Source organism: Umboniibacter marinipuniceus (assembly GCF_003688415.1).
GTDB classification, from domain to species: Bacteria; Pseudomonadota; Gammaproteobacteria; order Pseudomonadales; family DSM-25080; genus Umboniibacter; species Umboniibacter marinipuniceus.
The window spans coordinates 402,866-447,233 of sequence record NZ_REFJ01000003.1 but is presented as its reverse complement, the minus strand read 5'-3'; the positions used below and the strand labels follow the sequence as shown (position 1 = coordinate 447,233).

37 protein-coding genes and 2 tRNA genes (1 of these 39 only partly in view) are annotated in these 44,368 nt (G+C 48.2%); 26 read left to right on the top strand and 13 right to left on the bottom strand.

The features are described 5' to 3' along the window. The 3 genes from DFR27_RS08240 to DFR27_RS08230 form a co-directional block, all read left to right on the top strand. Positions 1–1,752, top strand: a 1,752-nt coding sequence (locus tag DFR27_RS08240; RefSeq protein WP_121876971.1) for a cadherin-like domain-containing protein, incomplete at its 5' end; no start/stop codon positions are given. A 157-nt stretch (positions 1,753–1,909) separates the two neighbouring features. Next, positions 1,910–2,248 (top strand): Hpt domain-containing protein, encoded by a 339-nt coding sequence (locus DFR27_RS08235; protein WP_121876970.1) that lies wholly within the window; start codon positions 1,910–1,912, stop codon positions 2,246–2,248. Between the two features lie 76 nt (positions 2,249–2,324). Next, positions 2,325–4,637: a hybrid sensor histidine kinase/response regulator gene (locus tag DFR27_RS08230; RefSeq protein WP_121876969.1), complete on the top strand. Its 2,313-nt coding sequence runs from the start codon at positions 2,325–2,327 to the stop codon at positions 4,635–4,637. Between the two features lie 149 nt (positions 4,638–4,786). On the opposite strand, the gene DFR27_RS08225 is transcribed toward DFR27_RS08230, so the two are convergent. Continuing rightward, positions 4,787–7,441 carry an ATP-binding protein gene (locus DFR27_RS08225; RefSeq protein ID WP_121876968.1) on the bottom strand — a complete coding sequence of 885 codons (2,655 nt, stop codon included), beginning with the start codon at positions 7,439–7,441 and terminating at the stop codon, positions 4,787–4,789. Between the two features lie 293 nt (positions 7,442–7,734). Here DFR27_RS08225 and DFR27_RS08220 point away from each other — a divergent pair, with 293 nt between their 5' ends. The 4 genes from DFR27_RS08220 (at position 7,735) to DFR27_RS08205 (ending at position 11,147) form a co-directional block, all read left to right on the top strand. Further along, entirely contained in the window at positions 7,735–8,175 is a 441-nt protein-coding gene (locus DFR27_RS08220) for a hypothetical protein (RefSeq protein ID WP_121876967.1), read from the top strand. Beyond that, a complete protein-coding gene (locus tag DFR27_RS08215; protein WP_121876966.1) occupies positions 8,175–9,371 on the top strand; it encodes a hypothetical protein in 1,197 nt (398 codons plus the stop codon). The genes DFR27_RS08220 and DFR27_RS08215 overlap by 1 nt, the downstream gene beginning before the upstream one ends. A 151-nt stretch (positions 9,372–9,522) precedes the next feature. After that, a complete protein-coding gene (locus DFR27_RS08210; RefSeq protein ID WP_121876965.1) occupies positions 9,523–10,011 on the top strand; it encodes an FKBP-type peptidyl-prolyl cis-trans isomerase in 489 nt (162 codons plus the stop codon). 38 nt (positions 10,012–10,049) lie between these two features. Next, positions 10,050–11,147, top strand: a complete 1,098-nt coding sequence (locus DFR27_RS08205; protein WP_121876964.1) for an oxidoreductase — start codon at positions 10,050–10,052, stop codon at positions 11,145–11,147. Positions 11,148–11,159: 12 nt separating this feature from the next. Here DFR27_RS08205 and DFR27_RS08200 read toward each other — a convergent pair whose 3' ends face one another. Continuing rightward, positions 11,160–12,344 (bottom strand): amino acid aminotransferase, encoded by a 1,185-nt coding sequence (locus DFR27_RS08200; protein WP_121876963.1) that lies wholly within the window; start codon positions 12,342–12,344, stop codon positions 11,160–11,162. Positions 12,345–12,848: 504 nt separating this feature from the next. Here DFR27_RS08200 and maiA point away from each other — a divergent pair. The 4 genes from maiA to DFR27_RS08180 all read left to right on the top strand — a co-directional run bounded on the left by maiA (position 12,849) and on the right by DFR27_RS08180 (position 18,472). Further along, a complete protein-coding gene (gene maiA, locus DFR27_RS08195) occupies positions 12,849–13,484 on the top strand; it encodes a maleylacetoacetate isomerase (protein WP_121876962.1) in 636 nt (211 codons plus the stop codon). A gap of 209 nt (positions 13,485–13,693) precedes the next feature. Next, positions 13,694–14,818 carry an efflux RND transporter periplasmic adaptor subunit gene (locus DFR27_RS08190; protein WP_121876961.1) on the top strand — a complete coding sequence of 375 codons (1,125 nt, stop codon included), beginning with the start codon at positions 13,694–13,696 and terminating at the stop codon, positions 14,816–14,818. Continuing rightward, positions 14,808–17,954 (top strand): efflux RND transporter permease subunit, encoded by a 3,147-nt coding sequence (locus tag DFR27_RS08185; protein WP_121876960.1) that lies wholly within the window; start codon positions 14,808–14,810, stop codon positions 17,952–17,954. The genes DFR27_RS08190 and DFR27_RS08185 overlap by 11 nt, the downstream gene beginning before the upstream one ends. 101 nt (positions 17,955–18,055) lie before the next feature. After that, a complete protein-coding gene (locus DFR27_RS08180) occupies positions 18,056–18,472 on the top strand; it encodes a c-type cytochrome (protein ID WP_121876959.1) in 417 nt (138 codons plus the stop codon). 371 nt (positions 18,473–18,843) lie between these two features. Here DFR27_RS08180 and DFR27_RS08175 read toward each other — a convergent pair whose 3' ends face one another. Beyond that, positions 18,844–20,814 (bottom strand): BCCT family transporter, encoded by a 1,971-nt coding sequence (locus DFR27_RS08175; protein WP_121876958.1) that lies wholly within the window; start codon positions 20,812–20,814, stop codon positions 18,844–18,846. Between the two features lie 205 nt (positions 20,815–21,019). On the opposite strand from DFR27_RS08175, the gene DFR27_RS08170 reads away from it, so the two are divergent. Together DFR27_RS08170 and DFR27_RS08165 are read left to right on the top strand one after the other, a co-directional pair. Beyond that, positions 21,020–21,952 carry a beta-keto acid cleavage family enzyme gene (locus DFR27_RS08170; RefSeq protein ID WP_121876957.1) on the top strand — a complete coding sequence of 311 codons (933 nt, stop codon included), beginning with the start codon at positions 21,020–21,022 and terminating at the stop codon, positions 21,950–21,952. Between the two features lie 56 nt (positions 21,953–22,008). After that, positions 22,009–22,428: an acyl-CoA thioesterase gene (locus DFR27_RS08165; protein ID WP_121876956.1), complete on the top strand. Its 420-nt coding sequence runs from the start codon at positions 22,009–22,011 to the stop codon at positions 22,426–22,428. A 68-nt stretch (positions 22,429–22,496) separates the two neighbouring features. On the opposite strand, the gene rep is transcribed toward DFR27_RS08165, so the two are convergent. Further along, positions 22,497–24,518 (bottom strand): DNA helicase Rep, encoded by a 2,022-nt coding sequence (rep, locus tag DFR27_RS08160; RefSeq protein WP_121876955.1) that lies wholly within the window; start codon positions 24,516–24,518, stop codon positions 22,497–22,499. Positions 24,519–24,604: 86 nt separating this feature from the next. Between rep and DFR27_RS08155 the strand changes: the two genes are divergently transcribed. Next, on the top strand, positions 24,605–25,348 hold the full coding sequence (locus DFR27_RS08155; RefSeq protein ID WP_121876954.1) for a phosphorylase family protein: 744 nt from the start codon (positions 24,605–24,607) through the stop codon (positions 25,346–25,348). A 34-nt stretch (positions 25,349–25,382) separates the two neighbouring features. Here DFR27_RS08155 and DFR27_RS08150 read toward each other — a convergent pair whose 3' ends face one another. Both DFR27_RS08150 and DFR27_RS08145 read right to left on the bottom strand, forming a co-directional pair. Continuing rightward, a complete protein-coding gene (locus tag DFR27_RS08150; protein WP_121876953.1) occupies positions 25,383–26,876 on the bottom strand; it encodes a YifB family Mg chelatase-like AAA ATPase in 1,494 nt (497 codons plus the stop codon). Positions 26,877–26,951: 75 nt separating this feature from the next. Continuing rightward, positions 26,952–27,179: an accessory factor UbiK family protein gene (locus tag DFR27_RS08145; RefSeq protein WP_121876952.1), complete on the bottom strand. Its 228-nt coding sequence runs from the start codon at positions 27,177–27,179 to the stop codon at positions 26,952–26,954. Positions 27,180–27,559: 380 nt separating this feature from the next. On the opposite strand from DFR27_RS08145, the gene DFR27_RS08140 reads away from it, so the two are divergent. From DFR27_RS08140 to DFR27_RS08110, 7 genes are all read left to right on the top strand, one after another. Continuing rightward, a complete protein-coding gene (locus tag DFR27_RS08140) occupies positions 27,560–28,228 on the top strand; it encodes a TorF family putative porin (protein ID WP_121876951.1) in 669 nt (222 codons plus the stop codon). A 51-nt stretch (positions 28,229–28,279) separates the two neighbouring features. Beyond that, a complete protein-coding gene (locus DFR27_RS08135; RefSeq protein ID WP_121876950.1) occupies positions 28,280–28,618 on the top strand; it encodes a P-II family nitrogen regulator in 339 nt (112 codons plus the stop codon). Positions 28,619–28,651: 33 nt separating this feature from the next. Further along, positions 28,652–29,911 (top strand): ammonium transporter, encoded by a 1,260-nt coding sequence (locus DFR27_RS08130; RefSeq protein WP_121876949.1) that lies wholly within the window; start codon positions 28,652–28,654, stop codon positions 29,909–29,911. Between the two features lie 163 nt (positions 29,912–30,074). Beyond that, positions 30,075–31,169, top strand: coding sequence for an extracellular solute-binding protein (locus DFR27_RS08125; RefSeq protein ID WP_121876948.1), 1,095 nt, complete (start codon positions 30,075–30,077; stop codon positions 31,167–31,169). Positions 31,170–31,511: 342 nt separating this feature from the next. Next, the gene (locus DFR27_RS08120) at positions 31,512–33,056 is read left to right on the top strand and encodes a zinc metalloprotease (protein ID WP_121876947.1); all 1,545 of its coding nucleotides are present in this window, start codon (positions 31,512–31,514) and stop codon (positions 33,054–33,056) included. Positions 33,057–33,359: 303 nt separating this feature from the next. Continuing rightward, complete coding sequence (locus tag DFR27_RS08115) at positions 33,360–34,463, top strand: phosphoribosylaminoimidazolesuccinocarboxamide synthase (RefSeq protein WP_121876946.1); 1,104 nt, start codon at positions 33,360–33,362, stop codon at positions 34,461–34,463. Between the two features lie 175 nt (positions 34,464–34,638). Beyond that, entirely contained in the window at positions 34,639–36,615 is a 1,977-nt protein-coding gene (locus tag DFR27_RS08110) for an alpha-amylase family glycosyl hydrolase (protein WP_121876945.1), read from the top strand. A gap of 199 nt (positions 36,616–36,814) precedes the next feature. Here the strand turns inward: DFR27_RS08110 and DFR27_RS08105 are convergent. The 4 genes from DFR27_RS08105 to mutY all read right to left on the bottom strand — a co-directional run bounded on the left by DFR27_RS08105 (position 36,815) and on the right by mutY (position 38,590). Next, positions 36,815–36,890, bottom strand: a tRNA-Phe gene (locus tag DFR27_RS08105). Positions 36,891–36,950: 60 nt separating this feature from the next. Further along, positions 36,951–37,026 (bottom strand) — tRNA-Phe (locus tag DFR27_RS08100). A gap of 218 nt (positions 37,027–37,244) precedes the next feature. Next, on the bottom strand, positions 37,245–37,517 hold the full coding sequence (locus DFR27_RS08095) for an oxidative damage protection protein (protein WP_121876944.1): 273 nt from the start codon (positions 37,515–37,517) through the stop codon (positions 37,245–37,247). Then, positions 37,514–38,590: an A/G-specific adenine glycosylase gene (mutY, locus tag DFR27_RS08090; protein ID WP_121876943.1), complete on the bottom strand. Its 1,077-nt coding sequence runs from the start codon at positions 38,588–38,590 to the stop codon at positions 37,514–37,516. Before mutY ends, DFR27_RS08095 begins: the two co-directional genes overlap by 4 nt. 228 nt (positions 38,591–38,818) lie before the next feature. Between mutY and hisB the strand changes: the two genes are divergently transcribed. The 5 genes from hisB to DFR27_RS08065 all read left to right on the top strand — a co-directional run bounded on the left by hisB (position 38,819) and on the right by DFR27_RS08065 (position 42,190). Beyond that, a complete protein-coding gene (hisB, locus tag DFR27_RS08085) occupies positions 38,819–39,409 on the top strand; it encodes an imidazoleglycerol-phosphate dehydratase HisB (protein WP_121876942.1) in 591 nt (196 codons plus the stop codon). Between the two features lie 6 nt (positions 39,410–39,415). After that, positions 39,416–40,048: an imidazole glycerol phosphate synthase subunit HisH gene (gene hisH, locus DFR27_RS08080; RefSeq protein WP_121876941.1), complete on the top strand. Its 633-nt coding sequence runs from the start codon at positions 39,416–39,418 to the stop codon at positions 40,046–40,048. Next, the gene (hisA, locus tag DFR27_RS08075) at positions 40,049–40,780 is read left to right on the top strand and encodes a 1-(5-phosphoribosyl)-5-[(5-phosphoribosylamino)methylideneamino]imidazole-4-carboxamide isomerase (protein WP_121876940.1); all 732 of its coding nucleotides are present in this window, start codon (positions 40,049–40,051) and stop codon (positions 40,778–40,780) included. Continuing rightward, positions 40,780–41,553, top strand: coding sequence for an imidazole glycerol phosphate synthase subunit HisF (gene hisF / locus DFR27_RS08070; RefSeq protein ID WP_121876939.1), 774 nt, complete (start codon positions 40,780–40,782; stop codon positions 41,551–41,553). Before hisA ends, hisF begins: the two co-directional genes overlap by 1 nt. Before the next feature lie 175 nt (positions 41,554–41,728). Then, positions 41,729–42,190 (top strand): hypothetical protein, encoded by a 462-nt coding sequence (locus tag DFR27_RS08065; protein ID WP_121876938.1) that lies wholly within the window; start codon positions 41,729–41,731, stop codon positions 42,188–42,190. Between the two features lie 8 nt (positions 42,191–42,198). Here DFR27_RS08065 and DFR27_RS08060 read toward each other — a convergent pair whose 3' ends face one another. The 3 genes from DFR27_RS08060 to DFR27_RS08050 all read right to left on the bottom strand — a co-directional run. After that, positions 42,199–42,396 (bottom strand): DUF6316 family protein, encoded by a 198-nt coding sequence (locus tag DFR27_RS08060; RefSeq protein WP_211327598.1) that lies wholly within the window; start codon positions 42,394–42,396, stop codon positions 42,199–42,201. 248 nt (positions 42,397–42,644) lie between these two features. Continuing rightward, entirely contained in the window at positions 42,645–43,952 is a 1,308-nt protein-coding gene (locus DFR27_RS08055; RefSeq protein WP_121876936.1) for a S41 family peptidase, read from the bottom strand. Positions 43,953–43,962: 10 nt separating this feature from the next. After that, on the bottom strand, positions 43,963–44,368 hold the 3' portion of the coding sequence (locus DFR27_RS08050) for a murein hydrolase activator EnvC family protein (protein WP_121876935.1). Its footprint extends 722 nt past the window's final position; only the last 406 of its 1,128 coding nucleotides appear in the window; its start codon lies beyond the right edge, outside the window; it ends in the stop codon at positions 43,963–43,965.

The window sequence follows — 44,368 nt, the reverse complement described above, 5'->3', positions numbered from 1 at the left end:
GATCTGAGCTTTGATGTCAGCGATGGTACGGAAACCGTATCGAGCGGCGTAGACCTCACGGTTAATCCTATTAATGATGTAGCCGTTGTTAGCGATGCTGCTTACACAGTAAGCGAAGACGGCACCCTAACGATAACGGATGCCGCGCTACTTGCGAATGCGTCTGACATCGATGGCGATAGCCTCAGTATTGATAATGTTAGTTACACTGGCATCGACGGCGTACTTACCAATAATGGTGACGGTACGCACACCTTCGCACCAAATGAAAACTTTAACGGCGATCTATCGCTAAGCTACGGTGTTAGCGATGGCTCAGCGGTCACTACGGCAGAGATTGCTGTTAGCGTTACCGAGGTCAACGATGCACCGATTGCGGGCGCTACCAGCTATACGGTCGACGAGGACGGTTCTATTACCTTTAGCGACGCGCAGCTACTGGCCAATAGTTCGGACGTAGATGGCTCAGTAGCTGTCCACGCACTCTTCTATATTGGTAATGATGGTGTTCTTGAAATAAATAATGCCGACGGGCTCTATACCTTTACGCCCAATGAGAACTTCAATGGCGAGTTGAGTATCGAGGTTCAAGTAATCGATGACGAAGGCTTAATTAGCTCGACGAGTGCGACCTTGGATGTCGTTGCCATTAACGACGCGCCGACAGTGGAATCAACCACAACCACCAGTTTTGTCGCGGACGAGGATGGCTCATTGATGCTATCAACTGCCGAGCTCTTAGCGGCGGCGAGTGCCAGCGATGTTGAAGGGGACACCTTGAGTGTCAGCTTGGTCTCGGTGGCGAGCGGCGGTGGTACAGTCATTGATAATGGCGACGGCACCTTTAGTTATTTTGCCGAAGCGGACGCAAACGGATTGGTTGAGTTGACATACTCGGTATCCGACGGCAGTGCTACTACGGAAGCTCAGGCAGTGATTCAGTTGAATGCCGTTAACGATGCGCCAGTGGTGACCGCGCCTATCGATCTTCACAGCGAAACTAACGAGGTGATAACACTTACGCTTGATGAGCTAATCGGTAATGCGGGGGATGTAGATGGGGATTCGCTCTCGGTAGCTAATTTCCAAGCAACGAATGCCATTGTTACCGATAATGGCGATGGCAGCTATTCAGTCATCCCTGATACGGATTTCCAAGGTGTGGCGAACATCACCTATGATGTGAGCGACGGAACAACAACGGCTACAGGACAGCTGAATCTCACGGTTGAGGCAACGGTTGACGATAGCGTGGACCTAACGGCAGCACCGGGTGACTTATTAGCAATTAGTATCCCGGATGCATTGTCTTCAAACGCGGACTTGGCGACGGTTACTTTGGATAATCTTCCAGAGGGTGCCACAGTGCTTAATGGTATCGAGAACCTAGATGGTTCAGTTACCATTTCGGGTAACCTAGACCAAGCGATTCAAGTTGATCTGGGTGATAGCTTTGAGGGCCAAGCTAGTATTAGTGTCACTGGTTTCGATAGCAACGATACGGCAATTGACAATGGCCATACTGACATTGTTGTCGAGATTGATAGTAGTTATGCGTTCTCTGATGGTGCAGGTGGCTCGCAAGAGGCTCTGGTTGAGTATGACGGTAACAGTGATGCTGGTGATTGGACTAATTATCAGGGTGATAGTAGCGTTGACCCACTTGCCGATGGGTCTACTGACGAAGGGCTTGGTGGTACTGATCCGTCGTCGGGTGCTGATACTCTTCCCGATGAAGGATATGGCGGCTAATTGCCACTAAACATCAAGGTGGGGCCTCGGACTTTGTCGAGGCTCTGCCTATTATGTCATTATCTTGACTAGGCAATATTTTTGATCGATTACAAAGCAAAGCCAATAATGGGGGCTATAATTCCATTATTACTCACTTAAATAGGGCACAGTTTTAATGTCGGTTATTGATCAAGAACACGCAATATCGCTATTAGGCGGGCATGAGGTTATCTACAAAAAGATCCTCCAGAAATTCATCGATTCGGTTGATGCTGGTAGTTATAGCTTTACGGCCAATGATGTGAATGGCGACTTTGATGCAGTGGCTAGAATTATTCATTCCGTTAAGGGTGTATCCGAAAATGTGGGTGCTATGAAGGTAAAGGAGTTAGCCGTCGTGTTAGATCAGCAAGCTAAAGATCATCTGACGAATGACATCATAAGTGGCATTGACGGCTATAACGCGGCAATGGCTGAGGCCTGTAATGAGATTCGCCAAATTCTTTCGTTATAGGGCTGCATATCAATAATAAATCTGTCTGTATGATATCAACAGAACTGCGAATTGCTTGAGTGATAACGGAGTAAGCGTGTCTTATATCCACCCTAGTATTGAAATTAAGTTACCGCTACCGGAAATATTCAAGACACTTTGCTTTTGCGTAGTGCTCCTTTTTGTCGTTCCTAACTTCGCTGTCGCTAACCAAATCACAGCGGTCGAAGTCTATTCACAGACTGGCGATGATGTTGATATTAATACTTTAGACGAGGAAGCCTGGCAGCCGCTTTCAACGACTGGCCCTAACTCACTTCGGTGGCCAGTATGGATTCGAATTACGCTACCGAATACTGAACCACTTCGCGAGCTTAATGCAGAAGAGTTCGAGTCTCCTACATGGGTTTTAAATTTACATCAGTCCTTCCCAGGTAGAGTTCAAGCCTATCATTTCGCCGATGGAATTTTAATCAACCGTTGGGCTATCGATAGTTATCAAGGTTTTTCGAGTAGACCTGTTAACTACCGCAACACGGTAATTCGCTATCGTCCGCAGGACTCGGCCTCAAATATTATGATCCTTCATTATCAGAAGCAGGCAAGGGTAATGCGTTCATTCACGCCCGAAGCAATGCCACTGGGTGAATTCGTCACGGAGAGTCAATCAAGGTCAAGCTTTCTGCTCATCTCATTTGGCGTTCTAGTAGGTCTCATGATTTTTCATGTCGTCCTGTTCTTTGGAACACGGGATGTTAGTTATATTTGGTACAGCGCGCTTATCGCTTCGGTAATATTATTCTTTCTCGCTTCGTCAGGTTTTGGATTTCAGTATGTCTGGCCCCAGTGGCCCATATTTAGCGCGGGATATCAGTCGCTCTATGCGGTTTTGACGGTGATTATTTCAGCAAATTTCTCAATTCGGTTTCTCCGGCTAGGCGAGATTTCACCCAACTGGCGAAAGACTCTAATCGGCCATTCTTATCTAGTCATTGTCATCGGTGTATGGAGTATCTTTAGTGACTTCGCGTTTGCTCGAGTGATTCCAATTGTAAGTTTAGTGTTTTATATCCTTAGTATTGGCGCTGCCATTAGCGCAGTAAGAAACGGCTTGGCGTTTGCTAGGTTCTTTGCCGTAGCTTGGATCATCTTCGGTTGTTTTGTCGCGGTTCAGGTTGTTCTGATTACATTTTTTCCTAGCTTGACCGAGGCTTCCTATACCGTTTCGTTAAGTGGTTTCCTAGTCCAAATGCTGCTATTTGCTGCGGCGCTCTCTGATCGCATTCGCCTGATACGCGAGGGTCAAATTAATGCTGAAAATAGTAACCTTGCGAAACAGCAATTTTTGGCAAATATTTCCCATGAGTTGCGTACTCCAATGAACGGCGTTATGGGGCGACTGGATCTGCTCGGAAGCACCACCTTATCCAAAGAGCAAAATACATTACTTGATCAAGCTAAGTATAGTGGGCAAGAGTTACTCTTGGTGATCAACGATTTACTCGACTTTTCCTCGATCGACACTGGCGAACTAGAGCTGGAGCAGAAAGCAATATTACTGCAATCCCTTGCGTCTAAGACGGTTGAGCGATTCAATGCGTCTGCGGAAGCAAAGAACTTGACGCTGACGGTGGAGGTAGATAAGTCAGTTGAGTCCGGCATCGTTACTGATCCAGTCCGAATCCAGCAGGTGATAGACAACCTCGTAGCGAACGCAATTAAGTTTACCCATAGTGGTGAGGTCCGCCTTGTTTTGACGCTGGAGGAGTGTGATGAAAACCTGGTCCTCTTGGCGACGGTAACGGATACAGGTATCGGTATTAGTGATTTGGATCAGGCCGACTTATTCGAAGCGTTCCATCAGCTTGATGCCAACACCACTCGAGAATACGGGGGAACTGGGCTCGGGCTAGCTATTTCAAGAAAACTCGCGCGATTATTAGGCGGCGATCTTAGGGTAAAAAGTCAGCTCGGCGAAGGGAGTCAATTCATAGCTACTTTCTCAGTCAAGGCAATCGATCGGCTGGACGGAGTAAAACTGCTCGTGGTTGAGGATAACCTGATTAACCAAGAGATAGCAAAAGCACTGTTAGAAGAGCGAGGAGCCCTCGTGAAGCTGGCTGAGAATGGCTGCGAGGCATTGGCGCTAATGCAGCATTTAAATAGGGCTGACTTAGACTTGATTCTTATGGATTGTATGATGCCCGAGATGGACGGCTATGAGGCTACGCGTCAGATTCGTGCTGGCGCAGCTGGGGAATACTTTACTGAAATTCCAATTGTTGCGCTCACTGCAAATGCTATGAAAGGTGATAGAGATAAGTGCTTAGAGGCTGGTATGAATGATCATGTAGCTAAGCCAATTGAAATTTTAACACTCAGCGCAACGGTACAAAAGTGGTTAAGCTAATCTATCACTAAAGTTCAATTTAAGCGCTAAGGTCGAAGAATAACCGTGCTGTTATCGTCAAGGTAGTCGGCCTGACGCGAAACAAAGGTCCCATTAAGGCGCTTAGCTATTAAGTGTTCAACACATAGCTAAGCTAAGGCTTGAATGCCTTAGAATATCATGGCTAAGATCTTCTTAACTAATACCTCAATTTCGTAGGGTTTATGCACAATCGCATCCATACCAGCGTCGAAGCACGCGCTGACATCATCGTCCAGAACACTCGCTGTGAGCGCTACAATTGGAGTGCGTTGGCAGCCTAGGGACTCTTCTTCAGCTCTAATACCCTGAGTAGACTGGAAACCATCCATGACTGGCATCATGCAGTCCATCAAGATGACATGGAAAGGTTTCTTCTGGGTTGCGGCTTTAACCCATTCAGCAATACCCTCTTCGCCATTATCCGCAAGAATAACCTCGAAGCCATGCTCTTCAAGTCCTAGTTGCGCAACCATTTGGTTTACGGGGTTATCTTCGACAACGAGCACCTTTACACCCTCACCGCGGATTCCTAGGTCAATGGTTTCTATACTTTTCGTGCTAAATTTCATCAAATGCTGAGCCAGCGTTTTACCTCGGACAGGTAGTTTATATATTGAACCGATTCTTGACCTGTCAACGACTGAGTCATCTATCTCAAGCGATGAGTCTTTAAAGAGTATGGCGTGATCAGCAAGATTTCTTTCGGCAATAATCTCTAACAGAGTGTTCAAGTGATTGGGGTCTTCTGGCTGAATAGCAATAATGGAATTTTCCGGAATTACATCGCTATCGGTCAATTTCTTAAGCTTTGGGCAGAAGTAATTCAGACTCTTCCATGTCAATTGCGCAGAGGTATTATCGGCGGCCAACCAATACACTGGGATATCGTCAAGTGCCGAAGCATCAAAATCATCGGAACTCCCTGAAATCGGCACTGAAACCGTAAAGGTCGAACCTTTACCTGCTTTACTTTTCAGCGTTATATCCCCACCCATTAGACGGGTGAGCTGACGTGAAATTGCTAGGCCAAGGCCTGTTCCTTGAAAGTCCCTAGTGATGGAATCGTCCGCCTGCTTAAAAGGCTCAAAGATCTTTTCGGCTGCGTCGTTACTAATTCCGATGCCGGTATCTTGTATATGGCAGTGGAGCCAATATTGTTGATCGAGTTCATTTAACTCGTAGTCAATGATCAATGAAACCGTGCCATTTTTGGTGAACTTTACAGCATTGCCCAATAGATTAAGAAGAATCTGTTTAAGGCGGTGATCATCGAGAATTAGTGTTGACGGAAGATCGTCCGGCGCTTCGAATTCAAAGTTGTTGTTATTCTGCTGAGATTTCGGAATCACAATGGCAGTGATGTCGGTGAAGAGCTGCCAAATCTCAGATTCAACGGGCACAATAGTAAGCGATTCGGATTCGATCTTAGAGATATCGAGCACATCGTTGATGAGATTTAAAAGGTGTTTAGACGAAGTAAGGATGGTGCTTAGATGCTCAGCTTGCGCGGTGCTGAGATTCGAACGACGGAGAATATCGCTCATGCCAATAATACCATTGAGTGGCGTGCGGATTTCGTGAGACATGTTGGCGAGAAAAATGCTTTTCGCAAAGTTTGCTTTTTCAGCCTCCTCTTTGGCGCGGAGTGCTCGATCACGCTCCTCAAAAATAATTTGTTCACTTTGTTCTCGAGCTTGAATCAGGCTATTCACCTGTTTACCAAGCGCAGCAAGCTCATCTTGACCTGAAATATTAACTCGGCGCGCAAAATCCCTCTTAGTCTCCACGATATCTAAGCATTCCCCAACGGTGTTAATCGCAGTGAGCGTTCGACGAGTAATCAGAAAACCCAGCGTGATAGTCATGAGACCGATCAGTGTCATCAAGGCTAAGCCGAGGTAGGTCTCCTTGAGAATTTCCTGAGATCTGAGCTTTGCAACGTCAATAATGGTTGCTTCACTGCTTTTAACCAAACTTTCAAGCTGCTCATCACGAACACGTAACAGTGAAATATCGACGTCGGAAATGTCTATCGTCGCGCCGCTTGCGTTAATGGCTGAATTTCGGAGCTCGCGGGCACGACTAAACTCAGGTGTCTGAGTAACAGCCAAGAGCGCGCTTATATCTTCCTCCTGGGCGAAGCGAGATAGGTAGCGTTGAAAAGATAGTGACTGCTGGACATTATTTCGTGCCAGCGCCTCAGACGTCTCCTCATTGGGCCATCGCGAGTAAGCGGCGATGAGGAGCGACTCTAAGGCACCGCGAGCACCAATATCGAAGAGCTCAGAGAAGGCATTAGCACCTCTTCGGAGCTGATCGTCAGAGATGTTCACAACGAGATATTCAACCAGCGCATCACCATTTTCAATTTCCGCGCGTACTAACTCAACTATCTCTTCGTTGCTAAACTCTTCTGCTTGTACAAACGCGGCGATATTATTGAGATCTTCAAACCAGAACAAAAAATCCTGCTTGACCTCTGGCGCCATTCTCATTGACGTAAATTCTCTAACTTGTTCTTCGTTGATGATTATCTGGTCAGCGAAGGCTGTGAGGTCTTCTTGTGCGCCCAGAGTGGCTGCTATCCCAAGGGCTTCTAATTTAGCAATTCTTTCGCCAATCACTGAGTAGGCTTCGTAGGTGGTAGCCAAATCAGCAACTTCCTGAGAACGCGATAGATTTTCTATTACCGAGTTAACAATAAAGAATAACAGGGCCATCATTGGCACACCAGCAACCAGTGTTAGCTGCCACCGGAAGGGAAGGGAGTAGAGTCTGTTCATCTGAGTGCAAGCTCGCTTTGGTTTTTTGATTCGTATAACAAGACTCTAGACGAAATATTTCCGTTTAATGGAAACAATTCATGATTGCGGGAGATATGGATGATTCTCACTGTTGTACCCCCTATTCATCGCGAAGAAGGAGCGCCAGATTGGGTTAAAAGTATTGTGGGTTAAAAGTATTGCCTGACTGGCAGAGTGATGATTTATCAATAGTTGTTAAGTCACCTTCGGCTTGACTATCTAGGAATCCAGCTATACTGGAGTATTATTCCTATAAAGAGTCCATCATATAAATGAGGCTTGTAATTTTACTGTTTGTGCTCCTGACGTTGTCGGTAGCGTCCCTAAAAGCGTATTCCGAACACATCGTAATTATATCGATGAACGCGACCATGCCTCAGCTTTCTGAAGGAAAAGCGAGAATGCTATTCACTGGGCGATCAAAGTCGGTCAAAGATATCGGACGGGTGAAGCTTCTTGATCTCGATGCCGACCATCCGCTTAGAACGCTCTTTTACGAAACACTAACCGGCCAAACTATCGCTCAAGTAAATAGTAAGTGGGCGAGTCTAGCCTTTTCTGGCCGCGCCGTGCCCCCAGATGTTACCGAGGATGATAGTGCCGATGCGATTTCTGCTTGGCTGAAGGAGAATCCCAATGGCTTAGCATACACCCGGGCGAGTGAAATTCCAGAAGGAGCAAATGTGATTTTAAATATAGGGGAGGGTGAGTGATGAGTAAAATATACCCCGTAATCGCTCTGATGCTTTTGGCATCGCAAACCCATGCAATTGAACTCATTGATGACCACCTTAGGTTGTCTGGATTTGGTACCTTTGGTGTCACTCAGTCGGATAATCCAACCCCCTACTACTTAAATAGAAACATTGTTGATGAGACCTGCTACGACTGTGATACGACCCTTGGTCTGCAGTTGGATGCCCGCTTTTTAGGCTCATTTAAAGCCTCTGTGCAAGTTGTTAAACGCCCCGAAGACAGCTTTAGCGATCCAAGCTTTGAATGGGCGTATATAGGATGGGAGGCAAGCGATGACTTGGAGTTACGTGCTGGGCGGTTACGAATCCCACTTCAGTTAGCATCGGACTACTATTTTGTAGGGCAGAGCTATCCTTGGCTGAGATTACCCTCAGAGGTTTACAACGCCTCGGCGGGCGTAAACTACTTCGAGGGGGTTTCTGCTGAATATCGATTCGAGTTAGGTGAACTTTGGACAGGGACATTTATACCTTTTTATGGTTTCGAACAGACTAATGACTTAGATAGACTGAACGAATTTTGGGAAATTGAGATAGAGTATCTTCGTGGCTTTTCGGTGCGCATCGAGGATGACTCGCTAACCACGCAAATTAGTTATTTGGATACTAAATTAACTAATAACACCACCTATACAGGCGGTGGCCTCTACGAACTTATTCAAGCTTCCGGTATGCCAGCAACCGTCTCGAATGACTTCGAGTTTCAACTCTTAAATCTTGGCGTGATCTATACCGTTGGCGCGTGGGAGATATGGAGTGAATGGGGAGCAAGTAGAACCAAGAGTGCGTTTGGCGAAGGTAAAGGTAGAGTGGGTTACCTCGGTGCAGGCTATCACATTGGTACTTGGACGCCCTATGCGCTCTTTGCCAAGGACTACTCTGAGGGAGCCGCGGCGAGTGCTAGCACTACGGCAGGTTTACGGTGGGATGTTCTGTCTAACGTGAGTGTGAACTTGGAGTATACCTACACTAAACTAGACGGGGAGTTTAACCCAACCAGCCCGTTTGCGCCTCAACCTCATGGGCAGTTTGTCTATTCTCCCTATGATTACACAGTTGGATTTAACCCTATATCAGGTCCTAGCTTCGACTGGTTCACCTATGGTGAAGATCATGCCAATATCTTTTCTTTAGGCGTCAACTTTACCTTTTAGACGGCGCGGTCTTACCTCACTGAAAGGCGGCTCGAAGGAGGCGCCTTTTTGGTGTGGAAAGCAGCGGCGCTAATTGTTAACAGCGAAAAGTTGCTCTCATCGGGGCACCGCATCATAATGCTAGGTAGCTATCTATTTTTGAGGAAATACAATGAAAATTGCCAAGGATTCAGTCGTTAGCTTTCACTACACGGCTAGCGAAGCTGGAACTCAGCTCGAGACGTCTCGAGAGACCGACCCTATACTCTATCTTCACGGTCATAATGGTATGTTCGATGGGATTGAGAAGATGCTTGAGGGGCAAGAGAAAGGCGCGGAAATCAGTGCTGAGCTAGCGCCAGAGGATGCCTATGGTCATCGCGTTGAAGGACAGACGCTGCGCGTTCCGCTGAAACATATTCAAGGGGCGAAGAAAAAGAAGCCAAAGGTTGGCGATACGGTGGCCGTTAATACGGCAAACGGTGTTAGTGAGATGGTGGTGCTCAAAGTAGGTCTAAAGAATGTCGATGTGGATGCGAATCATCCCTTTGCGGGCAAGACCTTGACCTTTGATCTCGAAGTAATGGATGTACGTGAGGCTACTGCTGAGGAGTTGGCACACGGCCATGCTCACGGAGTAGGTGGACATCAGCACGACTAGGATTAGTCTTTAACCCCAGGTTGTTCAGGAAGAACCGAATGTCATTCGCTACAACATCGCTATCAAGTTCGCTTAGCTTATCTGCAGCTAACGACGTAAAAAATCGTTTTGTTAAAGGAGCGTGTCAAGAGGGTTTAGCTAATGCGTTAAATGACCCGACACCGCAGCTAGAGTCGCTCTATAGGCGCTGGTCAATGGGTGGTGCGGGGGTAATTATCAGCGGTACTACTTGGGTTATTCGCGGTGACGAAATACCTCGCGGTGATCTGGTGTTGGATCAATTGAGTGATGTTGTCGCCTTTCGTCGCCTCGCCAAAGCAGGGCAAGTCAATAATAGTCATTGCTGGCTCCAACTGAGTCACTTTAGTTCGCGCTTGGATCCCAGTTTTAATGAGCTTGATGCAAGCGAAGTTATGGTGATCATTCAGAGTTTTGTCGAGGCGGCTCAGCGCGCTGAAAACGCCGGCTTTTCAGGCGTTCAAATAGCTGCTCATCACGGGCATTTTCTCGGTGACTCGCTCAACGCTGCGACGAACCAGCGTGATGACATGTGGGGAGGGGATTCAGGTCGGAGGGCATCGTTACTTTTCGCAATTATCGCCGAAATTCGTAAGGCGGTCCGAGCCGATTTCTTGGTGAGCCTAACGTTGGATACCTCAGCTTTAGAGAGTGATGACGGTGAACCAGCTCAGCAGTTAATCAGCCTGTTAGATCAAAAGCTAGATACCTTACAGCTCATAGGTGAGCTGCCGAAGAATTCATTGATAGAAGGATTTAGTTCGGCCGCACTAGTTGGTTCGGGGGAGGCTTTGAATTGCGAACCAGATCAACACTCTCGAGAGAACGCACCCTTTAAGCTAATCTCGTTTGATTGGCGTTACGCGTTGCTGCCAAATCTGGTGGAGAGATGGTTAGCAACCTCACAGTTAGAATGGCCAAAGTCATGGCCACGCGACGAGGCTAGTTCGGCGTCAACCAACGCCAAGCTCTCCCACTGGTATCAAGATCAGATGTATCTGTTATCAATGGGAGAGAAAAGTGTCCCCGTTGCGGGAGCCCTTAGCCTCCGTCTTCGCGTTGCGCTCGTCCGCTGGCGCAGCGAGCGCTCCCAACGACGACTCTTTAGTCATCACTGAGAGCCCAATCCCTTAGAGTACGGCGACAATACTATCAGCTAAGTACGCTAAGTTTGCCGAGCTAATGCCAGCGATATTCACCCGTGACGAGCCAACCATGTATATTGCGTATTCAGACTTCAAACGTTCAACTTGCGATTCACTGAGGCCTAAAAAGCTAAACATTCCCTTTTGCTCTTCGATGAAATCGAAGTTATCGGCACCCCGAGCTTTCAATGCTTGATTTAAGGCTTTGCGCAGTCCTGAAATTCGGCCATGCATCGCTGCGAGTTCATCAATCCACAGATCCCTCAATTCCGAGCTAAGAATCTCGGCAACAACAGAAGCTCCATGTGAAGGAGGCATTGAGTAATTAGCTCGCGTAGCGGCCAGTAGTTGGCTCAGCGCCCTATTGCTCGCCGCTTCATCCTGAGTGATAAGCATTGCCAGTCCAGTCCGCTCTCGATAAAGTCCAAAATTCTTTGAACAACTTGCCGCGATTAGTACTTCGTTACATTGTTCGGCAACAAGACGCAGGCCCGCCGCATCTGTTTCGAGATTCGCGCCAAAGCCCTGGTAGGCTACATCAATGAACGGAGTAAAGCCGTTCTTATTGGCCAGGTTGGCAAATTCTTGCCACTGATCTAGGGAAAGGTCTGCGCCGCAGGGGTTGTGACAGCATCCGTGTACCAATACTAAATCTCCAGCCCCAGCTTGTTCTAGGTCCTTCATCATAGCGTCGAAAGTAAGTTGGCTATTTGTTTTGTCGTAGTAGTCGTAATACGCCACCGTCAAACCTGAGCCCGAAAAAATAGCTTCATGATTGGCCCAGGTAGGGTTACTTACATAGATCGTTGCGCCAGCCTTAGTTCGCGCTACTAGGTCAGCGAGCGCTTTTAACGCACCACACCCTCCCGGGGTTTGAATCGCTTTGACTCGATTAGCCGCGAGAGCTGAATGATGTTGACCAAGAAGCTCCGCGCTCAACAGCGTGTTAAACTCCACATTACCGGCTGGGCCAACATAGGATTTAGTGGACTCCGAAGCCAGCAGTCTCTCCTCGGCAATTTTTACAGCTTTGAGAACGGGAGTCTCGCCCTGCTCGTTCTTGTAGACACCAACCCCCAAATCAATCTTATGGGCACGTGGGTCAGCCTGATATTCACCCATTAACTTTAGGATCGGATCGGCTGGAAAACTTGCTAGCAGTTCGAACATTACTTACTTTCTCCAAATTTTTTAAGCGGCCTAATTGTAACTGTTTTTTTGTTAGTATTACGTTATTGGTTTCAGATGCAACTAAAAAACTTATGTTAATTATCACCGATGTCAAAATTTGCCTAAACTCATCGGGAAAATACCAAGCTAAGCACAGCAGTGCGAAGTTCAGCTGCGTGCGGCATGGCAGCCAATCTCGCCCTCTGTGGTACCTCGGTCATAGGTAGCTAAGAGCGGGATGTTGTGAAAGAGGGGGGAGGCAGTCCCCTATGGCAGGTGGCATTCGAAGTGAAGGCTGCTTTTAGCTCGAGATGGCGGTGATGAGCTCGTGTACTATCAATGGTTGTTTGATCTATTCTCCTATGTTAGAAACAGAAGTTCGAGTGGTTGGCTGGGCTATTAGAGAAATAGAAATGATCGAATAGTTCTAATCCATCGTAGTCAGAACATTCTGAGGGGGTAATTAAGCCCTTCGACACGATTAAATTTTTAGGGTAGTTCTACATGAAGTTGTTTAGTTATTTCAGATCATCTGCGAGCTATCGAGTTCGAATAGCGCTTAATTTAAAAGGCGTCCGATATACGCAAGTGCCTGTTAATCTAAAACAGGGCGATCAACTTCTTGATGAGTACGCCTCAGTGAATCCTCAACGACTACTACCTGCGTTAGAAACAACTGACGGACTTCTTACCCAGAGTCTTGCCATTATGGCCTGGCTAGATGAAAAATTTCCCGAGCGTTTACTTGTATTAGGGGGATCTGAGCAACGCGCTAAAATTCGCTCGTTAGCGGCGATCCTCGGCTGTGACACTCAGCCATTGCAAAATTTAAGAGTACTGAAATACCTTAGCTCTGAGCTTGGTGTTACCGATAGCCAGCGTTTGGCTTGGTCTCAGCACTGGATTCGTGATGGCCTTAATGCCTTCGACGCACAGCTTAAGGGTGACCAGTTCAGTGTTGGGAAAATCGCCTCGTTAGCCGATATTTGTCTCGTACCACAGTTATACAACGCCCGGAGATTCGGTATCAATGTTGACGCGGAATTTCCTCGGTTGGCTGAGATAGACCATCATTGCGCGACGCTCGAGGCGTTTCAACGTGCTTTACCGGAAAACCAGCCTGACCACTCGGTAGATTAGCTTTTTCCAGCGGTTAAACAAGGAATGTCGATCGTTGGGGTACCAGCCATTCTGCTAAAAATAAGTGTGTCAGTGTTAAGGTCAACTATTGATGTATAAACTGTTAGAGGCGCGCCCCTAAATGCTTTATGCTTTCAGGAACTACTACTATCTTCTATAGTTAGTAACTAATAACGCTAATCATCGATTCCTATCTTGCGGAGCTTCAAATGAGACAGTCCATCCCGATTTACTTAGCAATTCTAGTTGGTTCTTTAACTGGGTGTGGGGGCCCGGAAGATGTCGAGATGCCTGTGCCTCAGGTCTTTGTTCAAGAAGCTAAGATGATTGAATACCGACCTGTTGGGAGCTTTAATGCTCGACTTGAGTCACGTAACGAAGTGCAACTTACGGCACTCGTTTCCGGCGAGCTTCAGGCTATTCACTTTGAAGAGGGGAAAGTAGTTAACGCTGGTGACCCTCTTTTTGATATCGACCCGTCAAGTTACGCGGCAAACGTCGCGGCTGCTGATGCCGATCGAATTCGAGCTAAGTCCACCTTGGATAATAATCAAAAAACCTTAAATCGAGCGCTTGCGTTAATTGATGACGGTTATATTTCACAGTCTGAATTCGACCAAATTGAATCAGATGTGAATAGTGCTGCAGCCCAGCTTCGCAGCGCTGAAGCTAATTTGCAGCGCGCTCAGGTAGATTTGGATCATGCAAGTATAAAGGCTGCTACAACCGGTCGTATGAGTCGCTCAAATTTTAACGTGGGTGAGGTTGTTGGTCCGGAGAGTGGGCCATTGGCCACGCTCATCGGCGGTAATATGATGGATGTCATCTTCCAGATTAGTGAGGCAGCATGGTATCGAGCTGCAAGAAATGGTTTACCTGATGTGTCATTGTATGATGTGGCTGATGTTGAATTAGTTTTCAATGATGGCGATGTTTTCAGCGAGGTTGGCTATATTGACTACATCGCTAACCGTGTCAACGAAAGTACCGCGACGGTTGAAGTTCGTGCTACCGTCCCTAACCCAAATGATATCCTTCGCCCAGGCCAGTTTGTGACCGCGCGGCTAACGTTAAAAGAGCCTCAGTCTGCACTGGTTGTGCCTCAGGCGGCTGTTCAGGTTGACCAGCGGGGAACCTATGTTTTGGCTGTTCGTGAAGACAACATGGTCACCCGAGTCAATATCGTTACTGGCCAGCGACTAGCTGAAAACGTGGTAATTGAAGAGGGCTTAGAAGAGGGCGCGCTGGTAATCATCAACGGCATCCATCGAGTCCGAGCAGGTCAAACGGTTTCTGCCAAGATTGCTGGGCAGGAGCAAAACGATGATATCTAAGACATTTATTAATAGACCTAAGTTTGCGATGGTGATTGCCATCGTAATTAGCTTGGCGGGCTTTATCGCATTACGAGTCCTACCTGTAGCTGAATTTCCCGATGTTGCTCCGCCTCAGGTTAGCGTAAATGCCTCATGGCCAGGTGCTTCCGCCGAAGTTATGGAGGAGAGTGTCGCGCAAATCATCGAAGATAAGGTGAATGGCGTAGAGGGCATGACTTACATGACCTCTCAAAGTGGTAATGATGGTTCATATGCTTTAAGCGTGGTATTCGATGTAGGTACAGACGTCGATATGGCTCAGGTTCTAGTTCAGAACCGAGTTTCATCCGCCGAACCGATGTTACCTCAAGATGTCAGAACTCAAGGTGTTACGGTAAACAAAAAGTCACCAGATATTCTTTTTACCATCAATCTTTTTTCTCCCGATGGAAGCCTAAGCGATCTCTTCATTGCTAACTACACCAAAATTAATATCCAAAACGCGATTAAACGCGTGTACGGAGTATCCAGTGCCGACACCTTTGGTGGTTCGGATTACTCGATGCGTATTTGGCTAGATCCATTCAAAATGGCCGCTTATGGTATCTCGAGAGATGACATTGCTAGTGCTCTTCGTGAACAAAACGTTCAAGCGCCTGCAGGAAAAATTGGCGCTCCACCGTTCGACGGCGAACTCGTTACCGAATATACCTTGCGAGTTCAGGGTCGTCTTGCCGACGAAGAAGAGTTTGGCAATATTGTTCTTCGTGTGGATGATGATCGATCCATGCTCCGACTGAAAGATGTCGCACGTATTGAGCTAGGAGGCCTTAGCTATTCGATTACTGCCGAGAAAGACGGAGAGCCGAGTGCAGTCATTATGATTTACCTCCTTCCCGGTGCGAATGCCCTTGAAACAGCTGATAATGTAAAGGATTTATTGGCGGAACTTAGTCAGGATTTCCCTCAGGGAATGGAGTATTCGATCGGTTACGATACCACACGGTATGTAGAGGTCTCTATTCAGCAGGTCATTATATCGCTGATGCAAGCAGTGGCTTTAGTTATTCTGATTACTTTCATGTTTATGGGTGACTTTCGCTCCACGATTATTCCTGCTGTAGCCGTACCCGTAAGTCTTATCGGTACCCTAGCGGTAATGTTTGCTATTGATATGAGTATCAATACCGTCACGCTCTTCGGCTTAATTTTGGCAATTGGTATTGTGGTAGATGACGCGATCTTAGTTGTAGAAAATACGGATCGGCATTTACGCGAAGGTAATATGACGCCAAAGGAAGCCGTCACCAAGACCATGGAAGAAGTCTCAGGGCCTGTTATCGCTACTACGCTTGTGTTACTTGCAGTATTTGTTCCAACGGCGATGTTACCTGGTATTACCGGCGTGATGTACAACCAATTCGCGGTGACCATCTGTGTGGCGGTAGTGATTTCGTCAATTAACGCGCTGACTTTGTCTCCAGCGTTAGCGGGATTATTACTTCGAAAGCAACATAATGAGGCGCGATGGTACGCTAAGTTCAATGAAATCTTTGACCGCGTTACCAATGGCTACGTCAATTCTGTTAGGCACTTTTTAGGCCGCGGCAAAACCGTGGTGATTTTCTTTGTCCTTATTCTATTTAGTGCGGGCTGGTTAGCGAAGACCCTTCCCAGTGACTTCGTACCTTATGAGGACAAGGGTGTTCTAATGATGAACGTCCAGTTGCCAGACTCTGCCTCAATTTCTCGAAGTGAGCAGGTGATGGACTCTATCACCCAAATCATCAGTGAGGAAAGTCGTGTTGAAAGCAGTACAACCATCACTGGTTTCTCCATTTTTAACGGTGCTGCTCAGAGCAACGCGGGGGCTGGATTCTTGGTTTTAACCCCTTGGGATGAGCGTCCAGGTTATGAAAACCTCTCGGCAATGGTGGGTATGTCGCTTATGCAGAAGGCGGCGGAGACAATTCCTGAAGCTGAGATCTATTTCTTCCCTCCACCAACGCTCCCAGGTATGGGGTTGACCGGTGGGGTGGAGTTTGTGGTTCAGGACACTACTGGCGGTAGTTATGAAGAGTTGGCGGGGAACTTGCAAACGCTTCTCGGCGAGCTGAATGCGTCACCATTGGTTGGTAATGCTTCCACTTCCTATCGTGCCAATGTCCCTCAATACTTTATTGATATTGATCGGGATAAGGTAAAGAGCCTAGGCATTGCACTCACGGAGGTCTTCGGTGCTTTGCAAACTAATTTGGGCTCTATGTATGTCAATGACTTCTCAGTTTTTGGACAAACCTACCGCGTAATGATGCAGGCGGAGCCAGAGTTTAGAGACGAAATTAGTGATATTAATTCTCTGGAAGTACGCACCAACAATGGTGAGATGGTTCCATTGGGGTCATTGATTGAGATTGAGCCTATTTTAGGGCCTGATGTTGTGACGCGTCACAACAGTTTCCGAGCCGCAACTATACGAGTAAACCTAGCTCCAGGAGCGGCATCTAGTGCGGCAATGGAAATGATTAAGGCGAAGTCAGCCGAGTTCCTACCAGATGGTTACCGGACTGAGTGGACGGGCATGAGTTATCAACAGGCTGCGGCCGGTAATTTAGCTATCGTCGCGTTTGCGTTGGCCAGTATCTTTATCTACCTGTTTTTAGTGGCTCAATATGAGAGCTGGACCATTCCTATCGCAATTATTTTGGTCGTTCCGGTTGCCATAGCAGGGGCCCTGCTAGGATTGAAGACGCTAGGGGTTTTCTTGGGGGTCAGCAAGATGACGCTGTACGCGCAAGTTGGCTTTGTATTGCTGATTGGTATGGCAGCAAAGAATGCCATCTTGATTGTAGAGTTTGCGAGGGAGCGCCGAGAAAAAGAGGGCGACTCGATTCGGGATGCGGCGCTAAACGGGGCACATCTTCGTTTCCGCGCGGTCTGTATGACAGCGATATCCTTTATTTTGGGCATCATCCCCCTTGTTATAGCTTCTGGTGCGGGGATGTTTTCGCAGCGCGGCCTCGGTCTTACCGTGTTCTCAGGTATGTTGGCGGCGTTAGTGATTGGTACCGTTCTGATTCCTATCTTCTTCGCTGGTATTCAGTCGGTTCGAGAGCGAGTGAAGGGAGTTGGTGATGAGAAATCGCCGAATTGATTGTTAGGCACTCGCCACTGCGTTTTTTGCATGGCGAATTGCCAATAAAGGCGTTAGAATCTGGATATTGGTTTTAGTGAAGTAAATTTGAGGGATTCTCAGTGAAAGTATTTGTTAAGTTAATTGCAGTTTTAGTCGTTGTTTTAGGTTTTAACTCCAGTATTGCTGATGATATCGCTGATAGCATCAAAGAGCGTACCGCACCAGCAGCTAGCATCTGTCTTGCAGGTGATCCGTGCGCAGCAGCTCCAGCACCCAGTGCACCGGCGGAGCCTCGCTCAGGAGAGCAGGTTTACAGCGCTTCCTGTGGTGCTTGTCACGCGGTAGGAGTGAGTGGCGCGCCTAAGCTAGGTGATGCAGCTGATTGGAGTAACCGTCTTTCAGCAAAGGGCCTAGAAACGCTTTATAGCAACGCAATCAATGGTATTAACGCTATGCCGGCGAAAGGTTTGTGTATGGATTGTTCGGATGACGAGATTCATGGCGCTATCGACTATATGCTAGAAAACTCTAAGTAATTCCTCCGTCTGCTTAACGGCATTGGGGAGTTGGAATGAAAATGCCGCGAGTTCGTCTTGCGGCATTTTTTATTCTCAGCTTAGTAAGTTGTAGCGGCGTGCTTGGCTAGTACCTTTCTAGCGCTGCATCCCAGTGATGTATTCTCCTCCCTAGCAGTGATCACCAGTAGCTTCTATCCACACCCGCTCTCAGAGCTGACCGGCACCTACTAGTGCGCCGATAGTAATTCTTTAGCTTGAGTAGATCTTAGCGCTACCCGCTGACGGGATTATGGGTGTGTTAAAGCGGGATGGGCTGACCCTCGGAGCCTAAGATGCTGATATTGGCAGCTACGGCGCACTGGCGGATCAACCCATTAGTTCTCTCAGGATTAATGTTTGCGGGCTAAATGTACAAAATAGCCATGCTTCTCGCAGTGATTAAGCATGTCTTTGATGATTTGCTGTTCGCTATAGCCCATGATGTCGTAGTGTTGGAAGCCTTCGCGCAGATAGACTTCACAGCGGGCGGTTGATACCTCTGAGTCCGTTAGTGCGTCCAGATGATGATCAACTTCACGCAGTTTCAATTGATAAGCGAAGCTTGTGCCGTCGTCAAGCTTAACGGCGAGGGTTACCGCATCCTCCTCAATGGATATTTCGCTATCAACGGACTGTTCGTCGAAGGCATCATGGAGCTCCTGCAACGCTGGTACGCCAACTTCTCTGATGAAGCTGCGAACTTCGTTAGGACTATTGGTGGTATTAAGACGATTAATACGCTCTCGCCAGTCCATGTCCTGATCATGTGGCGTGGTATTCATGGTGTTAAGCATGCTCTCACGCTTGAGCTTCTCGGTATTGAGAGACTTCATTAAAGAAATTACGATGAGTAGAAGCACAAAAGAAAATGGCAGCGCGCTAATAATCGTTGCGGTTTGCAGGCTCTTTAATCCGCCCGCAAAAAGCAAAATCATGGCCACTAGGCCAATGGAGAATGACCAGTAAATGCGCTGCCAAACCGGATTGTTTTCGTTCCCTTTCGCAGCCAGCATATTGACGACAAGTGCGCCTGAATCGGCCGACGTGACGAAGAAGATCACAATCATTAGTATGGCAATGAGAGAGACAACCTCGGTCATAGGAAAATATTCAAGGAATTTGAACAGGGCAATCGCATTGTTCTCCAATACTGCTCCGGACAATGATTGACCATGCTCGCGAATTAAATTAATTGCGCTATTGCCGAAGACTGTCATCCAAGTAAAGGTAAAACCTACGGGGATCAGTATGACGCCAAGAATGAACTCGCGAATAGTTCTACCCCGTGAAATCTTCGCAATAAACATTCCTACGAACGGTGACCATGAGATCCACCATCCCCAGTAGAAGAGGGTCCAACCACCTATCCAATCGTTAGGGGCGTAGGCGTATAAATCGAAGGTTTTACCTACTACTCCAGAAAGATAAATACCGATATTCTGCATCAATGTCTGCATCAAGTGGACAGTCTCACCCGTTGTAAAGACGAGTATCAGCAATAGTACCGCCAGAGACATATTCACTTGCGATAGGATCCGAATCCCTCGGTTAAGACCAGATAGCACCGAGGCCGTGGCCAAAATGGTAACCGCAACAATGATTCCTGCTTGGATGCTAACGGAGTTTGGCACATCGAATAGGTAATGAAGGCCCGCGTTAATTTGGGCGACACCGAAGCCAAGCGATGTGGCGACGCCAAGCACCGTTCCGATGATGGCAAAGATATCTACCGAGTCACCAATTGGGCCGTAGATTCTATTGCCTAACACTGGGTATAGGGTTGACCTCAAGGTGAAGGGTAAATTATGACGATAGCCGAAGTATGCTAGTGCTAAGCCAACTAGTGCATAGATACCCCAGGCATGTAAGCCCCAGTGAAAGAAGGTGATTTCTAATGCCTGTTCCGCCGCCTCAATGGTCTCTGGTGTGCCCACGGGTGGCATTAAATAGTGCATTACCGGTTCAGCGACGCCAAAGAATAGTAGTCCGATACCAATCCCAGCTGAAAATAGCATCGAAAACCAGGTTGGGTAGGAGTAGTCGGGTCTGGAGTCATCAGGACCTAAACGTATATCACTGAGACTGCTTGCCGCGAAATAAATCAAGGCGATGGCGATTGAAGCTACCACCAAAACGTAAAACCAACTGGCGGAATCTACTATTTGGCTCTGTGCAGCGATAAAGGCGTGTTCAGTCCAAGAAGGCGCGGCAACAGCCAGAACAATTAAAGCAACTAAGAGTGCGCTGGAAGTAATGAAGACATTACTGATGCCTTCTCGTTTAGGGCGCTTATTCTGCGGGCTTTCGGAACTATTAACCACGGATTGTATCCTTATTGCCTACACCAGCTTGGGGAAACCACTATCCAATTAGGTAGAACTCAAATTGTTTGTTGGGTTGTAAAACGTTAAACTAGGCTATCTAATTTCCAATTGTTTTACGATGTTAGCTGAATTTTAAAAGAAATTCTTTACTAAATCGCTCAATTAGAAAGTATCAATAAAGGTTAGAAGTCAAAGGGATATTATGAATAGAAGCATTATTATTACCGCTGCAATCACCGGTTCAGGTGATACCGCCGACAAGACGCCTCATTTGCCAATTACTCCTGCAGAAATTGCTCGAGATGCGATTGAAGTGGCGAAGGCCGGTGCTGCAATTGCCCATATTCATGTTCGCGATCCGCAGACTGGAGCGCCAAGCCGAAAGCTAGCGCTCTACCAAGAAGTGGTAGAGCGTATCCGTGAGGCGGATACCGATGTGGTAATTAACCTAACTACCGGTATGGGTGGTGACCTCTACCTCGGTCCCGATGACAACCCTTTAGAGCTAGGTGTTGAGACGGACTTAGTGGGTCAGATTGAACGTCAAGCTCATATTGAAACCCTACTGCCGGAAATTTGTTCGCTGGATTGTGGTTCATTTAATTATCCGGCAGGCAATTACGTTTATGTCTCTACGCCAGATATGCTTCGCCTAGGTGCTAAGCGCCTACTAAACCTTGACGTTAAGCCTGAATTGGAAGTTTTCGACCTTGGCCACATTTGGTTTGCTAAGCAGATGATGCAAGAGGGTCTGTTGAAAGCCCCACCATTGTTCCAAGTATGTATGGGTGTTCGTTGGGGTGCAGAAGCAAGTACACAGAACTTCCAAACAATGGTCGCTAATTTGCCTGCTGAAGCAAACTGGGCGGGCTTTGGACTTGGTGCCATGGAAATGCCTATGGTTGCTCAAGCGGCGCTGCTTGGCGGAAACGTTCGCGTTGGTTTAGAGGATAATCTATTCCTCAGTCGAGGTCAGTTGGCTACCAACGCGCAGTTGGTTGAACGTGCTCGCAACATTGTTGAGCTCATGGGTGCTAGTATTCAAACGCCAGCACAAGCTCGCGAGCAGCTAGGACTTGTAAAGCAGGAAGCTAAAATCAAAGCGTTCAGCGGTGGCGCAGCGCTAGCAAGCTAGTCCAAGTTCAATTAGGCTCAACTATTCGACCACTAAAGCTTTTAGGGCATGAGTTCATGACGATCAACAATGTTGTTTTCCAAGCTGTTGCACATCCATGGATGTGTGACGCCATGCTACATCTCACGACTCGCCATTATATGGCGATGTTCGATGATGCGAGCTATCACTTCCTGCATAAAGTGTTTGGCTGGACTGCCACGCAGGTGAAAGAAGATGGAATTGGCTTCGCTGATGTGAAGCATGTGATTGAGTACCAAGCAGAGGTTGGCAGCGGGGAATTGCTGTCCATCTCCGCGCAGCTAACGAAGCTAGGCGGCAAGTCGATGACGGTGTTGTACAGTATGTATAACAGTCAAACAGCAGAGCTGGTGGCAACGCTAGAGAGTACCTCGGTACTGTTTGATACCAATGCCAGAAAAGCCATCGCATTCTCTGATGATTGGCGGGCGCGGGCAACAGCATACTTGGTTTAACAGCATTGATTGGCGTAGTGAAAAATCCAATGGCGAGTGATCTTTGTGAGGCTCGCCATTTTTGTTGGTCACTTCTTTAGTAGATCCCTCAACGAGGCTAGGGTTTCTCGGCCGCGTTCTTTATTCTGCGCCTTCTCTGTATCCGTACCAAAACCAAGTTTATCAATATCTTCTTCGGGCAGTTCATCAAGGAATCGAGAGGGCTGGCACGTCTGCCATTCGCCAAATTGCTTGCGTTTGGCAGCCAAAGTTATCGTTAGGTTTCGCTTTGCTCGGGTTATAGCTACATACGCCAATCGGCGTTCTTCTTCGACATTGCCTTCTTCAATAGAAGAGCGATGAGGCAGAATCTCTTCTTCCCAGCCTAATAGGAATACGTTCGGATACTCCAGTCCTTTCGAGGCGTGAATCGTCAGTAATTGAACTCGATCAGAATCATCTTCTTCCTCTTGTTGCTCAAGCATGTCACGAAGCAGTAATCTGTTGATGACAGCTTCGAGGTCTGCATCCGGATCGTCTTCCTGCAGCCAGCCTAAAGTTTGCTTAAGCTGATCAACGAGCGAATGGACATTGCCCATGCGTTTTTCCGCTACGTTTGGTGAAGAGGCATTCTGATGCAGCCAGTTTTCATAATCTGATTCATCAATCATCGCCCTTACTGCCGCGATGGGATCACCCTCGTCGGCTCGCTGACGCACGCCAGAAATCCAGTCGTGAAAGTCGAATAGTCGCTTCGCTGCCTCGGGCGGAAAGTTAGCGTTTAGGGCATGAGCGTCTCCGCAGGTATTAAAGAGGCTTTGTTCTCTTTGAACCGCAATACCCGCCAGCTTCTCTAGCGTGCTAGGGCCGATTTTTCGGCGCGGGACATTAATGATTCGAAGAAAGGCATTATCATCCGTAGGATTCACCAATAATCGGAGATAGGCCAGCGAATCTTTCACCTCTTGGCGAGAGAAAAAGCTAGTACCACCAGACATAATATACGGAACTTGGAATTGCTGTAGTTTCATTTCCAGCAATCGAGATTGGTGATTGCCTCGGTATAACACGGCAAAATCGCTATACCTACCACCGGTTCGTAAGCGCTGGTCCATGATCTCTGTTGCGACCCGCTCGCACTCGGCGTCTTCATTGGCAGTACGAATGACCCGAATTGGATCACCGTAGCCCATTTCGCTCCACAGTTTCTTATTGAAATCGTGCGGGTTATGATCAATGAGGTGATTCGCTGCTTTGAGGATGCGACTAGTCGACCGATAATTCTGTTCAAGTTTCACTACGTGTAGGCCGGGGTAATCCTTACTAAGCTGGGCAATATTCTCGGGCCTTGCACCACGCCAGGCGTAGATTGACTGATCATCGTCGCCGACTACCGTTAGTCCACCGCGATTACCCAGCAGGGTTTGAATTAACTGATACTGGGCGCCATTGGTATCCTGATATTCGTCAATCAGAAGATAACGTAACTTGGCGCGCCAGCGTTGGAGGATATCGGGATGTTCGTCAAAGAGTAAACTGGGCTGTAAGATAAGATCATCGAAGTCGAAGGCGTTGTAGGCTTTAAGTGCGCGATTGTAATGCTGATAAATAGCCGCAATCTGTTGCTCGCCTTGAGAACCTGCCATCGAAAGTGCCTTCTCAGGTGAGATGAGTTCGTTCTTCCAGTTGGAGATCATATTTTGGATCATCTCGACGTGATCCATATCAATATCCCCGTCTTTCATCATGAGCTCTTTAAGCAGTGCTAACGCATCGGATTGATCAAAGATAGAAAATCCAGGTCGATAGCCTAATGTTCTAAGCTCGCGCCTAATAATCGTCAAGCCGAGGGTATGAAAGGTACAAACCATCAATCCACGTATTTTCTTCTTGTCTACCAGCTGAGCAACCCGCTCCTTCATCTCGCGGGCCGCCTTGTTGGTGAAGGTTACGGCAGCAATAGCCTGGCCAGGATAACCGCACTCTTCAATCAAGTAGGCGATCTTACGGGTGATTACGCTGGTCTTTCCCGAGCCTGCCCCGGCCAGCACCAAGAGTGGACCATCGATGTATTTGACTGCTTCAGCTTGGCGTGGATTTAGTTTGGACAATTGGCTAGCTCCTTCGGGGAACGTTATTGTAAACTCAACGCGCTCGTTAAACGAGCCTCAGATGCGCGAAATAATGGAAATTGCCCATGTCTAACTCCTTGTTGTTAACCAGCTATTCATCTCTTAGCTATACCATCCTTTTCGCTATGCGGTCTGAGGCCGAGCCATTCCTTTCCCTGGGTGAGGTGGAAGTTTTACAGGTTGAGTTTCGAACCACAAGCCAGTTTTTAATCTGGTCAAGCGGGGGTGTTGAGTGTCTGGTTGTGATCGCGGGAGTCAGTAAAATTCACGACTGTGATCGGATTGGCCAAGTTGCTGCGGCGGTCATGGCGAGAGAAGCTCTACTATTGGCACCTAACAGCTGTCTTGTGTCAGCGGGGACCTGTGGTGGAGTCAGCTCCGGATTGGTGGTGGGTGATATAATTGCTGCCCAGTCACCGGCGACCTTTTACGATCATCGCGTAGCGCTTGCTGAATTTACCCACTATGCGGATGGTGGCTATCCGCTAGTCAACCTAGCGCCGTTGCTAGACTCTCCTATTCATTGTATGAAGGTGTCTACCGGCAGTTCGCTTGACCTAAGTGAGCGAGATTCCCTTAACCTAAGCCGTTTGGGAGCCGCGGCAAAGGAGATGGAGCTTGCCGCGGTAGCGCAGGTGGCGGCTGAACTAGGTGGCCACGCCGCTGGTATGAAGGTAGTTGCGAATGCTGCTGGCGACGAAGCGCATGGCGAGTTTGCAGGCAACCTCGATTCGGTTTCGGAGAAACTGGCACTAACCCTAAAGCAATTGCTTCAGAATTCTGCTGGACGCGCGCTTGTTCAAAGCTAACTGTTCAAAGCGCATAGTTTGCTAACACATTTTTCTAGTCTTTGGGACTCAGCGACGCTGAACGAAAGTGTATCGCTTGCATGAGGTGGTTTAACTCAATACCTTCGCTTGCGTGAAAATCAGCAATCGTTAACGCTAAGCGATGAATCCTATCCCAGGCTCTCATGGACCAGCCACGTTGCTCACAGATCTTAGCGAGCTGCTGCTTCAGGCTCAAGGAGAGCGGGGCGACCTCAGCGAGTTGCGAGGAACTCAGATCACTGTTGAAGCAGCCCTGGCGCTCAAGTTGACGTGCACGTGCCTTCGCCACTTGGCCACGAGTTTCATCGGATGAGGTTTGCGATCCATTCTTTCCGTTAATCCATTCGGTCATTGCTACGGGTTTTAATTCAATCATTAGGTCAAAGCGGTCCAATAGTGGGCCACTTAAGCGGCTTTGATATCTGTCTACTTGAGCCTGAGAACATCGACAGGATGCCGTTCCAAAGTATCCACAGGGACAAGGGTTTGTGGCACCAATTAGTTGGAAACTGGCAGGAAAATTGACACGATGACCCGACCGAGAAATGTGAATTTGACGATTCTCGAGTGGTTCGCGAAGGTGATCAAGTATGTGACGCGGGAACTCGGCAAGCTCGTCGAGAAATAAAACGCCGCCGTGGGCAAAGGTGATTTCGCCGGGTTGAGGAGGGTTTCCACCTCCTATTAGCGCGGCGGCGGAGGCCGAGTGATGTGGTGCGCGAAAAGGCCGTGTGCCGAAAGGGTGCGTCTTTCCTACCGCGGAATAAACGGATTGAATCTCCAGTGATTCAGTGAGTGTGCAAGCAGGTAGAAGTGGCGCTAAGCGTTTAGCGAGCATCGATTTTCCTGCGCCTGGAATGCCGTGGAATAGCAGGTGGTGACGGCCCGCCGCCGCCAGCGCTAAACCGTATTTTGCCTCCTTCTGACCAATCACATCACGCAGATCAGGCTGGACGTCGGTGCTTGCAGTTTCTGCGTTGGGGCAAGGTGTTAATGGATGCTGTAGGGCAAGTTGGTCGCAGAGTGATCTCAAGCTACTCGCGTGGAACACTTGGTTGTCAGAGAGTGCTGCGGGCTCGTGTTCCTGGCTAGGGCACACCAGTGTTCGACCACTAGCACTTGCCGCCATCGCCGCAGCAAGTGTTCCGTGAACCACACGTAAGCTGCCGTCTAGCGCGAGCTCGCCGAGATATTCACGATCGCCAATCGCGTGCGGAGGAAGCTGCTGACTCGCAGCAAGAATTCCCAGGGCGATGGCCAAGTCGTATCGTCCTCCTTGCTTAGGAAGGTCGGCTGGAGCAAGGTTGACGGTAATACGCTTAATTGGAAATTCGAAGCCACTATTCTTTAAGGCGCTGCGAACTCGCTCTCGTGATTCCTTGACCGCCAATTCTGGCAGTCCTACGAGGCAGAAATTGGGGAGCCCGTTACTAAGGTGAACTTCCACGCTAACAGATTCGGCAGTGATTCCGCGCATAGCTCGGGTAAAGATTGTTGCTACAGCCATTCGCACCTTCCTTGGTATCCGGCATAACAGGTTGGAATTTCAGCCTACAAAACTTAGCTAGACGAAATGCTTGGACTAACGTTTTTCGAGGGCTTCAAATTGACGTTCTAAATTTTGCAGGCGCTCTCTCGTGCGCATGAGAACTGCACTTTGAGCATCAAACTCCTCACGGCTTACTACATCCATTTTTCGTAACTGAGATTGAAGTAGCGACTTAACGTGGGCTTCAGTGTCTTCGATAGCGCTACTGTTAAAGACTTCTCTGAGTTGGTTAGTAATGGTGGTGAAGTTGGGCTTTTGCATAGTTTTTCTCCTAGTTATCGCTACTTTAGCAAATCTACGTCGCGATGGCAGCTCCGTCTAAAGGTGGTTTCTTTTGTCTTCTGTGCGCTTAGCTAGCAGGTATATAGAGCGTTCTATTCTGGTGCGCGCATTCCAAAATGGTGCCTGAAACCACTTCGGCGCCGCCGCCACGGCAAAGCAATTTAGCCTTCGGAATACTCGTTAGGCCAATACTTTAGGTGGATTAGCGAAGTTGGCACGAATTCTGCTTTGACATCATTGAGTGGACAAGGAAGTGCGCTCAATTGAGCCAAAGTAGCTCATTAGAAAGACTTAATCGCATAGGGTAAAGATCGAACAAAGAGTCGATCATATGCAAAACATTTTCAGGGAGAGTAACCATGTTTTCAAAGAAAGCGTCAGTCGTAGCGTTAACCGCAGCACTATTGGGTTCGGTGTCAGTCAGCACCCACGCAGAAGAAAGTGCTTTTAGTGGCTCAGCAGGCCTATCAACCGCCTATTTACTTCGTGGTTTAGACCTTGATTCTCCTCAGTTCTGGGGCCAGGCCGATTACACCGCAGGAGGTTTCTCTACCTCTCTGTGGATTAGTAGCCTCGCGTCAACTAGTTACGAGTTGAACCTAGTGCCGAGCTATAACTTCGCCGTATCAGAGAATGTCTCCATTGATGTTGGCGCGGTCTTTTACAAGTACGAAGATACTGACTTCGGCGACTATGTGGATCTTACAGCAGGCGTAGGCTTCGGCGACTTCTACGTTGGCTATATGCACACCGTAGGGTCTGACTACGACGACATTGACTGGGACTATCTTACGTTCTCAGGCGAGTTCGGGGCATTTTCAGCGTTGGTAGGTTACGACGCTTGGGACGATGGTATGGATGACGGAAGTTATGTTCACTTAGACCTTAGCTATTCGCTAACAGAGGAACTGTCTTTTACCGTTTCGAAAATTCTGACTACTGATGGTAGCTACGGTGACGGCATCGTGACGAACTACTCGGATGATGTGCAATTTCTAGTGGGATATAGCCTACCTATAGGCAACTAAGACAAGAGCGTAACAGCGGGCACTCAGGTGTCCGCACAGAGGGAGAAAACGATGAAGTTAGTTACTGCAATTATTAAACCTTTCAAGTTGGACGATGTCCGCGAAAGCTTGTCAGAGATTGGTGTTAACGGCATCACGGTGACCGAGGTTAAGGGGTTTGGTCGTCAAAAGGGGCATACCGAGCTCTATCGTGGTGCGGAGTATGTGGTTGATTTCTTACCCAAGGTAAAGATCGAGATTGCGGTGCCTAATGAGCTGGTAGAGACGACTACTGAAGCGGTAGTTCAAGCGGCCGCAACCGGCAAGATTGGCGATGGCAAGATATTCGTCAGCGAACTTGAAGAAGTTATTCGTATTCGTACCGGCGAGACCGGCAACGAAGCAGTTTAACCCGATTTAATAACGAACCATTGGAGGCTCGTAATGAACGAGATCTATGAAATCCAATATGCATTGGATACCTTTTATTTTCTAGTGTGTGGTGCGCTAGTGATGTGGATGGCAGCTGGCTTTTCGATGTTAGAAGCTGGGCTTGTTCGCTCAAAGAATACCACTGAGATTCTTACCAAGAACGTGGCGTTATTCGCAATTTCATGCACCATGTACCTCATCTGTGGTTATGCGATCATGTACGATGGCGGTTTCTTCCTTTCAGGGATCGAAGCATTCAGCCAAGAGGAAGTGCTCGCTTCTTCAGCTGAAGAAGGCTTCGCTGGTGCGTCAGTCTACTCTGCAGCGTCGGATTTCTTCTTCCAAGTGGTTTTTGTTGCTACCGCAATGAGTATTGTGTCAGGAGCGGTTGCTGAGCGAATGAAGCTTTGGGCATTCCTTGCTTTCACAGTTGTTATGACTGGCCTCATCTACCCGCTAGAGGGCAGCTGGACATGGGGTGGTCAGGAAGTATTCGGTTTATTTAGTCTTGGCGATGATTTTGGTTTCTCTGATTTTGCCGGCTCGGGTATTGTTCATATGGCTGGTGCAGCCGCTGCATTAGCAGGTGTACTGCTCCTAGGTGCTCGAAAAGGTAAATACGGTTCAAACGGTCAAGTTAACGCTATTCCTGGTGCTAACCTTCCGCTTGCTACGCTAGGTACCTTCATCCTTTGGATGGGTTGGTTCGGCTTTAATGGTGGCTCAGTCCTTAAGCTAGGCGATGCGTCAAGCGCACATAGCGTCGCAATGGTATTTTTGAACACCAACGCCGCCGCAGCAGGTGGTTTAGTTGCCGCTCTGGTACTGGCTCGACTCCTTTTTGGTAAGGCAGACTTAACCATGGCGTTGAATGGCGCGCTAGCAGGGTTAGTGGCCATCACCGCCGAGCCGTCTACGCCAACGGCGTTGCAAGCAACTCTATTTGGTGCCTTAGGTGGTTTACTTGTTGTATTGTCCATCCTAGGCCTAGAGAAATTGAAGATTGATGATCCCGTTGGTGCTATCTCGGTACACGGTACCGTTGGTCTGCTTGGTCTACTTTTGGTTCCTATTACCAATGATGGCGCAACCTTCGTTGGACAAATCGTGGGTGCATTAACCATCTTTGTCTGGGTATTCTCAGCTAGTCTGGTGGTTTGGATGCTAATCAAGGTTATCTTCGGGATTCGAGTTTCGGAGGAAGAAGAGTTTAGCGGTGTGGATATTGCTGAATGTGGTATGGAGGCCTATCCAGAGTTCACATCGAAGTAAGTTTGACACGTCCCAGTGTGTTGGCGCTCTTTTGAGCGCCTTTTTTTTGCATGAGACCAAATAATTCAAGTGTTCTGTGCGCTAAGTGGTGGATATGTGATCACATTAACAGTTAAAATCTATCCAATAATAAACACTGTCGTACGCTGTAATAGGAAATTTTATGCGCTTCAAAGTAAAACTAGGAGGGTTTGCGCTTCTAGCTCTAATTCCGTCTCTGTCGCTAAGCGAGACGCTTCGTGTCTTCAACTGGTCTGATTATGTTGCAGAGGACACCATCGCTCAATTTGAAGCAAAGACGGGTGTTACCGTTGTTTACGATGAGTACGAATCAAATGAACGGCTAGATAGAGAGCTGCGATCGGGCACAGACGTCTGGGATGTTGTTTTTCCATCGGATAACTTCTTTGTATCCCAGCTTCGCGATGGTCTTTACACACCGCTATCTAAACGTAATATCCCTAACTACTACACAAATTTGGACCGTAGCTTTCTTGCCCGTATGCAAACGGATATTGATCCAGGTAATCGCTTTGGTCTTCCCTACCTCTGGGGTACCACTGGCATAGCCATCGACAAAGCGAAAATAGCTGAGGTAATGGGAGCGGACTTCACGTTCACGAGTTGGGCTCAGCTCTTTGATCCAATGAACCTGCGCAAGCTTCAACGCTGTGGCGTGAACTTTTTTGACTCTCCAGACGAGATGTTGCCACTTGCTTTCCTGGCCCTTGGAAAATCACCAAATGCCAACTCGCCTGCTGATATCCAAGAGGCTGTCAATTTAATTAAACGAGCATCCAACTACGTTGAGTTTTCGATGGAGGACTTCGAAGTTGGGTTGACGTCCGGAGAAACTTGCTTGACCGTGGCGTGGAATGGTGACGTTATTGCCGCGTTTGACGAAGTGGACAACGCCGATAACTATGCATATATCATTCCAGAAGAGGGAAGTATCCTATGGATTGATATGGTGGCTATCCCCGCCAACGCCGCAAACCCAGAGCGAGCTCATGAATTCATTAACTTTCTGCTAGACGCTGAAGTAAATGCTGCAATTGTTAATGAGATTGCCTACCCCTCAGCAGTTCGAGCGGCTGAAGCCTTTGTTGATCCAGAGGTTCAAACCAATGAAGGAATTTACCCTCCGGACTCGGTTCGAGCACGGCTAATTATCCCCGCAGCAGACTCGGATGAAATCACTCAGTTAAAACTTCGCGGCTGGTTATCAATTCGCGGCGCTGACTGGTCTGCCGAATAATCCTTATTAGGTTTGAACTGTCTTTGAACAGTTCAAACCTTACCCTCCCCCTCGCAACACCCCTTGTTAGTTCTCGCTTTAATAGTGGTAGTACCGCTAATTTTAAATATTCATAAGTCCAACCGAAATAACTAATTCTTGAGTCTTCTTTGCATTCGAATGCTGTGCATAAAATAATCAAATTGGATGGCTTTGATCCTTTGTTATTGATCTTTAGAGCATTTAATTGCGTAATCAATAGAGCTGCTGCTTAACAGTGGTGCTTGCACTGGATTCCATTGAACTGCTAAAACGCTATTGGGGTCTCAGTATTTCATCGTCTGTCATAGAAAGGATTTTAAAATGAAAATTAAGGATATTATAGCGCCAAGCCTTCTGGCTTTAGCGATCTCGCCTCTGGCTATTGCCCAGGATGTTTCGGACTATTCAGAGCTTAAAGTCATTACGGACGACTGTGGGGGCGCAGGGTGCTTCGATCGTCGTAACCTAACGTCTGATCAGCTCCAACTGGTATTAGATAGTGCGCAAGCTCAGGCGCGTAAGAGTTTAAACAGTGAATCGCGTAACGCTAGCTCAGCATCGAAGGGCCAGGGCTTGGCGGTTGGACTTGGTAATAACGATACTCAAGTAGTTTACCTAGACTTCGATAACAGCTCACCGTTCTTCTGGGCAGTAATCTTTGGTGGGCAGCTCGCCCAATTCCCTAATTATGAATTTTCTGTCGAAGAGCGTAATGAGATTCAGCGTCGACTAGAGGCTGATTACGCAGGTTTTGATATCAGTTTTACTCAGACTCGCCCAGAGCTTGGTCAGTTCTCAACCCTCAATTTTGAATGTGAAGACCAAATCTGTATTGACTTTACGGGTGGTATTCTCTTTGGTCGAGCTCAGGGAATTGATATAGGTAATCAGGTTCGTGATGACTCAGCGTTTGTTGATGCGAATCTATGGTCGGTGTTTGCCCAGTTAGATCCATCTGGAAACTTCCTAACCTCGTTATCGGGTATTCCCGTTGAAAATGGTGATGTTGCTGCGGCATTATCCACGGCAACGGTGAACCAAGCTTCTAACACAGCGGCCCATGAACTGGGTCATAACCTAGGCTTACGTCATCATGATTCTTTCGGTTCGCCTGGAACCGGCATTCCTACAACTGGCGTTCCGTCGCGCTTTGATTTCTTCCCCGTCTTTGAGGGGCTGGCCGACGGTGACGAAGCTCAGCTGCATATGATGGCATCGGGAGCAAGTGTTGGTATTGGTTTGTCAGATAGTACGCTGCGCGACCGTTTCTTCTCAGAACGTTCGGTGATCAAGTTGGCCGCGGGTGAACGTCCTCGTTTGGTTACCGAATCTTCGGTAACAGGTGGCAACAAATTGGTTCATCTACGCAAGGTAGTGGCGCCGAATACTTTGATAGAGGGTGAAAACGCCGATGGAAAATTGGCTATTAATGAGGCGCTTATTCGAGGCCGAATAGATCAGTCTGGCGAGGTCGACAGCTATCGCTTTCGTGGCAAAGGTGGCTCTTTTGTCAGCGCCGAGTTTAACGGTTTCGACGTCCCGGTAGGCGAGCCTGTCATTGGCGCGGTGTCACTGTATCTTGAATTAGGAGATGGCTCGAGTGAGCTGGTTGCGGAGAACTTTCAGAATTTTGAAGGCTTTGATGCGCTTTTAATTGATGCTGAGCTTCCTGTTGACGGAATCTACCGCCTAGAAGTCAGTGCTCCAAATTTGCTTAGCTTCGGCTACGACTCCGCAGGTAATCCACAGCTATTTCCCTTGGACGAAACGGGTAATGGTTCGCTGCGCACCGGTGACTACAACCTAAGTCTTTATCAGGTAGATGGAAAGCCAGGTCAGGGCGTCAGCTCGGTACCAGGTAGCTAATCACTAGGGTTAAACTCCTGAGGCCAAGGGCGACGCGATAGCGTCGCCCTTTTGGTGTCTGGAAGGTGCTATTTATAGAAAAGCAGTTCAGAGAAGGATAGCGTCGTCAATATTCCATAGATGGCTGGTTTGCTACCGCGCTAGTAGTTTGGGCGCAGTGTCCCAACAAGCTTGCTTGTTAGTGACGGACTTCGGTGGTGCCTCAATAGCTGTTGGTTTATGGCAAAAATTACCATACGCTTGCTACCCCTGCAGGCTCAGTTATCCTGCCCTCAATAATGATATTGTTCTTGAGGATTTCACATGACCATCGCCCAGCAGGTTTTGGCTGTTAATGATGACTTACCCATTCGCACAGATGCCCCCATTCACTCAGGCAAAGTTCGCTCAGTTTACTGGCTAACGGCCACTGACAGTGCGCGTCTGATCCGTGATCGAGGCTATGAGGTACCGGCAGATACTCCGTTAGCAATCATGGTAATCAGCGATAGGCTGTCGGCTTTTGACTGTATCTGGAAGGGAGAAGGTGGGCTGGCAGGTGTTCCAGGAAAGGGTGCCGCGCTCAATGCTATCTCACATCATTGGTTTGAACTATTCAAAGAGCATGGTTTAGCGGGCAGTCATATATTGGAAGTCCCCCATCCGTTGGTCTGGATTGTTCGCAAAGCTAAGCCGGTAAAGATTGAAGCGATTGCCAGAAACTATATCACCGGTTCAATGTGGCGAGCATACAGTCAAGGTGAACGAAACTTCTGTGGGATTGAATTGCCTGAGGGACTCGAGAAGGATCAGAGACTTCCAGACTTACTCATTACGCCCTCTACAAAAGGGATATTAAAGGGAATTCCCGGCGTTCCTGAGGCGGATGATGTCAACATTAGTCGTGCCGACATCGTTGCGAATTACGCCGACTTCAATTTTCTTTCAGTTGACGATATCAGTTGCTATGAGCGCTTTTTGAGTGACGGCTTCAAATTAATCGAAGAAGCCCTGGCGGATGCCGGTCAGATTTTCGTAGATACCAAGTTTGAGTTTGGCTATGTCACCAATAGTGACGGTGAACAGGAGCTTATCTATATGGATGAGGTAGGTACGCCTGACTCATCAAGAATGTGGGATGCTAGCGCTCACGCCAAAGGAAAAATCATTGAAAACTCCAAAGAAGGCTTCCGTCAGCGCCTGCTTGAATACTTCCCCGACGCTGATATCTTACTAAACAAAGAACGAATGGATGAGCGAGAGAAGTTAGCGTCTGACAATGAGCTACCTGCGGAATTTCTACTTGATGTCTCCAAAACCTATCTTAGTACGGTAGAGCAAATCATTGGTCGCAAGTTGGTGCTTTCGGCCAATCCACGTGCTGAAATCATTCACATTTTGGCTGAAGAATTTGATCTGATCGATTAATTTCGTTTCAATCTTCTTAACATGTTCGCCATTTAAGGCGCCTAGCCAGCGCCTACTCACCAATACTCGCCTCATCCCTAATAGCCGCTACAAGATCCGCCTCTACGAGGGGGATAGCAGCGGCTGGTTGCTTTGCTAGACTCTAGGAAAATAGTAGCTCAGGAAGAGGTGAATAGTGCGAAGTTTAATTGCGAGTATAAGTTTAATTGGCGCGCTAATTGGGTGTGATGGCAGTGCACGAACCGAAATGGCAGCCTCGGAATCTTCGCTCCAGCCCCCCAGTCCCCTCAATGCTAATGCACAGTCGCCCGAATTCTCGGAGCCACCCGATTGGACTCTGGATGCGATCTGGTATCAGATATTCGTAGAGCGCTTTTATAACGGTGATACGTCGAACGACCCGCGTCTTGAAGATATTCAGGGCTCCTATCCTGGGATAGCCCCTACAAGTTGGCATATAACACCCTGGACCCAGGATTGGTATCAGTTGGATGACTACGCCCAGGGGAACGACCTTGGCAAAGATTTCTATGGTAATGAGATCAATAGCTTTAATCAAAAGTCGGCGTGGCGCCGCTACGGTGGTGACTTAGCAGGCGTTCGGCAGAAGTTGGACTATATCCAAGCGCTGGGTGTAACGGCGATTTATTTCAACCCACTCAACGATGCGCCATCGCTACATAAATATGATGCCGCTAGCTGGCACCATATAGATAGAAACTTCGGGCCTAATCCCACCGCCGATGTGGCAATGATGGACGAGGAAGATCCGCTAGATAGCGATAACTGGATCTGGACCAGCGCTGATAGGGACTTTATTGAATTGGTAGCTGAATTTCACCAGCGCGATATTCGCGTAATCATGGACTTTTCCTGGAATCACACCGGGATCAACTTCTGGGCTTGGCAGGATGTATTGCTACATCAAAGTCATTCAGAATTCGCCGATTGGTATTGGGTTAAGCAGTTTGATAATCCTGAGACCGATGTATCTGAGTTCGAGTATCGTGGCTGGTTAGGCGTTCATTCATTGCCTGAAATTCGTGAGACTGAATACGCAGATCATAGCGAGCGTACCTACGCCTTTGAAGGTAATATCTTCAGTGAGGCCGCAAAAGCACATATCTTCGCCGTTGCCAGTCGTTGGTTGGACCCTGATGGCGATGGTGATCCAAGCGATGGTGTGGACGGATTTCGGCTAGACGTAGCGGCTGAGCTTCCGCTTGGCTTCTGGAGGGAATTCAGAGCTCATGTTAGGAGTATAAATCCAGAAGCCTACTTGATTGGAGAGGTGTGGTGGGAGAAATTCCCCCATGAATTATTGGATCCTAAACCCTATTTGCAGGGTGATCTATTCGATGCTCATATGAACTATCGCTGGTACCGAATAGCTCGACAACTCATTGCTAGTGCGCCCGATGAGCTTGCCATATCCGCCGCGGTCAGCCGTTTAGAAGATATCAAACAGGGTATATCAACTAGGCAGCTGATGAGCTTCATGAATATGAGCGCGAGTCATGATTCACCTCGGCTTTCTACCTCGCTTTATAACGATAATCTCTACAAGTTCGATGCGTCACCTGCGCCAGATAGGGATTATAAAGTTGAACGTCCTAATGACGTAGCGTTTAATGACGTTAGGCTGTTAATTACTCATCAGTTTAGCTACATTGGCGCGCCACAAATTTGGGCGGGCGATGAGATGGGGATGTGGGGTGCTGACGACCCGCATACTCGAAAACCGCTTATCTGGCCGGAGTTTGAGTTCGATCCTGAAGTAGCGCATCCATTCGGAGAGGAACGGCCGCACGATGAAGTTCGCTTCGATGAATCACTTCATCGCTACTACCAACAACTTGCAGCGCTTCGCAACCAAAGGGTGGAGTTGAGACGAGGAGAGCTCGAACACGTCTTGATCGATGGTAGCGCACGTACTTGGGGATATCGTCGTTGGATTCCGGGGCAGCTTGGAGATAGTTACGTAGTGTTTAACCTTGCTGGGTACTCGCAGGAAATAGAGCTGCCGCTCTCGGTGGCGAGCTGGCAATATCAAAGTCTTCTTTCCGACATTGAGTTGGAGCATCGAGAGCAAAGCATTGTCTTTCACTTACCGCCGAGATCAAGCCTGATAATTAGTTCGGACGGTCCTTAACTGTTAGCTCTCACCTAATGAGTAGAAAATTGAGAATCACCAGCTGAGATCTGCCGTTACGTTGATTGGCTGTTCACGCAAACGGTTGATCCGCCTGTTGTTAATGGTCCTTTTGCCTCGGAGTTGAGCAACTAGCTTGGTGTAGCAACGAAGGGAATTTAGACGAAAAAAAACCTCGTCAGAGACGAGGTTTTTAAGGTGGTGCCCAGAGGCGGAATCGAACCACCGACACGCGGATTTTCAATCCGCTGCTCTACCGACTGAGCTATCTGGGCAAGGTGTAACAGGGTTGTAAATTCGAGGCTAATACTGGGAAAAGAAACGAATATAAAAAGTGGTGCCCAGAGGCGGAATCGAACCACCGACACGCGGATTTTCAATCCGCTGCTCTACCGACTGAGCTATCTGGGCAATCATTAACAACGGGGCGTATTAAACGAATTTTAGCCTTTATCGTCAACCTATTTTTTCAAAAAATTCATTTAATTCAATCTGTTAGCCATTAAGAGAGCAGGAATTTCAAGTTGCCTGATCAATGGCCCCCCAAGGAAGCAAATTTAGCAGTCAAAAAACAGTTAGTTCATCGTGCTCTTTGCAAAGGACGCCAGCCAGCCGTGGATGGCGTTGTTTTAATCTTCCTCAGGTATGTAGCCATCGGCTTGGTCGTAACTTTCTCCGCTCATATAAGCCTTTAGCTGTTCTGTGAGGTAGCTGCGATGTTGCTTATCCATCAGGCTCAGACGCTTCTCATTAATTAGCCGAGTCTGGTGCTGTAGCCAGCCGTCCCAAGCTTCTTGCGAGATACTGTTGTAAAGCTCCTGGCCGAGTGCGCCGGGCATCGGCGGTCGAGTTAACCCAGGAAGTTCTCGTTTTAATTTCTGGCAGTGAATTAGTCTACTCATTTGATTAGCGGTGCCTCCGAGAACAGCATACTTAAAATTCGCTCAACCGGGCGAGCGATACCTACTTGTGCAGGAAAGGCTGGATGATACCAAACCCCGCTCGTTTCAGCCACATGACTAGCATCTGAGATGCTAACTAGAAGCGGTTTCATGTGTAGTTTGAAATGACTGAAAGCATGCTCGATAGTGCTGAGCTCTTTGGCATTAGGTGGCTGCAGTATTAGCGCGGAATAGGATTCGAGTTCACTGGGGTCGGCAACTTCCGGAAAGCAATGAAGTCCCCCCCAGATCCCTGTTGGCGGACGTTTTTCCAGCCAAACTGAGCCATCTGGACGCTGGAGTAGCAGTGGGTAGCTTACTCTAGTTGGCGTCACCTTCTTAACTTTTTTATTGGGATAGTTGGTTTGCGTTTGCTGTTGTTTTGCAATGCAATGAGTCTTGACGGGACAGCGTTCACAATCGGGCTTTGAACGCGAGCAGGTTGTTGCACCCAAATCCATAATCGCCTGAGTGTAGTCGGCGCAGCGAGAAGCGGGCGTGGTTGCCTCCGCTAGTGTCCAAAGCAATTTCTCGGTGGCGCGGATACTTGGATGACCCTCAACAGCGAACACTCGGCAGAGTACTCGCTTAACATTGCCGTCCAGAATGGCTGCGTGCTGACCTTGGGCGATACTGGCAATTGCGCCGGCGGTAGAGCGACCAATTCCGGGGAGCTCGCTAAGTGCTTCAACGCCAATTGGGAAAGCGCCCTGATGTTCCAGGCATACTATCTGCGCACAGCGATGTAAGTTTCGGGCGCGAGCGTAATAACCTAATCCACTCCATAGGTGAAGTACATGATCGATTGGGGCGGCGGCGAGTTCACTAACAGTGGGGAACTCATCGAGGAATTTGAGATAGTAAGGGATGACTGTTTTTACCTGAGTTTGCTGAAGCATAATTTCAGAGAGCCAGACCCGATAGGCAGTCTTGCTTTGCTGCCAGGGAAGGTCCTTACGACCTACCTCGTCATACCATGATAAAACCGATTTGTAGAAGCTCGTTGCTTGATCGGGAGAGATTTCCGTTGTCATAGTTAGTACGCTGAATCATTTATTGAGTGGACGAGCCTAACAGAGGTGGCAAAATATGCTAAAAAGTTTTTTATCGAAGTGATCTTTTATGCAGGGACTAGCGAACAAAGCTCGGGCCAAAATTTTACTCGATTGTACATACAATTGAGTCATACTAATTACAATACATTCGACTACTTCAAACTGATGCATAGGTTATAATTGCTCAGTCGACAGGGGAGATAACTCATGCAGCGCAGCGCAACAGTCACGCGTAATACCAAAGAAACTCAGATTGAAGTAGAGCTAAATATTGACGGAACGGGTCAGGCAGATTTAGACACGGGCGTCCCTTTTCTTGATCATATGTTGGATCAAATAGCTCGCCATGGATTGTTCGATTTGCGAGTTAAGACCGTAGGGGATACCTATATTGATGACCACCACTCGGTAGAAGACACTGGTATCACAATTGGTCAGGCGCTAGCTCAAGCCGTTGGCGATAAAGTGGGTATCACTCGTTTTGGACATAGCTACGTGCCGCTAGATGAAGCGTTATCGCGAGTAGTGATTGATTTTTCTGGGCGTCCGGGGCTATTTTTGAATGCTGAATTTACCCGCGGGGCAATTGGACGTTTCGATACACAGCTAGTTTGGGAGTTTTTCCAAGGCTTTGTTAATCACGCCAATGTCACGCTCCATATTGATAACCTCAAAGGTCAGAATGCACACCACCAAGTCGAAAGTATTTTCAAAGCATTCGGTAAGGCTTTGAGAATGGCACTTACCGCCGATGCTCGCCAAGCGGGTCAGTTGCCATCAACCAAAGGTGCGTTGTAACTAGTTATGCAACGTATCGCTGTTATTGATTATGGTATGGGCAATTTGCACTCCGCCGCGAAAGCGCTGAGTGCTGTGGCCCCCAAAGATGAGATTGTGGTCACCGACGATAGCGCACTAATTAGCTCGGCGGATAGGATTGTCTTTCCAGGTGTTGGTGCAATTGGTGACTGTATGGCCGCCATCAAACATCACGGAGTGGATGAAATACTCCGCGCCGAATGGACCGCCAAGCCAATCCTTGCTATCTGCGTAGGTATGCAGGCGCTATTTGATCACTCTGACGAAAGCGGTGGCGTTGATTGTTTAGGGTTGCTCGGAGGATCGGTGAATTATTTTAATCGTTTCCCTTCGGTTAGCGATGCAGGCCTCAAAGTCCCTCACATGGGCTGGAATCAAGTGAAACAGATTGCTCATCCTCTCTGGGACGGGATTGATGATGAATCGAGGTTCTATTTTGTCCACAGTTACTTTGTTCAAGCTCAGGATAAAAACTTAGTGGTGGGGCAGACCGAATACGGTGAGCGCTGTGATGTGGCGGTGGCTACCGGCAATGTCTTTGCTGCGCAGTTTCATCCCGAGAAAAGTGGTAGAGACGGCCTTAAGTTATTAAGTAATTTTGTAAATTGGAGTATTTAGGTGTTAGTAATCCCAGCAATTGATTTGAAAGACGGCGCTTGCGTTCGTTTACTCCAAGGGCGAATGGAAGATGCCACGGTGTTCTCAGATGACCCGCTAGCCACAGCGTCTCGTTGGGTAGAAGAGGGCTGTCGTAGACTTCACTTGGTTGATTTGAATGGCGCCTTCGAGGGCAAGCCGGTGAACCATGACGCTATTACCTCCATCGCCAACGCCTACCCGAAATTACCCATCCAAATTGGCGGTGGTATCCGTGATTTAAAGACTATTGAGGCTTATCTTAGTGCTGGAGTAAGCTACGCCATTATTGGCACTCAAGCGGTGGTGGATCCCGATTTTGTTACTCAGGCGTGTAAAGAGTTTGCAGGCCATATTATTGTTGGTCTAGATGCCAAAGATGGCTGGGTTGCTACGGATGGTTGGGCGAAGACGTCAGATGTGAAGGCCACGGATCTCGCTAAGCGCTTCAGAGACGATGGAGTTGAATCAATTGTCTACACAGATATTGCGCGTGACGGAATGATGCAAGGCGTTAACATTGAGCAGACGGCCGCAATGGCCGACGTAGGTATCCCTGTTATTGCTTCTGGCGGCGTTAGTCACATTAACGATATCCAGGCCATCTTAAATCGCCAGCATCGTGGCATAGTGGGCGCTATTTCAGGGCGTGCAATCTACGAAGATAAATTGAATCTTCGCGATGCTCAGCAGTTGTGTGATGAGTTCAGATAATGGCATTAGCTAAGCGAATCATACCCTGTTTAGATGTTGAAAACGGGCGCGTCGTGAAGGGTGTCAACTTTGTGGGTATCCGAGACGCGGGTTGTCCGGTAGAGATCGCCCGGCGCTATAATCACGAAGGCGCTGACGAGATTACCTTCCTGGATATTACCGCCACTCACGAGGCTCGCGATACGACCTATAAGACCGTAGAGACCATTGCAGGAGAAGTCTTTATCCCGTTGACCGTAGGTGGTGGGGTAAGAACAGTAGATGACATTCGCCGTTTGCTCAATTGTGGGGCGGATAAAGTGAGCATAAATTCCGCCGCGATCAAAACGCCCGACTTGGTAGACAACGCTTCCGCGAAGTACGGCGCCCAATGTATTGTTGTAGCAATTGATGCAAAGCGAGTTGCCAGCCCAGACGGTCAGCTAAAGTGGGAGATATTTACTCACGGTGGTCGCAAGGCGACCGGAATCGATGCGCTCTGGTGGGCAGAGCAAATGGCCGCCCGCGGTGCTGGTGAGCTCCTTGTGACGAGTATGGATAGAGACGGTACGCGTGATGGTTTTGACCTACCGTTGATGAAAGCCATTAATTCACGCGTCAATGTGCCCACTATTGCCTCAGGAGGGGTTGGAAATCTTCAGCATCTAGTAGACGGGGTGCTTGAAGGAGGCTCCGATGCAGTACTTGCCGCGAGTATCTTTCACTTTGGGGATTATCGTATAGCTGACGCTAAGCGCGCACTCTCTGACGCAGGCATTGAAGTCCGACTTTAATCTTCTCATTCTCAAATAGTGAACATAGACGTTCGTCAGTTTGGAAAAATTGGCAGGATTGCTTTGTTTGCCGCCTACGAACAATTTCATCCTTCGGTTCATCAATTGTTATAGCTACATGTAGCTATAACAATTCAGGAAATTTGTACCATGCTCTAGGTTCGGAGGTGGACCTATGACACAGCTATATTTTGTTTCTCAGAATGATGAATCAATTCTTTGGGCGGATCGAAAACTACGCGATCTTGGCCTTGAAGACCATCAAATCGAACTGTATCGAACACCGGAAAAACCCAAACCAACACTTCACAACTTTCTTCACAGTTATTGGTTTAGATATGGTTTTGCGGGCCTAGCTATAGGGTTGCTCCTAAGCGTGGCGCTCTACGCGTTAATTCCAGCCGCTTTTCTGGAAACGGTTGGGTGGGGCTTTTTTATTCCGATAGCTGCGCTAATTGTAGGGCTAGCCACTTGGGAGGGTTCTTTCATTGGTGTACAGCGTTCATTCCAAACGGTTCAGCGGCTTACTTCTGCGCTGACGAAGGGCTATGAGGCTGTGGGTGTGGAGATTGAGGAGAAGGAGATAGCTACGGTTATCTCAGCGCTGAATAACCGTAGCGACATCAAATTGCTCTGAGAAGAAATCTAAGCAACGCGACCAGGGCCGAACCACTTCGAGAACTGTTTCGGGTTGGTCGCTGCAAAGCTTAGATACTCATTTAGTCCAGCTCGAGCCGCCTCAATGGTATCAAATGGACCGATATTCACGCTTTCGCGGGTACGAAAGAACCAAAATTCGTTCTCCGTGTAAAAGCGGCTTGGAATAGCTACCAGATTAGACATTGGAAATCCCTCTATATCAACTTCACACATCGTGTGTGACTTACATCCCCATTACGCTAATTGTAGCGACTTGGTTGAGTTTAAAGTGCGAACCGCGTCACTAAAATGGATATTGCTTTCTCGAAATATCCTTAGCATTGTGGCCACGCCACGCCACGCCACGCCACGCCACGCCACGCCACGCCACGCCACGCCACGCCACGCCACGCCACGCCACGCCACGCCACGCCAAGCGCTTAGCGAATGGGCTACTCAGGTGTTGAGTTCACGGCGCTATTGGCGATCATGCCTTGCATAATGTTCAGTGCACTGAAGAGCTGATTATCGCGCTTGAATAGTGACGTTGCGGCTTCGGTGGTTGAGTCATTGAGTCGTTCTCGCTCGCCATAGTCTTCTTGGCCTTCGCCGTTGGCGAGGTGGCCGCTAAGATCGGCCTCGGACGGCCACAGGTTACGAGGTTGGACCGCTTCCACGCGCGCTCGCTCTACTACTACGTCGGGTAATATCCCGTAGGCTTGAATCGAGCGGCCATTCGGCGTGAAGAAAAGAGCTGTGGTCAGTTTGACCGCTGTGGTTTCGCTGATGGGTACAACGGTTTGCATCGATCCCTTGCCGAAACTCCGCGTGCCAACTAACAGCGCACGGTTATAGTCCTGTAGTGCGCCGGCAACAATCTCTGACGCCGACGCTGAGCCCTCATTGATAAGGACAATGATTGGCCTACCGTCAATAAAATCAGGAGTAGTACCAGACAGGCGTAACTGGTTGGCGGCCATTTGACCTTCGGTATAAACAATCAGGCTTGGCGGCAGAAAGAGGTCGGCCATATCTCTGGCAGCATTAACCACACCACCTGGGTTGTTGCGCAAGTCCAAAATAATGCCGTCAACAGACAATTCTATGAGCGCCGTGATGGCGGCTTTTACTTCTGCCCCTGAATCCTCTTGAAACTGGCTGACCCGAATATAGCCAATATTGTCGCGAAATACCTGGTGCCTGACACTCGGGACATTGATTCGCGCTCTTTCAATCGCTACCTCGATGAGGCCTTCTGAGCCCTCGCGAATAATCTGTAACGTTACTGTAGAGCCAGGTTCACCACTTAGGGCATCAATGGCCTCCTCAACGCCGAGTTCACGAACGGTCTCATCATCAATTTGCACAATGAGATCGCCAGCTTGGATGCCGGCCGCCGCGGCGGGGGTCTCATCGATAGGTGTGATAACTCTAACGCCTGAGCCCTCACCAACAATCTCTACACCAATACCACCATAGCCGCCTTCAGAGCTATTGCGAAGGTCGACAAAGTCATCGGCATCCAGATAGCTTGAGTGGGGGTCAAGATTACTCAGCAGCCCCTTTATGGCATTCTCTAGCATGGTTTTATCGTCGAGTTCACTCACGTAGTTAACCCGAATCTGTTCATATATTGCCGTGAATCGCCTCAGCTCTTCCATGGGAAACTCAGCCTCTACAGCTGGGTCGACCGTTGGTTCTTCGGCTAGAGCCCCAGCACAGCTGAGCAGAGCGATAGTTAGAGCGATAAAACGATTCATAGTGTTGTTCCTAATTTGAAAGCCAGCGTCGAGGGTTTATAGCTTTGCCGTTATGTCTTATTTCGAAGTAGAGCGCAGTCTCGTCTAAGCCGCCGCTATTACCTACGGTGGCGATGACCTCTCCGGCTTCGACCCATTCGCCAACGGATCGTAAGAGACTTTGATTGTGTGCATAAAGAGTAAGATAGCCGTCGCCATGATCTAGCGCCATTAATAGCCCCTGACCACTTAACCAATTAGCGTAGACTACCCGGCCATAGGCAACGGCAGTCACTTCATCGCCCATGCGAGCGAGGAATCTATGCCCTTGCCACTTGATCGAGCCCTGGCGTGTTTGACCGAAGCGATTGATAACACTACCTGCAACGGGGCTAGGAAGTTGACCCTGCAATTCTGCAAAGGGAATCCGAGAGGCG

Excerpts from the sequence above, each read along its gene's own strand:
- hisH (WP_121876941.1), top strand. The coding sequence starts at position 39,416 with ATGCAACGTATCGCTGTTATTGATTATGGTATGGGCAATTTGCACTCC.
- DFR27_RS08190 (WP_121876961.1), top strand. The coding sequence starts at position 13,694 with ATGAGACAGTCCATCCCGATTTACTTAGCAATTCTAGTTGGTTCTTTA.
- DFR27_RS08200 (WP_121876963.1), bottom strand. The coding sequence starts at position 12,344 with ATGTTCGAACTGCTAGCAAGTTTTCCAGCCGATCCGATCCTAAAGTTA.
- DFR27_RS08115 (WP_121876946.1), top strand. The coding sequence starts at position 33,360 with ATGACCATCGCCCAGCAGGTTTTGGCTGTTAATGATGACTTACCCATT.
- DFR27_RS08095 (WP_121876944.1), bottom strand. The coding sequence starts at position 37,517 with ATGAGTAGACTAATTCACTGCCAGAAATTAAAACGAGAACTTCCTGGG.
- DFR27_RS08060 (WP_211327598.1), bottom strand. The coding sequence starts at position 42,396 with ATGTCTAATCTGGTAGCTATTCCAAGCCGCTTTTACACGGAGAACGAA.
- DFR27_RS08145 (WP_121876952.1), bottom strand. The coding sequence starts at position 27,179 with ATGCAAAAGCCCAACTTCACCACCATTACTAACCAACTCAGAGAAGTC.
- DFR27_RS08215 (WP_121876966.1), top strand. The coding sequence starts at position 8,175 with ATGAGTAAAATATACCCCGTAATCGCTCTGATGCTTTTGGCATCGCAA.
- hisF (WP_121876939.1), top strand. The coding sequence starts at position 40,780 with ATGGCATTAGCTAAGCGAATCATACCCTGTTTAGATGTTGAAAACGGG.
- DFR27_RS08170 (WP_121876957.1), top strand. The coding sequence starts at position 21,020 with ATGAATAGAAGCATTATTATTACCGCTGCAATCACCGGTTCAGGTGAT.
- DFR27_RS08135 (WP_121876950.1), top strand. The coding sequence starts at position 28,280 with ATGAAGTTAGTTACTGCAATTATTAAACCTTTCAAGTTGGACGATGTC.
- maiA (WP_121876962.1), top strand. The coding sequence starts at position 12,849 with ATGAAGTTGTTTAGTTATTTCAGATCATCTGCGAGCTATCGAGTTCGA.
- DFR27_RS08185 (WP_121876960.1), top strand. The coding sequence starts at position 14,808 with ATGATATCTAAGACATTTATTAATAGACCTAAGTTTGCGATGGTGATT.
- DFR27_RS08150 (WP_121876953.1), bottom strand. The coding sequence starts at position 26,876 with ATGGCTGTAGCAACAATCTTTACCCGAGCTATGCGCGGAATCACTGCC.
- DFR27_RS08065 (WP_121876938.1), top strand. The coding sequence starts at position 41,729 with ATGACACAGCTATATTTTGTTTCTCAGAATGATGAATCAATTCTTTGG.
- DFR27_RS08130 (WP_121876949.1), top strand. The coding sequence starts at position 28,652 with ATGAACGAGATCTATGAAATCCAATATGCATTGGATACCTTTTATTTT.
- DFR27_RS08210 (WP_121876965.1), top strand. The coding sequence starts at position 9,523 with ATGAAAATTGCCAAGGATTCAGTCGTTAGCTTTCACTACACGGCTAGC.
- mutY (WP_121876943.1), bottom strand. The coding sequence starts at position 38,590 with ATGACAACGGAAATCTCTCCCGATCAAGCAACGAGCTTCTACAAATCG.
- DFR27_RS08225 (WP_121876968.1), bottom strand. The coding sequence starts at position 7,441 with ATGAACAGACTCTACTCCCTTCCCTTCCGGTGGCAGCTAACACTGGTT.
- DFR27_RS08205 (WP_121876964.1), top strand. The coding sequence starts at position 10,050 with ATGTCATTCGCTACAACATCGCTATCAAGTTCGCTTAGCTTATCTGCA.
- DFR27_RS08155 (WP_121876954.1), top strand. The coding sequence starts at position 24,605 with ATGTCTAACTCCTTGTTGTTAACCAGCTATTCATCTCTTAGCTATACC.
- DFR27_RS08165 (WP_121876956.1), top strand. The coding sequence starts at position 22,009 with ATGACGATCAACAATGTTGTTTTCCAAGCTGTTGCACATCCATGGATG.
- DFR27_RS08220 (WP_121876967.1), top strand. The coding sequence starts at position 7,735 with ATGAGGCTTGTAATTTTACTGTTTGTGCTCCTGACGTTGTCGGTAGCG.
- DFR27_RS08235 (WP_121876970.1), top strand. The coding sequence starts at position 1,910 with ATGTCGGTTATTGATCAAGAACACGCAATATCGCTATTAGGCGGGCAT.
- DFR27_RS08055 (WP_121876936.1), bottom strand. The coding sequence starts at position 43,952 with ATGAATCGTTTTATCGCTCTAACTATCGCTCTGCTCAGCTGTGCTGGG.
- DFR27_RS08125 (WP_121876948.1), top strand. The coding sequence starts at position 30,075 with ATGCGCTTCAAAGTAAAACTAGGAGGGTTTGCGCTTCTAGCTCTAATT.
- hisB (WP_121876942.1), top strand. The coding sequence starts at position 38,819 with ATGCAGCGCAGCGCAACAGTCACGCGTAATACCAAAGAAACTCAGATT.
- DFR27_RS08120 (WP_121876947.1), top strand. The coding sequence starts at position 31,512 with ATGAAAATTAAGGATATTATAGCGCCAAGCCTTCTGGCTTTAGCGATC.
- DFR27_RS08140 (WP_121876951.1), top strand. The coding sequence starts at position 27,560 with ATGTTTTCAAAGAAAGCGTCAGTCGTAGCGTTAACCGCAGCACTATTG.